The organism is Gloeomargarita sp. SKYB120 (assembly GCA_025062155.1).
Classification (GTDB): domain Bacteria; phylum Cyanobacteriota; class Cyanobacteriia; order Gloeomargaritales; family Gloeomargaritaceae; genus Gloeomargarita.
This window is the reverse complement of the sequence record JANXAM010000001.1, coordinates 54312-110891: the sequence shown is the minus strand read 5'-3', so window position 1 is coordinate 110891 and position 56580 is coordinate 54312. Positions and strand designations below refer to the sequence as shown.

The following is a 56580-nucleotide window of genomic DNA, read 5'->3' as shown; positions in this document are numbered from 1 at the left end:
CGTCCCAGATGAAAAAGCCGATGCCCACCACCCCCGACATCACGATTTCCGCCGCAATAATGGCCAACCACGCCAGCCCAATGGCAATCCGCAACCCCGTAAAGATATAGGGCAACGCCGCTGGGAGCAGGATTTTGAAGAAATACTTGCGGGGGGAAATCTGGAGCACCATCGCCACGTTTTTGTAATCCTGGGGAATTTGTTGTACCCCCACCGCCGTGTTAATCAAGATGGGCCACACCGCTGTAATGAAAATCACAAAAATTGCCGCCGTCTGCACATTGGGCAAGGCAATCAAGGTAATCGGCACCCAGGCCAAGGGAGCAATCATCCGCAGGAATTGAAACAGGGGGTCCAACGCCCGGTTGACGATGGGATTGACGCCTACCAAGATGCCCAAACTGATGCCTACCACGGCAGCCCCCAGATACCCTTTGGCCACCCGCGTCAGACTCGCCATCGTTTGCCAGAACAGGCCCTTGTCCAAGCCCCCCCGGTCAAAAAAGGGATTGAGCAGCAAGTTGCGGGTGTTTTCGTCGGTTAATAGCGTGCTGGGCGCGGGCAAGCGGGTGACGCCCGTGACCGAAAGCACCTGCCACACCAACAGAAACCCCACAATGCCCACTACTGGCGGTATCACCTGCGGCGCGTACCTTTGTCGCCACTCTTGCCAGGGGATGGGACGAAAGCGGGGACTGGGAGCCGTAACCATCGTTGCACCTCCTTTACGCGCGTTTGATTTGCAGTTGGGCCAGATACTGCTGGGGATTGTCCGGGTCAAAGGTCACCCCATCGAAGAAGGTTTCTTTGCCGCGGGAGGGACCCGTCGGCACTTGCGCTATCCCGCTCAACTTGGCCGCCTCGAGCCACAGGTCGGCGCGGTTGACCCGGTCCACCAGTTTTTTCGCCTGGTCCATGTCTTTGATGAAGCGGTTGTGCAATCCCCAGCGCATGGTTTCCGTTAAAAACCACAACTCATGGCTCTTGTAGGGATAGGACACGTTGCCCTGGCGGTCTTGCCAGTACAGGGGTCCCATTTGGAAATCGTTGACCTCCGGTTGCCCGTCCCCTAGCGTGTACTTGCCCTGGAAGGGGGGCTCTAGAACCGCCACCGGCACGTTGAAGTAATTCCGTCCCGCCAGGATAGTCGCTAATTCCTTCCGATTCGCCGGGTCATCGCACCATTGCTGAGCCGCCATCACTGCCTGCAACAGCGCCAGGGTCGCTTTGGGATGTTTGTCCACCCAATCGGCGCGAATCGCCAGGTACTCTTCAGGGTGGGCCGGCCACATCTGCGCCGTCAATGCCCCTAAAAACCCAATCCCCTCATTCACGATGCGGAAGGGCCACGGGTCGCCAGTGCTGAAAGCATCCATCGTGCCCGTGCGCATCCCCTGCACCGTCTCAGCAGGTGGCACCGTCAACAACTCGATGTCTTTATCCGGGTCAATGCCGTTGGCCGCCAGCCAGTAGCGAATCCATAGCTCCTGATTGCCGCCGGGGAACGTAAAGGCCGCTCGGAACTTGCGCCCATTGGTGCGGCTAAACCCCTTGATGTAATCCGGGTTTTGGATGCGCAGGTGCAACCCCTTCCCCTGGTGCGCGCCGGCAATGGCAATGCCATTCCCCTGGGTAATCAACTGAGCCAGCACGTACATGGGAACCTTTTGGCCGTTGGTGATCACCCCTTCCGTAATCAGATGCGGCATGGGGAGTTGCCACATCCCCCCGTCAATCCCGCCGGCGGCAGAGCCAATCACCACATTGTCCCGCGCCGATGCCCAACTGGCCTGCTTGACCACTTCCACCCCTGGCATCCCGTATTTCGCAAAAAAGCCTTTTTCCTTGGCGATGATCAGGGGCGCAGATTCCACGATGGGGAGAAAGCCCAAACGAATCGTGGTGACCTCCGGCGCAACGCCAGGTTCAGCAGCCGGTGTTGGCTGAGCGGTTTCTTGGACTTGGGGACCACAGCCTTTCAGCAAAAACGCCCCCGTCACTCCTGCGGCAGTGAATAAAAAATGTCGCCGTCGGTAATGGAATTGAGACACAAATACCCTCCTCAACAATTTCTGAAGAAATTGCCAACAACTGGATGCAAATTGGCAAAAAAGAGCCAAAAGGACGGATATCTCTTTTGACAACCCCCATCCTAAAGGATGTCTTAAGGTTTGGGAAGGGTACGGGAATTGATATTTTGTAAAGGCAATCATAAGTTATGGTTATCTAGGAAAAAAAATCCCAGTCGTCTGCGCTGGGACCGGATGAATGTTGGGAGGGAATGCCTGCGTGGTGTCAAACCCGCTTGATTTTGAGTTGTTTCAGGTAGGCTTGGGGGTTGGCCGGGTCAAATTTCACGCCATCAAACAAGGTTTCTACACCCCGCGACTGGCTCGCCGGTGGTTTGATGCCTGACGCCTGTGCCGCACGCCGCCAGAAGTCTTCCCGGTTGACCCGATTGACGAGCGCCCGCGCCTGGTCCACGCTTTTGATGAATCCGCGGTGCAATCCCCAGCGCATCGTTTCCACCAAAAACCACAGCTCTAAACTGCGATAGGGATAGGAAACGCTCCCCCGGGCGCATTGCCAGTACAGCGGACCCATGGTGAAATCGCTCACGTTGCGCTGGCCGTCTCCCATCACGTATTGCCCCAGGAAGGGGTCAATCAGGATGTCCTCCCGCACGTTGTAGAAATTCCGTCCCGAGAGCAACTTGGCCATTTCCCGGCGGTTGGCCTTCTGGTCGCACCACTGCTGGGCCTCGAACAACCCCCGCAGTAGCGCAATCGTGGCATTGGGATGTCTATCCACCCAGTCGGCGCGGATCGCCAGGTATTCCTCCGGGTGAAACCGCCACATCTGGGCTGTCAAAACCGCCAGAAAGCCTGCGTCTTCCTCCACAATCCGATAGGGCCACGGGTCGCCAGTGCTGAAGGCATCCACCGTTCCCGTTTTCAGTCCCTGCACGGTTTCCGCCGGTGGAATGGTGACCATGTCCACATCCTTATCCGGGTCAATCCCGTTGGCTGCCAGCCAGTAGCGAATCCATAGCTCCTGATTGCCCCCTGGGAACGTGTAGGCCACCTTGAATTGCCGGCCCCGCGTGCGGCTGAACTCTTTGATCACATTGGGGTTTTTCATGCGCAGGTGCAGCCCTTGACCCCGCAGGGTGTTGGACACGGCAATGCCATTCCCCTGGGTGATCAACATCGCCAGCACGTACATTGGCACCTTGCGCCCGTTGGTGATCACCCCCTCCGTGATCAAGTGCGGCATGGGGAGCTGCCACATGCCTCCGTCAATCCCACCGGCGGCTGAGCCGATCACCACGTTGTCCCGCGCCGATGCCCAGTTGGCCTGCTTGATCACCTCAACATCTGTCATCCCGTACTTGGCGAAAAAGCCTTTCTCCTGGGCGATGATCAAGGGTGCTGATTCCACAATGGGCAGGTAACCTAACCGAATTTTTGTGGTCTCTGGTTTGCCTGCTGACTGAGCATGGCTGGCCGTCTTATTCAGAAAAATCAATCCCGCAGCCGTCCCAGCACCTAGCAAAAATTGCCGACGATTGAAGCGTTGATTAGACACAAACACCTCCTCAACAATCTCAGACGAAATTGCCGAAAAAACGGGTAAAAGTTTACAAGAGTAAACAGAAAGTAGGCAGAATTAATTTTGTCAATTTCCATACTAAAGGTCGTTTCCATCGTTGGGAAGAGTTGATAAGTTTACAGTTTTTGGGGTGAGCAATAAAGTGGCTTTATTAGATAATCAAAATGACTCAAACCCATAAGGTAATGCGATGGAAAGCGGCGAGGGTAACCGCTAGGGGGTAGAATAGGTAAAAACCTTGGCCAATCAGGACGAGACGAAACCTATGGTTGCCACAGCTTGGAATACCACGGAATCCCAGCGCATCTTTGCCCGCGCCCAAGAGTTAATGCCGGGGGGCGTCAGTTCGCCCGTGCGGGCGTTTAAGTCGGTAGGAGGCCAGCCCATCGTGTTTGACCGGGTGCAGGGGGCCTACATCTGGGACGTGGATGGCAACCGGTACATTGACTACGTGGGCACCTGGGGGCCAGCCATTTGTGGGCACGCCCATCCCGAAGTGATCCAAGCTATTTGCGACGCTGCCTGGAAAGGTACCAGTTTTGGCGCACCCAGTCGTCAGGAAAACATCCTGGCGGAGATGGTGATTGCAGCGGTGCCCAGCATCGAAATGGTGCGCTTTGTGAACTCGGGGACGGAAGCGTGCATGGGGGCACTACGGCTGGCGCGGGCGTTTACCGGGCGGGAGAAAATCATCAAGTTTGAAGGTTGCTACCACGGCCATGCGGATATGTTTTTGGTCAAGGCTGGGTCGGGGGTGGCTACGTTGGGGTTGCCGGATTCGCCGGGCGTGCCCAAGTCGGTAACGGCTGCGACGCTAACCGCACCCTATAACGACTTAGACGCTGTGAAGGCTTTATTTGCCCAGTATCCGGGGGAAATTGCCGCCGTGGTGCTGGAACCGGTGGTGGGGAATGCCGGTTTTATCCTGCCGGAGCGGGAGTTCCTGGTGGGCCTGCGGGAGCTAACGGAACGGGAAGGCGCCCTGTTGGTGTTTGACGAGGTGATGACGGGGTTTCGGATTCGCTACGGGGGCGCGCAGGAATACTTCGGCATCAAACCGGATTTGACGACGCTAGGCAAGATCATTGGCGGTGGGTTGCCCGTGGGGGCCTATGGCGGTCGCAAAGACATCATGCAGATGGTAGCGCCGGCGGGTCCCATGTACCAAGCGGGAACGCTTTCGGGGAATCCCCTGGCGATGACGGCGGGGATTAAGACGCTCGAACTCCTGCAACGGCCGGGGGTCTATGAGCAGTTGGAGCGCATCACGACCCGCTTGGTGCAGGGGTTGCAGGCGATTGCCGATGAGCTGGGTCACCCGATGTGCAGTGGCAGCTTGGGGGGCATGTTTGGCTTCTTCTTCACCCGCGGCCCGGTCAAAAACTACGCGCAGGCGAAAACGTCGGATTTGCAAAAGTTCAGCCGGTTCCACCGGGGAATGCTGGAGCGGGGGGTGTATCTAGCCCCATCCCAATTTGAGGCGGGATTCACCAGCCTGGCCCACACGGAGGCCGACATTGATGCCACCTTGGCGGCAGCCCGCGAAGTCCTGAGTGAATTGCCTCGCTAATGCCGGTGATTTTGGGGTTTGACCCTGGACGCGATAAATGTGGCGTGGCGGTGCGCTCAGCCCAAGGGGAATGGCTGTTCCATCAAGTGGTGCCGGCGGCGGACACCCTGGCCTTGCTCCGGCGCTTGTACCATCAGTACCAGCCTGAAGTGGTGGTAATGGGCAATCAAACGACGGCGCAACCCTGGCGACAACGGCTCCAGGAATGGCTCCCCGGCGTGATGGTTGCCTTGGTGGATGAGCGGTTTAGTACCCTGGAAGCCCAGCAACGGTACTGGGAGGTCTATCCGGCGCGGGGATGGCGACAACTGTTGCCCCGGCGGCTGCGGCCCTTGCCCGGCCCGGTGGATGACGTGGCGGCCATGATTCTGGTCGAACGCTATTGCCAGCAGCATGGCTGAAGTTGGACGGCGATTGTTGCTAGGGGCGCCACCGGGACCGATTGGGGAAGCGGCATTCCATCTACTGCAAACAACCGGCGCGACGGGACTGCTGTTGTTTCGGTCGCAGTTGGCCCAGCCAGAGCAGTTACCCCAGCAGTTGCAGGAATTGCGAAAGAAACTGGGACGACCGCTGGTGGTGGCGGTGGACCACGAAGGCGGCCAGGTGGTGCGCCATCTGCAACCCGGCACGATTTGGCCGGGGAATTATGCGCTGGGGCGGGTGGCGGAACAAGACTTGGCCCAAGCGGAACAGTGGGCGGAACACATGGGTGAGCAAATCGGGCGGGAATTGCGGGCGCTGGGGATTGGCTGGAACTTAGCGCCGGTGGTAGATGTCATGGGGAGCAAACCGAATCCGGGGCTGGGGTGGCGGTCGTTTGGTTCCGACCCCGAACGGGTGGCACGGTTGGGCGTCGCCCTGTGGCGGGGATTACAGCGCGTGGGCATTTGGGGATGTGCCAAGCATTTTCCTGGTCTCGGTGCGGCGACGGTGGACCCCCACGATGGGTTGCCCCGCGTGGATATACCGCTCCAGGAATGGCAACGGCACTGGCAACCGTTTCAGGCGCTGATTCAAGCTGGGATACCGGCGGTGATGACTACCCATCTGAAAGCGCCGGCGCTCGATGCAGAAACCATCACCACCTTTTCAGCACCCACCATTCAGACTTATCTCCGTCATACGCTGGGGTTTCGCGGCCTTTGCGTCAGCGATGACTTAGGCATGGGAGCGCTGCGGCTACAGGGGACGTTGCCGGAAATGGTGTTGCAAACCCTGCAGGCGGGACATGACATTGCCATCATTGGCCAAGCCAGCCCAGCGCTGATGGTAGAGGTGATAGAGGTCTTAACGGCGGCGGCACAACAGGGGGACTTGCCTGACCATGACGTCGCCTTGTCGCGCATTGAGTCGTTGGTTGCCCAAGCGGACGTGGCTCAGGTGTTAACAGGCCGAATCCCGGAGCCTGCGACAGCCTTAGCGGCAGCCATTTCCCAAGCGGCAGTGCGCGTGGTGCGTGACCCCAGAGGGTGGTTGCCCATTTCAGGGCCGGTGCGGTTGTACGTACCCGATGTGAAACCGCTAGCGGATTGGGTGCTGTTTGAACCCTGCTGGTTTGATGCCTGCCAGATGGCCGCACTGCTACAGGTGCCCGACGCCCAGGTGATCACCACCGCCTTGACCGAACCCACACCGCTACCCGCGTCATCCCCAGAAACGACCCATGTTTTACTGCTGTACCATGCTCAGCGGTATCTGGGACAGCGGCAAGTGCTTGGGGATTTGGTCGCATTGGCGCAACCTTTGGTGGTGGTGCTCATAGGTTCGCCCTGGGATAGCCAACTGGTGCCGCCAGAGGTGACGCTCATTGACGCCGGCGGATTTCGCAGGCTCCAGTTGCAGGCGGTGGGTCGCCTCTTGCGCGGTAAGCCATGATGCTGCGACGGCTGCGGGATTGGCTCCTATCCACCCTAGTAACCTTGGCGCTGGTGCTAGTGTTGGGGGTGCTAGGTGCCATTTTGGGTTATGTGAGTTATCGCGGCATGGCGCAATGGCTCCGAGACGGCTGGACAGTGTTGACGGCGTTACCACCGGCGCCTTTAGATGCTACAGGAGGACTCGGACCAGCCTTGGTGGGTAGTGCGGTGTTGTTAACCCTGGCGACGCTGATGGCGCTGCCGGTGTCGGTGTTGGCGGCGGTGTATTTGAGCGAGTTTTGTCCCTGGCCGTGGTTGGCAAGCGGGCTGAACCTGGGACTGGAGGTGCTAGCGGGATTGCCGTCCATTCTGGTGGGGGTGTTTGTGTTTGGCGTGATGATTGTCCATACCCGGCGGTTCTCGGCGCTGGCAGGCGCGTTAGCCCTTGCCCTGATCATGCTGCCGATTCTCACGACCACAACGCGGTTGGCTCTCGCGGCGGTGCCCCAAGAGATGCGCCAGGCGGCCTGGGCGTTGGGAGCGACCCGCTGGCAAATGGTGACTCGCATTCTCTTGCCCCAGGCGTGGCCGGGATTGCGCACCGGTTTAACGCTGGCCCTGGCGCGGGCGGCGGGCGAAACGGCTCCCCTGCTGTTCACAGCTTTGTTTTCCCGGCATTATTTGCCCCTGCGAGAATTAGGCCCCGAAGCCCTGCTGACGCAACCGGTAGCGTCCTTGCCGGTACTGATTTACACCTTTGCGCTATCGCCCTTTGCCAACCAGCAGGAATTGGCCTGGGCCGCCGCCTTGGTGTTGATTGCCGTTGTACTGGGGTTGAACTGGCTGGCGCAGGCGGGGACCGTCAAGGGATGACCAGCACCGGACAGGGCGCGAGATTGATCACCCGGATGCTCACGCTTTCTGCCATGCCTTCCTCCGTCAAACCTGTGCCCCGGCAGCCCATGATGATCAAATCCGCGTTCAGCTCGTCAGCCACATCGCAAATGACAAATGCCGGTTGCCCAACCCGCACCAAGCTATGAACCTTAATGCCCCTGTTTTGCACACTCGCTTCAACCTCCCGCAACCAGTCCTCCGTGTCAGTTACCTCGGCATCGGTTGCGGCGACTGCCAATAAGGTCAATTCAGCGTCGCAAAACGTCACTAGTTTCAGACCTGGCTCCAGGGGTTCCCGGTTGCGGTCCAACGCCAACAGAACTTTGTGAAACATGGGCGAAAGGCGTTCTATTCACCAGTACAATTATTCCAGATTTGGGTGGAGGGATGCTGTGGCGAAAAAAACAGTGGCTAGTTTGACCGAGGCTGACCTGGCGGGCAAGCGGGTTTTGGTGCGGGTGGACTTTAACGTGCCCCTGGATAAAGAACAGCGGATTACCGACGATACACGGATTCGGGCAGCGCTGCCTACCATCCAATACCTACGGGAACGGGGGGCTAAGGTCATCCTGTGCAGTCACCTGGGACGGCCGTTTCAAAAGGACAAAAACACGGGCGAGGTGAAACTGGTCAAGGAGGGCAACAGTCTAGCCCCTGTCGCCGCCCGTTTAGCTGAGTTGCTGGGTACAGACGTCCAATTTGCCCCCGATTGTATCGGTGAAGCGGCCCAGCGGGTGGTGCAAAACCTACAAAATGGGCAAGTGGCGCTCCTGGAAAATGTGCGTTTCTACGCCGAAGAGGAGGCCAACGACCCTGCTTTTGCCCAGAAATTAGCCGCCTTGGCCGACCTGTACGTGAATGACGCCTTTGGGACGGCCCACCGCGCCCACGCCTCCACCGAAAGGGTTGCCCACTATTTGAAGCCCGCCGTAGCAGGATTTCTGATTGAGAAGGAGTTGCAGTACCTACAGGGGGCGATTGAAAATCCCCGGCGGCCCTTAGCGGCCATCATCGGTGGGTCGAAGGTGTCGAGCAAGATTGGGGTGATCGAGGCGCTACTGGAAAAGGTGGACCGCCTGATTCTCGGCGGCGGCATGATTTTTACCTTCTACCTGGCCCAGGGGTTGCGCGTCGGCAAATCCCTGGTGGAAACAGACAAGGTGGAGCTGGCAAAAAACCTGATGGCCAAGGCCCAGGCGCGGGGGATCCAATTGCTGTTGCCGACAGATGTGGTGGTCGCCGACAAGTTTGCCCCGGATGCCCAGGCCCAAACCGTACCGGTGACGGCGATCCCCGACGAGTGGATGGGGTTAGACATTGGGCCAGCGTCAGTGGAACAAATCCGTCAGGCGTTGCAGGGGTGTCAGACGGTGGTGTGGAATGGGCCGATGGGCGTGTTTGAGTTTGAGCGGTTTGCCGCTGGCACGCGAGCGGTGGCCCAAATTCTCGCGGATTTGACCGCCCAGGGCTGCACGACGATTATTGGTGGGGGGGATTCGGTGGCCGCTGTGGAACAGGCGGGACTGGCTGACCGCATGAGCCATATTTCTACCGGCGGGGGTGCTAGCCTGGAATTGCTCGAGGGCAAGGTTTTACCGGGGATTGCGGCCCTGGAGGAGGCGTAGGCTAAGATGGGTAGGCAAGCTGCCATCACCCCCCACCGGATGGATGGACAACCTAGAATGTTCCAACCCTAGTTGCTACAGCCTGAATCCTGAGACCCAACTCTTTTGTCAGGTCTGTGGGGCACCTCTGGAGACGGTTTTTCTGTGGGTTCCGGGTGAGCCGTTGCAGGAGACAGACCTAGAGCGTCCCTACCGAGAGCGCTACCGCCTGCGGGGAGAACATATCCTATTGGATGTGCAACCGGGGCGACCGCCGCTGAGTGTCGATACCGTTCCCATCGAGGCCCAGCCCTACCTGCGGTTATTTCCCTGGCGGCTGCACTTACCCCAGATTTACGCAGTGATGCCGGTGGGGGGCCAGTTGCGACTGTTGCTGTCCCAGGTGCCGCTGTTGACTAAGGAGTACAGCGAACCACCCCCTCATCCCAAGCCCGTGCAACCGTTCGGCGTGGCCTGGACCAACGCAACGGCGTTTCGGCAACTGAACTGGCTGTGGCAAATAGCCCGTCTCTGGCCGGTATTGAACTATCAGCAAGTGGCCAGCAGCCTGTTGAAACCGCAACTGCTGCGGGTCGAAGGGCCGGTGCTGCGCTTGCGGGAGTTGGCGCCCGACCCGGAGCCGGTCTCCTTGGCTCAGTTGGGAGAGCTGCTGCAGCGCCTGGTGCCGACCGCCCGCTCGGAGGTGCGCGAACCCTTGGCCCAGTGGTGCGAAGCCATGATCCAGCAGCAGATCACCAGCGCCGAAGAGTGGCTCCAGCAGATTGAACAGCGGCTTGCCCTGTGGCGGGAGACCTGGAACAGCCAAGTGACGGTCATAGCCCAGACAGACCCCGGACCCACGCGCCGCCGTAACGAGGATGCCTGTTACCCCAAAGCCCATAGCCCTCAGGCGTTACCCCTGGCGATTGTCTGCGACGGCATTGGCGGCCACGAAGGGGGAGACCAGGCGGCCAATCTGGCCGTTGAGTCCGTCAGTCAGCATCTCAATCCCCACCTGCTGGCCAAACTGGACACCAAGCTTATCGCTGAAGAACTGGCCACCGTGGTCTGCCAGGCCAACGAGCGCATTGCCCAGGTCAACAACCAGCAACAACGCCAAGAACGGCAACGCATGGGCACCACCCTGACTCTGGCGTTCATCCGGGATTACGACGTGTTTGTTGCCAACGTGGGTGATAGCCGCGCCTACTGGATCACTCGCTCGGGTTGCTACCAAATGACCACCGACGACGATGTGGCGTCGCGGGAGGTGCGGCTGGGGTACAGTCTTTACCCGCAAGCGTTACGGCAACCGGCGGCGGGCGCCTTGGTGCAGGCCCTGGGTATCAGCGCCTCCAGCGTCCTCCACCCGGCGGTTCAGCGGTTTCTGCTGGACGAAGACAGCGTTTTTCTCCTGTGCTCCGACGGCCTGAGCGACAACAACTTGGTGGACCAGCACTGGCAATGGGAAATTCTGCCAATTCTAACCGGTGAACGGGATTTGGTCACCGCCGCCCAGCGGCTGATCCAACTGGCCAACCGGCGCAACGGCCATGACAACGTGACAGTGGTGTTGCTGCATTACCAGGTCTTGCCCGCGAAGACAGCAGCCAGTGGCCCGGCTGCAGAACCAGCGACTCAAGGGCAACGCCGACCGCCTCTACCGCCGCCGCCCCCACCGGCGGAACCCGTGACCCGTGGACGTCCCGTGCGACCGCTTCCCCGCTCCCTGCCACCGGCGCCTCGTCGGCCTTCGCCCCTTTGGTTGATGGGACTGCTGGCGGGCCTGTTGACATTGTCGGCTGGTGTGGGGTTGTGGTGGCATGAGCAGCGGGCGACCCGCGACGACCCGCTCCAGGTAACCGCGTCCACCCTGGCCCGTTTCTCCAGCGAACCAACGGTTATCACCGCACCGGGGCGGGTCAGCGCCCTAGCAATTGACCCTCAAGGCAAACAAATTGCGGTTGGGAGTGATGATGGCGGCATTTATCTCTGGCAACTGCCGGCGGGCCAACGGCAACGTCTGCTCCGCTCTGCGGGACTGCCGGTGATGGGGCTGGCCTTTGTGCGCCAAGGGGAACAGTTGGTCAGCTCTGACCGCGCGGGGCTAGAGCTGTGGAGGGTCCCCAGTGGCCGCCCTTTAGAACCCCTGGCAGCTCCCAAGGGCGTGATTACCGCTATGGCCAGTGATGGCACTGGGCGGTTTCTAGCGGTGGGGGATGCCAACGGCACGATTTACCTGTGGGATTTGCAGCTTCCCACCACCGGTCCCACCTTCCGCCAAGACCTACCGGAACTGGGGAAGATTGATGCGCTAGCGGTGAGCCCGGCGGGCCGGCTCGTGGCAGCGGGTAGTCAGAGCCAGTCTGTGGTAGAGGTGTGGGAGGTGCTCCCGCGCCAACGCCGTTACAGGTTGACCCACCCCGAACTGCGCCAGGGCATCTGGTCGCTGGCGTTTCGTGGGGATGGGCGTGTGCTCGCCGCCGGCAGTGGCGTAGACGGGCGGGTATTGCTGTGGGATATGGCCCAGGGCAACCGGTTGCGCACCCTGAGGGCCTCCGGCATCGTGTACGACCTGCTATTTAGCCCCGATAAAGCGCTGCTGTTCACGGCGACCGGAACGGTGGGTGCCCCGGCGATCACGGTGTGGAACCCCGCCACCGGCAGGGAAGTGCAGACCCTGACGGGCCATCTAGAGGCGGTCAAACTCCTAGCCATCACACCCGATGGTCGGTTGCTCATCTCCGCTGGGGATGACAACCAAGTGCGGCTCTGGTCAGCCCAGGACTAACCCCGGCGGTTTGCACCCTATATAGTAGAGGTAAGGAAGAGATTGGGGCTAGGGCCATCATGAGTGCGACTGTTGCCACCCGTTACGAAACCATCATCGGGCTGGAAATTCACTGCCAGCTCCAGACAGCCACGAAGATTTTTTGCGGCTGTTCGACGGCCTTTGGCGCGCCCCCCAATACCCAGGTTTGCCCCGTCTGTTTAGGCCATCCCGGCGTCCTACCGGTGTTGAACGAGCAGGTGCTGGTGTACGCGGTGAAAACGGCCCTGGCCCTCAACTGCACCATTGCCCCCTACAGCAAATTCGACCGCAAGCAGTACTTCTATCCCGACCTGCCCAAGAACTACCAAATCTCCCAGTACGATTTGCCGATTGCCACCAACGGCTGGCTGGAAATCGAGTTGCCGGATGCCCAGGGGAACTTCTACCGCAAGCGGGTGACTATCCAGCGGCTGCACATGGAAGAGGATGCCGGCAAGCTCGTCCACGCGGGAGCGGAACGGCTGTCGGGGTCCGACTATTCGCTGGTGGATTTCAACCGAGCGGGTGTGCCCCTGTGCGAGATTGTCAGCGGGCCAGATTTGCGCTCTGGGGCCGAAGCGGCGGAATACGCCCAGGAATTGCGCCGGATTGTCCGGTATCTGGGGGTGTGCGACGGCAACATGCAGGAGGGGTCCCTGCGCTGCGACGTAAATATCTCCGTGCGTCCCGTAGGGGAAACCCGCTTCGGCACGAAGGTGGAGATCAAAAACCTGAACTCATTCAACGCGCTCCAACGGGCGATTGACTACGAGGCCAAACGGCAGATTGCCGCCCTGGAAAAGGGGGAACCCATTATCCAGGAAACGCGGCTGTGGGATGAGGCGGGACAGCGCACCGTGAGCATGCGCAGCAAAGAAGGCGCGAGCGATTACCGCTACTTCCCAGAACCGGATTTGCCCCCTATTCAACTCACGCCCGAACAAATCGAGCGCTGGCGGCAAGAACTTCCCGAACTCCCGGCGGCCAAACGCCATCGCTATCAGGAGGAACTGCATTTATCGGCCTACGACGCCCGCCTGTTGACCGATGAACGCTCCTTCGCTGAGTACTTCGAGGCGGTGGTGGCGGCGGGGGCCGACCCCAAACAGGCGGCCAACTGGTTGACCGGCGATGTGACGGCCTGGCTCAAGGCCCAGAAACGGGACATCCGCGACCTGGCCTGCCAGCCCCAGGAGCTGGCGGAGTTGATTGGGTTAATCCAGGCGGGTACGATTAGCGGCAAGATTGCCAAGGACCTGCTGCCGGAGTTGCTGACCCAGGGGGGGTCTCCGAAGGCCCTGGTAGAAGCGCGGGGGCTAACCCAGGTGTCGGATCCCGCCCTTCTGAACGCCTGGATTGACGAGGTGTTGGCCGCCCATCCCCAAGAACTCCAGCAGTACCGCGCCGGCAAAACCAAACTGTTTGGCTTTTTCGTGGGCAAGGTCATGCAGCACTCCAAGGGGCGGGCCGACCCTAAGCGCACCAACGAATTGTTGAAACAAAAACTAGCCGACTGATCGAACCCTTGGCCCGTAGCGTATGATGGGAGAAGGGATAGCCCCCAGCCGTTAGCCTTTTCACAGGTGATGTATGAGCGAGGCGCCCCGCGAGCGGCATTTACTAATCGTTCACGACGATGATGGGTCTCGGGCGATTGCCCTGGAAGCAGCGACCTACTCCATAGGGCGCGACCCAAGCAATGCCATTGTGCTCAAATCCAAGACCGTCTCGCGGCGTCATGCCATCCTATTACGCCTTCCCAACCCAGCAACCAAGGGCTATCGCTACCGCTTGATAGATGGAGACGCCCAGGGCAACCGCAGCGCCAACGGCACCCGCGTTAACGGCCAGCTTTGGACCTCGGGGGAACTCAAAGATGGAGATGCCATCAGCTTTGGGGATGTGGAAGCCCGCTATTCCATCGTTTACATGACTGATGAGGAATTCAAAAAACACACTGAAACCGTTGACTTTCGCAGCATCAAGTCGGCGACGGTCAACACTGAAGAAACCCAGATGTTTTAGGGCATGGTGAACCAACGGCCCTACACGGCGGCGCTGGTGATTCCGACCGGGATTGGGGCGGCGGTAGGGGGTTACGCCGGTGACGCGCTGCCGGTGGTGCGGGCCCTGGCTGAAGTCGTAGATTGCCTGATTACCCACCCCAACGTGCTAAACGGCGCGATGTTGTACTGGCCTAGCGAGCGGGTGTGGTACGTGGAGGGCTATGCCCTTGACCAATTCGCCGCTGGGGTGTGGGGGTTGCAGCCGGTGCATGACCAGCGCATCGGCGTGGTGCTAGACAGCGGCATCGAACCCGACCTCCAGCTACGGCACCAGCAGGTGATGCAGGCCGCTCAGGCCACCTTGGGACTCCCAATTGCCGGTTGGGTGCAGACGGACACACCGCTTGGGGTGACCTTGCAGAAGGCTACTTCCGGGGCGACTTGGGGGACGATTGCTCAGCCGGACAGTTTACTGCGTGCCGTCGGCACCCTGAAGGAACGCTATCGGGTGACTGCTGTGGCGGTGGTGGCCCGATTTCCTGAGGTGGAGGCGGCCCAACTCCAGGACTACCGCCAAGGACGAGGCGTGGACCCCTTGGCGGGAGCGGAGGCCATCATCAGCCATCTGGTGGTGCGCACGTTTCAACTGCCCTGCGCCCATGCGCCGGCGGTGCGCCCCTTGCCTTTGGACCCCACGGTGGACCCCCGCGCAGCGGCGGAGGAGCTGGGGTACACCTTTTTGCCGTCGGTGCTGGTGGGCCTGAGTCGCGCGCCGAGCTATGTGACCCAACGCACCGCTGGGAGTCTGTGGACCGATGCCGTGGACGCGGTGGTGGTACCGGCGACCGCCTGCGGTGGCGCTGCAGTTTTGCATTGGGCGGCGCAGGGGAAGCGGGTGATTGCGGTGTCGGAAAACGTCTCCCGCATGGCCGTTTCTCCCGAGGCATTAGACATTCCCGCCATCCAAGTCGCTTCCTACCTAGAGGCCATCGGGGTGGTAGCAGCTCACAAAGCGGGTGTGGACTGGCGCTGGTGTGGCCGGAGATACGCCCCATGACCACGACGCCCCGGTTGTCCCGCTGGGAAATTTTAGTGGCGATGGGCCTTACCGCCGTGGTCCTGTTGTTGGTGGCGCGCCTGTGGCAATTTTTTGACCCCCTGGCCCAATCCCCCTGGGCTTGGCGGCTCCCGGACCTGGGCTGGGGCGTGGCCCTTGGGCTGGGCATTACCGGGTTGAGCCGGTTGGTGTACCGCCTGTGGCCGAGCTACCGCGCCTGTAGCGAGGACTACATGGCCTTAGTGTTGAAGCCCCTGGTCTGGCCGGACTTGCTGTGGCTAGCCCTGCTCCCGGCCCTGAGCGAAGAATTCCTGTTCCGTGGGGTGATTTTGCCAGCGGTCCAGCCTCCGTGGCTGGGGCTAGTAGTCAGCAGTGCCGGTTTTGGCCTGTTGCACATGGGCGGGTGGCGCCAATGGCCCTACGGTCTCTGGGCCAGTCTCATCGGTTTTGCACTGGGGAGCGCCGTGCTCTGGCGGGAGAATCTGCTGGTGGCGGTCGTAGCCCACGGGGTCACCAATGGGGTGTCGGCGGCCCTGTGGAAATGGCAACACCGAACGGACAACTAACGGCGGGGTTTGGTCACCCGCAAGAACCGCGAATCGGCGATCAGCGGTCCTCCCCCTGACCAGACCACCGTGTAGCTGCGCTCCTCCTCCTGGGTGTCGCCGTTGGGATAGACGTAGGTGTTCCGCCCGATAAACTCCAACCGGTCCGGCGTCTGCTCGACCAACCGCAAGTCGTCCACGGTCACCCGTTCAAACTGGGCAAAGAAGCTGGGGTCAAACTGGGCCTGCATCGCGGGAGTGTAGGCGGTGGCTGCCGCAGCCCAATCTTTCGCCGAGAGAGCCTGGTACAGGTTCTGGATCAACGCTCTCGCCTGCTGTTCCTGGTTCACCAGACCGCCCCGAACCCCCCGACCTTGGCCGCCCGGGGTAGGGACTGGCGTTGCTACGGGACTAGCAACCCGCTGTTCGGACACGGGGGGACGCTCCCGTCCGAGAAGAAAACCAGCGATGCCTGCAACCACCCCCACCCCGACCAAAGCGACCATCCAGGCTCTAGCCATCGCGCACCAATGGAGGCACCCGCCGATGCCACGGGGTGCTCTGTTCATAGGCGTGGGCAATCTGTAACAGGCGGGTCTCCTGCAACACCGGCCCAATGATCTGTAAACCGATAGGGAGTCCCTCCGCCGTGAATCCACAGGGCACACTCACCGCCGGCAATCCCGCCAGATTTACCGGAATCGTCATCAAATCCGTCAGGTACATGCTCAGGGGGTCATGGCGCTTGCTACCAATGGGAAACGCCGGCACCGGCGCGGTCGGAGACAACAACGCCTGCACCTGGGTAAACGCCTGCTCAAAATCCCGCCGGATCAAGGTCCGCACCTTCTGCGCCTGCAGGTAATAGGCATCGTAATACCCCCGCGACAGGGTATAAGTCCCCAGCATAATCCGCCGCTTCACTTCTGGGCCAAACCCTTGCCCCCGCGTTTGTTCATACATCGTCACTACATCTGGTGCCGGCACTCGCAACCCATACTTCACCCCGTCGTAGCGGGCCAGGTTGGCGCTGGCTTCGGCGGGGGCAATGATGTAGTAAGCGGCCAAGCCCGTAGCAAACGTGGGGCAGGACAGGGGAACCACCTGCGCCCCCAGGGATTGGAACTGGGCCACCGCTGCGTCAAACGCCTGGCGCACCTGGGGGTCTAGACCTTCTCCCACGGTTTCCTGGATCACGCCGAGGGTCACTCCCTTGAGGGGCTGTTTTGTCGGCAAGGCGGTGAGTGCCTGGGCGTAGTCCGGGACGGGAACCGCCAGACTAGTGCTGTCTTTGGGGTCGTGCCCCGCAATTACCTGGAGCACCAGCGCTGCATCCATCACGGTCGGAGCGAGGGGGCCGATTTGGTCCAGCGACGAGGCATAGGCCACCAACCCGTAGCGCGATACCCGCCCGTAGGTGGGCTTGAGACCGACCACCCCGCAAAATGCCGCCGGTAACCGGATCGAGCCGCCCGTGTCAGACCCCAAGGCCGCCACACAGGTCTGAGCCGCCACCGCTGCACCCGACCCGCCGGAGGACCCGCCCGGCACACGCGTGATATCCCAGGGGTTGGCCGTTACCTGGTAGGCAGAATGCTCCGTCGAACTTCCCATGGCAAACTCATCCAGGTTGGTCTTGCCCAGGACCACGGCACCCGCCTGCCATAACCGCTCCACCACTGTGGCGTTGTAGGGGGGAACGTACCCCTCCAGGATGCGGGAGGCGCAGGTCGTAGGAATCCCCTGCAGGCACAGGTTGTCCTTGAGGGCGATGGGAATTCCCATGAGCCATCCCAGGTCCTCCCCCTGGGCGCGACGGGCGTCCATTTCCGCTGCCCGGGCCAGGGCCAGATCAGCAGTGACGGTGAGATAGGCCTTGAGGTGGGGTTCTCGTCGGCGAATCCGCTCCAGGTACTGCTCCACCAGGGCCACGCTTGTGGTCTCGCCTTGGCGCAGTTGGGTTTGCAGGCGTTGGATGAGGGACATGGGCGTTGCGCGCGACCAATCAATACTCTATCACTCCGATTTGCCAAACCAGCCGCCCATCGCGTATGGTGATGGAGAACCGCTGTGGAGAGAGACAAGGCATGCGTGTAGGGAGCCCCGCCCATCGGGAATTGTTCTGTCGCAGCTTGCTGGAGACGCACCGGGCTTACGACCCAGCCCAATTCCCCTGGCCTGACCTGGATGCGGAAACCTTGGCCTTCCTGCGGGGGATTCCCTTCTGGCAGGAGGCGCTGGCAACGGAAAAGCGCGCTGGGGTCATGGCGCGGGCCTTTGCCGAGGAGATTGACGACCCTTTACTCCGAGCGGCAGTGGCGCTCCAGGCGGACGAGGAGGCGCGGCATGGACGCTTGTTGGCCAGCTTGGTCCAGCGCTATGGCATTCCTGTGGTGCTAGACCCCCCCTACACCCCACCCAAAAACCTCAAGCAGGCCTTCATTGACTTCGGCTACAGCGAGTGTCTAGACTCGTTTTTCGCCTTCGGCTTTTTCCGCATTGCCCAGCAGTCGGGCTTTTTCCCCGAGGCGCTGCTGACTCTGTTCGACCCTATCCTTGACGAGGAGGCCCGCCACATCGTGTTTTTCGTCAACTGGATGGCCTACCAGCAAGCCTGTGGGGGCCGAGGATTTTTCCTCTACCGGGGCCTGAACACGCTGTGGAACTACAGCAAGGCGCTGCGTCACCTGCTGAGGTCCGTGCGGCGTGCGGATGCCAGTGGAGCGGGATTCACGGCCACCGGCGCGTTGGTCTTTGCCCCAGACTTGACCCTACGTCGTTTTTTGGCGACCTGTGTGCAGGAAAACGAGCGGCGTATGCAGGCGTTTGACCCCGAACTGCTCCAGCCGCGTCTGTTGCCTCACCTGTCCCGCCTACTGTTGACCCTGTGGCAACGGTGGCCCCAGAAACGGACGCAGATGTCGCCGGCCTAGTCCTCCTGGCGGTTCAGGGAGCAGAGTACTGGGCGGTTCGACGCGGCGCACCGTCAGCTTGGCCTGTTATCCCAGTACCCCTGGGCGCCCAGGAATTGGCCGACTGGTGGACTCACTATCAAAACCACCTGGTGGGCCGTCCAGCGGTGTTGCTGGGTCTCGCGGGGGCGTTGCAACCGGCCTGGCGCGTAGGCGCCGCCGTAGTCTACCAGGGTTGTACGGCTTACCCCTCGGGCGCTTGGCGCGCCTGCGACCCGCAACTGACCCAGTGGTTAGCGCAACGGCTGGCTCTGCCCCTAGTGCAGGGGTTGACGACCCCCCGCGTGGTGACCCAACCGGCGGACAAGCAGCGACTGGGCGAGCAATTTGCCTGTGGGGTGGTGGACATGGAGGGTTATGTCCTGCTGGAACGTCTCCCCCGGCTGGGCATGGTGCGGGTGGTCAGCGATGGGATGCACCAGCCCTTGCCCGACTTGAATCGCGCTATCCAGGCTGGGCGGGTCCAACCCCTGCTGCTGGCGAAGGTGCTGCTCCAACGACCCGGAGCGGCCTGGGCTTTGGTGCGCCATAGCCAGCAAGCGTTGGCGGTCTTGACCCACCTGACGCAACGGCTAACGGGCAATGCTGAAAAAAAACTAGAATGAAATTGGTGCTACGCCGGTATCTGCGATACAAAGGTAGGTAGTCTATTCCGTTAGGTAGGGTTCTATGAGCGACATTCACGCGCAAATTCAGGCGGAACTGGAGGCGGCTCGGGCGATCTGCGAGCAGAAGGGAATTGACTCGCCGGAGTGCGCTGTGGCCTGGGATACGGTAGAGGAATTGCAGGCGGAGGCCGCCCATCAACGGCAAGCCCAGACTCCCAAGACCTCCTTCGAGCAGTACTGTGATGCCAATCCCGATGCGGCGGAATGCCGAGTGTACGACGACTAACCAGGACCGGTGAACCGACCGCTGCGGGTGGTGCAACTGACCGACACCCACCTGTTTGCTGACCCTCGGCAGACACTACTGGGATGTCCTACCTGGGAGACGCTACAGCAGGTAGTAGCGCAGGTAGTGGTTTATGACCCTGACCTTGTGTTGTTGACGGGGGACCTGTCCCAGGACGAGAGCGACGCGTCCTACGAACGCTTGGTGGCAGCGTTGCAGCTCCTGTCCTGTCCCATCTACTGGTTGGCGGGAAATCACGACGCGGCAAACCCCCTAGAGCGCATTCTGACGACGGGTGGGCTCTGCCCAGACAAACGATTTCAGGCGGGGGGTTGGTATTTTGCCCTGCTGGATTCTACGCTGCCAGGGGAGGTGGGCGGGTTTTTGTCCCCCACCGTGTTGGCGGAACTGGCGACGGATTTGGCGCAACACCCGGAACCGACCCTGATTGCTCTGCACCATCCCCTGTTTCCGGTGGGGTCGCCCTGGTTGGACGACAGCCGCGTGCGCAACCCCGAGGCGCTCTGGTCGGTCCTCGATGCCCATCCCCAGGTGCGAGTGGTGCTGTGTGGGCATGTGCATCAGGAACATACCTGGCGGCGCTGTGGTGTGACGTACTACAGCACGCCCTCCACTTGTATCCAATTTGCCCCCCAAGCGGCGACCTTTGCTTTAGATACGGCATTTCCTGGATTTCGCTGGTTGGAATTGCTGCCGGACGGTCAACACACTAGCGGTGTGGTACGGGTCCCCTGTTCCATCACAGTTGATAGCGGAGCCAGCGGCTACTAGTGGGGATCAAGCCTTTTCCAGGTTCCCCCTGGGTATGGTAACCTAAATTAAGGTACTTGTTTGGGCAACAGCAACGTACCAGTCACCCGCGAAAGTTTGTCACAATTTGGTCTCTCTGTTTGGCCCTGAGTCCCGTCCTTGCCGTAGCGTTTTTGTTATTTAGGAGGTGTTCCATGACCGTGCGGATATATGTGGGGAATTTACCCGAGGATGTAAAGAAGGAAGAACTTTTGGAGACCCTGTTTCGGGATGTCACGGCGATCCAATCCCTCAAGCTGATCACCAACCGCAAAACCCAAAAGTGCCGTGGATTTGGGTTTCTGACGGTCAAAACCGAAGCGGAGGCGGACGAGCTGGTGAGCCGGTTCAACGGGAAAACCTTCCGGGAGCAGGTGCTCAAGGTGGAAAAGGCGCTCCCCCGCACCAAGGACAAGGAGGGCAAGGAGTCCAAGGAAGCGGTGGTGGCGGCGGCCCCAGAGACGGTGGAAAAACCGGTGAAGGCTAATTCTCGGCCCCAGGCCAACCGGAACGGCCAACGGCCAGCCAACCGGCGCAAAGCAACACCGACTGCCCACAACGATGTGGACATCCCCGAACCGGATCCCCGCTGGGCCGATGCGCTGCGGCGGTTACGGGAACGGCTGGCGCAACAGGAAATGCCGCTAAAATAGAAAGACAGTCTTTGGTGGAGCAGTGGACCCACCCCTGTCTATGAAAGCGACAACCCAGGTTTGTTTTCGTTCAGCCCTGATTGACAGCCAAGTGATTACCCGCGACCGCGGACGACGGCTAGGGGTGGTCAGCCAAGTCTGGTGCGATGTGGATGCCTGGCGGGTGGTGGCCTTAGACATCAAGGAGTCCCTGGTGAACAATTACCTGCCGGGAGAGCCAAGTTCTTCCCTACAGTGGGAGCATGTGCGGCAGGTGGGGGATGTGGTGTTAGTGGAAAACGACCAGGTGTTAGAGGAATTGGATACGTCGCCCTACACTCGGTTGGTGGGGACCGAGGTGATTACCGAGACCGGTGAGTTTTTGGGCAAGGTGCGGGATTTTGAATTCGACTTAGCGGACGGTCGCATTTCCCACCTGGTGATTGATGCGTTGGGGGTGCCCCGGATTCCCGCGCGGTTGGTGAGCACCTACGAGTTATCGGTCGAGGAAGTAGTCAGCGTCAGCGCCGACAAGTTGATTGTGTTTGAGGGAGCGGAGGAGCGCCTGCGCCAGTTGACGCGGGGTTGGTTGGAGGCCATTGGCATTGGCAAACCGCCCTGGGAGCGGGAAGAGGAGACAAACTATCTCCCCACGCCCGTTAGCGTAGAAAACCGGTTGGGCAGTGGCAGCGAATCCCGGCGTGCGTCTGTGGAAGAGAATTGGGAAGAGACGGAGGTGGCGAAACCTCGTCCGGTCCGGAAACCCAAGCGGCGGGTGGAGACGGCCTATGCCGAACCCCTAGAACCCGAGCCAGTGACCATGGACCAGGATGTGACGGCCGACGTCTGGGCGGAACCACAGCCCTACCAACCGCCCATCAACATCCCGCAACCGGAGTACGAGGAGGAAGCGAACTAGTTGGCGGTTCCCTTTTGGAAGTACCAGGCCCTAGGCAACGACTATCTGGTACTCGACCCGGCGCAGGGGGGGGATATACTGCAACCGTGGCTGGTTGAGCGCCTGTGTCACCGGCATTTTGGGGTAGGGGCGGATGGTGTATTGCTAGGGCCTCTGCCGGCGCCGAACGCAGACTTTGGGGTGCGGATTTTCAACCCCGACGGTTCCGAAGCTGAAAAAAGCGGCAATGGGTTACGCATTTTCGCCCGCTATCTCTGGGACCGGGGTCTAGTGGGAGAAGCGCCGTTCCAGGTGCAAACCCTCGGGGGACGCGTCAGTGTGCAGGTGCAACAACAGGGCCGTCAAGTGCAGGTGGACATGGGGCGGGTGTCGTTTCGGAGTCGGCTGATTCCTGTAACCGGCCCCGACCGCGAAGTGCTCCAGGAGCCGATTGCGGTGGGCGACCAAACCTTTACCTTCGCAGCGGCCACGATTGGCAATCCCCACTGCGTGATCCTGGTGCCGGAGACCAGTCCGACCTTGGCCCAGACCTACGGACCCGCCATCGAGAACCATCCTTTGTTCCCCCAGCGCACTAATGTGCAGTTTATGCAGGTGGTTTCCCGGCAACGGTTGCGCTTGGAGATTTGGGAACGAGGCGCGGGGTACACCCTGGCCTCCGGGAGCAGCAGCAGTGCCGCCGCTGCCGTCGCCTACCGGTTAGGTTTGTGCGATCCGGAGGTGACCGTCGAGATGCCAGGGGGCGAATTGCAGATTCGCATTGCGCCGGATTTGGCTGTAACCTTGACTGGCCCTGTGCGAGGCGTCGCCCAAGGCACGTTAGCCCCTGACCTGTTTGCGGATTAGCCGGGCTTTGGAAAGGAACGCTTCATCGCCCTGGCTACACCGAACAAGGTCGCGCTTGAGAAATGGATACCATGATGCCCGATGACACCCACATTTCCGTGATTGTGGACCGCACTGGTTCGATGGCATCGATCCAGTTTCAACGCCTTTTTGCGAGAGCAGCAACAGCAACCGGACGGGTCATGCCACCTTGACCTTGGTGAAATTTGACAACCGGGATCCCTATGAAATCATTCACTATTTCCGCCCGATTGCCGGAGACCTGTGGGCCTCGGGCCAGCACCCCGCTCTACGATGCGATGGATGGGACAGGAGCAGAGTCTCGCCCAGATGGCCTGCGAGAGACAGCCCAGCAAAGTCGTGTTGGCGGTCATCCCAAGTACGGCTGGCAGTTGGTGTTTTTGAGCGCCGACCGGGAGGCAATGGTGGACGCCCCTTCCTTAGGAATCGACCCCCAATCGTCCCTGGCTTACGTCAAGTCCAAAGCCGGCAGCGACAAACCTCCGGCTATCGTTCTGGCCAAAGGCAGAAAGTGAGCTTTGATGCGGAGGACCGGCAGCCGCCTGAGGATTTATTAGGGAGAGAACCAACAACGGGGCTGCGCCCTGCAACCCGAGAGATAGCAAACATAGATGACTTGGCTATACTGACACCGCACAAAACAGGGCTGACCACTAGCCACCTGTGACTATTGAATTGCCGCAGCCGGATTGAAAACAGCTTGCGCATTGAGTCTCCTGAAATGGGGTTATTGTGGTTATTAACTCTAGCAGAGACGGTTGATGCAGTCTGGCGAATTCTCCTAGACGTTTCAAGAGCAAGTGCTTGCGGAACTTTGCAGCGGCGCGGTTGGATGCCCAGCAACATCGTCTGGATAAAGGGAACTCGGTATTCGGCTAGAAACCTGACAAAAAGCTATAGCAGGAAACATTTAGGTTGTCGCGCTTGAGAAGCAACCAACAGGGAGACATGTAGGGTTCCGGTTGCCGCCTATGTCAAGAATTCTGTGCTTAGCTATAGTGAGTCACTGCGGCTTCTGCACTGATTATCCTTTCACCACTTGGGCGAGTGTTGTCCGCTCCAGTTTGTCAGAGCGATGGATCGTCCTGCGACCCCCAAACGCGACCAGATAAGCGGTATCCAGCGCTAAATCCCCAACCGCCGCAGCAGCGCCCGCCCCTGTTGCTCAAACTGGGTGACCTGCTCCTGGAGAAACTGACGGTTTTCCTCAGGGGTTTCCAGCACCTTGCCGTCCTTGGTGAGTTTCAGGTTGCGGCGCTCCAGAATCTGCCAGACAAAATCGTAGGGAGCCTGTTGTCGCCGCTCCGCCAGGAGAAATAGCAGTTCCAGGTGGGAGACTTTCACCCCATTGCCGATGACGGGGCTGGCTAAAAACTGTACTTCGCCGTCGATCTCAGACCGCTCAATCACCGCCCGGTTAAACCCTTCGGTGTGGGTTCCACTACCGACCACTGGATGGGCATACCCCAAGCCCGTGAGAACAATGAGCGCCTGGCCAATTTGTTGCAAGGTGATTCCCTGAGGCGAGAGACGGTTCACTAGTTCCGCCACCGTGATGGGTCCCTGGGCCAGTTGTTCCACCAGCGGTTGATAGAGACTCGGTTGCAGTTGCACCTGGCCCGCTGTTGTCTGATGCTCCAGCTTCACCGCTTCGGGCAACACCGTCAGCACAAAGGGCATTGGCTCTAGGTAGCGCACCTGCATTTCCCCGCTGATGGCCACCGGTCCTCGCACATAGACATCCCGGCGAAATTGGCCGTTGAGATAAAAGTCCCGCACCAGTTCCCGCATCGCCACATCGTTAATCTGGGCCAGGTGGTTGATCGCGGCGGTGGGCAGGTTAAAGGCATCCATGTGGTCTACCACGTGGGCCGAGCCGACATAACTCAGCTTCACCGTGCTCATTTCGGCAATCACTTCATCCACGTACAGGGGATGCCAGTGCTGGTTGAAAAATTCATGCACCAGGTAGTGGACATTTTGGTTTTTGAACTGTTCTAAACGGGGAGCTAACCAGGGGTGTTGCAGGTAAATCGCCTGGTTGTTTTTCAACAATTCGATCAATTCCAGCGAGGTTTTTAACCGTTCAATCAGCGTGCCGCTAGCGCGTTCCCGGTGGGCTTGCATCAGCTTTTGAATCGGGGCCATGACCCCCCACCCCGGCAGCGTGTTGTAGGAGACATAGACCACACCTCCTACCTTCAACTTGCGGCGGATAAATTCCCGGATAATGCGGCGATTTTCCTCGCTAATCCAGCTATAGATGCCGTGGAAACAGATGAAGTCGAACTGGGGCAAATCCTCGTCGAGATACTCCTGAAAACTGGCGTCGCTAAAGGTGACATTGGTCAAGCCAGCATCGGCGGCCAACTGGCGCGCGTAGGCGATGTGGGTGGCGTTGAAGTCGTTGGCGTAAAAACTGCCCTGGGGATAGGCCGCCGCCAGCAGGTTAGTGGTTAACCCGTAGCCGCAGGCTAGCTCACAGTAGGTAAAAGGCCGGTCCAGGGGGCGTGGTTGCACCTGTTTGGTGAGCAGGCACAAGTTGAGATTGGCCGGACTCAAGTGGTGGTAAAAGCCGTGGGTATAGGGAATTTCGGTTACATAGCCGTCCTGCCAAGTCGCCGTCATTGTTGCCCCCCTTGGTTGAGTTGTCCTTACTGGCTTTGGTGCATTATATCACCCGGTTGCGCCGCCACCATTTCCTGTCTCACCCACAGGCAGTCGCACCCGAAATTCCGTCTTTTTATGAGCGCTAAACAGGTGAATTTCCCCATGCAGGCGCTCAACCAGTTTTTTCACCAGCGCTAAACCCAACCCAGTGCCCCCGTACTGCCAAGGGTCGTGGCTGGGAATGCGGTAGAAGGTATCAAACACCCGTTGCTGTTCCTCCGGCGGAATTTCCACGCCGGTATTGATCACCCGAAAGTCGCATTGGTCCCCCAAGCGCTGAATGGCTAGCGTGATGGTCTCCTGCGGTGGGGTGTACTTGCAAGCGTTGTGGAGCAACTCCTGCAGGATGCGAGCGAGCGAAGCGGCGTGGGTCTCCAAATAGCGAAATGTTTCCGGTATTTCCAGGATAAAGGTCTGCTGCTGGGCGGCCATGCGCTCCCGTAACGGCGGCAACAGTTCATCCAGCAGTTTGGGTACATCCACCAGTTCAGTGGGTAAATCCGAAGGGTCGGCGTTGAGTCGGGCGAGATCCAGCAGGTCGTTAATTAAATCCGTTTCCCGTTGCGTGGACGTTTTGAGCACGTCTAGATAGCGGCCTATCCCTAGATTTTCATCATGGAGTATCCCGGCTCGCGCGAGCCGCAACTCCAACATTTTCAGGGCCAAACCGATATTGTGCATCGGGGAGCGCAATTCGTGGGAAACGGTGCTAAGAAATTCGTCCTTGAGTTGGTTGAGCTTTTGCAATTCCACCACTTGCGCTTGTGCCGCTTTGTAGAGTTCTGACTGGCGGAGCGCAATCGCCAAATGCAACCCCACGTGCTGGAGCATTTCAATTTCATGTGTTTGCCAGGCACGCGGGCCACTGTTTTGATAAGCAGCGAGCAGTCCCCACAGTTTTTGGTTGAGAAAGATGGGCACCACCACCTGGGCGCGAGCTTGAAATTGCTCCAGCAATCGAATATGGCACTCGCTAAAACCGGAATTGTAGATGTCGTTACTCACCAGGATGTAGTGATGTCGAAAACGACCACCTTCGGTCTCCTGGAGACAGTGATCCGCTAGGGGCGTTTGCGGTCCAGTTATAACTGGATCCCAACCGGCGGCCACCGATTCCGCCAGGAAATAACCGCTCCAGTCGTCATTGAACTTGTACACTAAAATCCGGTCGCAGGCCAGGGTGCGTCGGGTTTCCTCCAGGACAACATTTAGGGTTTTTTCAATGTCTAAAGACTGATGGATGGTCTCGATAATGATGCGCAGGAGTCCTTCCGTTTGGGCCTGTTGTTGCAGTTGTATTGTGCGTTCTCTGACCCGCTGTTCTAACTGCTGATTGAAGTCTCGTAGCTGAAATTCCGCTTCTTTTTGCGCAGTGATGTCAACAAAAACAGCGTCCCAAATGGTGCTGCCGTCAGGTTGGCGTTCCGGTTGCCCGCATCCCCGTATCCACTTGCATTCGCCGTACGGGGTTATGATCCGAAATTCGCACCGGCATGTCATCAAATGTTCAAGGGAGTGCTCCAATGATGCGTGAGCAACGGGTATATCCTGGGGAACGATGAGTTGCCAGAGAGTTTGGGGATTTTGGAGCATTTGTTCAGCAGTAATTCCAAAAAGTTCCTGGCAACCTGGGCTAACATAGAGAAAGGTCTCCCGACCATCCGGCCACCGTTGATACCGCCACACAGTTACTGGCAAATTATCCAGAATCTGTTGCAAAAGCCGCTGGTTTTCTGCAAGCGCTTGCTGGACGTTTTTGAGTTCGGTGATGTCCACGGCTACACCCAAGATATGTTGCGGTTGTCCCTGTTCATTGCACTTGAAGATCCTGTCGTGACTCAAAAGCCAGCGGTATTCACCACTTTTGGTTCGCATCCGGTATTCCCCCATGACTTCGCCAGTTGTCTGGGGATGGAGCAGGCGTGATATATTGGCCTCAATGACAGGCATATCTTCTGGATGCACCAGGCGGTTGAATAATTCACTCCCCATCGCTTGGATTTCGGCGGGTGAATATCCCAACACCTGCTCGATTTCGGGATTAACAAATATATTGCGCTGGTTTTCCAAGTCATAGACATAGATGATGGCTTTTGTCGCGTCAATAACTCGCTCTAAAAAAGCTCTATTTCGTTCAAGTTCTAGTTCTGCTAGTTTTGATTGGGTGACATCCAAAATCAGGCCATCCCAAAACCATTCATCACCCTGCTGTCGCACTTGGGAGCGTCCTTGCAGCCATTTCAACTTGCCCGAAGGTGTGATCATACGCCACTCGCAATGCCAGGGGGCTTTCTGCTCAACCGCAGACTGCACAGAAGTTGTCAATCTTTCTAAATCATCGGGGTGAGTATATTGCTCCCAAACTGCACAGGGGTCGGCCATGATTTGACTAGCCGGTAACTCAAAGATTTCTTCGGCGTAGCCGTTTATATAACTTAAGTAAGCAGGACGTTCAGGAGTGGCTGGATGAAAACGATAGACGATTCCCGGAATATTCTGAATCAGGGTCGCTAAAAAGTCCCGGCTATCCCGTAGCTCCTGTTCAGCTCGCCGCAGTTCGGTGATATCTCGCCCCAAGGATTGAATCGCCAGCAATTGCCCATGCTCATCAAAAATTCCTAAGTTTAAGAACTCGACCAGCAGGGTTTGCCCTTGCTTGCCGCGAATATAGTTCGCATAGTGAAAGATGGATTCTTCCTGAGACAGACGCTGCACGTTGCCTTTGAGGACTTGCAAATCCTGTTTTTGTAGCACCAGGTCATCCCACTTCATGCCAACCATTTCATCGAACGTATAGCCCAGAGCGTCACACAGGGCTGGATTGGCAAATGTAATCGTGGTATCTGCTAGCGAATAGAGCAGAAAATCCGTTTGATATTCCACCAGGTTGCGATACCTTTTCTCGCTCTGGGTGAGCATTTGTTCTAGAACCTTGGCCTGGGTGATGTCGGTGACCGCACCAAGAAAACCCACCACTTGACCGCTATCATTCCGCAAGACAGCCAAATACGAATGCACCCAGATAACGTCACCACTGGGGCGTCGAACACGGTATTCAAGTTCAAAGTCGCTAGGGGATTGCAATATCTCCCGCCAGGTCTCTAGCACCCGCTGCCGGTCGTCGGGATGAATGAAAGCAGACCAACCTTGGCCCAGCAAATCTTGCTTTGGCGCTTGAAACATTCGCAAAATCGCATTGTTGACGTAGATACATTCCCCTTGTGCATTGGCTAGCCCTACGCCAATGGGCAGTGAATCGAGCAAGAAATAGTAGGGTTGGTCCTGGAGTTCCGGTTGGAGATGTTCCCAATTCGTGGCTTGAATGATTAACCCGATGTGGGCGGCCAAGACTTCTCCCTGCTGGTACAGGGTTTCGCTGGGACATATCTCCCAATTCACTACTAACCAGGCTGCTCCCTGTTGCCGCACTCGCACCGGCAAAAACCAGGTTTCACCTGTGTCTCTAGTTACTTTTTGAGCTTGCCAAGTGCAGGGCAATGGGTGGAATAACGTTAGCTCCCCGACCCGCAAAACCGGTTGTTGTTCCCGATACAAGCCAATCCCTTTTGCGCCTGATCCCCGTTGCCATGTTGTCAATAACGATTGCAGTATACCTAAAACCGGCACACTTTCCTGGACCTGTAACGTTGCTTGCTGAAGGAGCAATGAAAATTCCATCTGCTCCATACAATTTTCACACGCAAATTTTAATGTTTCCTTAGTTAGTATAGAGACTTTTGGATAGAACAGCCCATAGTTTTCACATAACAACACTTAATCGTTAAGGACCTGTAAATTCCGTAGTTTACCCGATGCCTTTGCGATGACCCACCTACTCTGTATCTAACTCTCAAGGGCGTACCCCGTAGTTTGCCGGGTAGCTTTGAGATAACGCACCCACGAGATAATCCGTAACACCAGCCTTCTGCAACTGCCAGCCGTTGGGGGTTTCCGTAATTTCCACGAGCGCCCCAAAGTCGCAGTGAATCTCTGGCTTTTGCGGCAACAGGCCCCAGGTAGCGCCCCAAACGGAAGCGCCGTGTCCCACCAGCAGGAGATTGCCAGGGAAGCGTTGGACGAGTGCAAGCGCCACCTGACCGGCGCGGGCCATCGCCGCTAGCCCCTCTTCAGGGTACTGGGGCACGTAGAGCGGTTGATAATCGGGGTCAATTTCGGGGAAGCGCTGCCGGAGCGTGGCCGGGTCGTGTAGTTGCGGAGCGACAGGAAAAAATTCGCGGGTCAGGGACTCACTCAAACCAGGTTCGACGTGGATGGGGAGCTTTTTCAGGCGAGCGACGGGTTGCGCAGTGCTCAAAGCCCGCAAAAACGGGGAGCAAAAGATGTAATCCAGGGGTCGCTCGGCAAAAAATTGGGCTAACTGTTGGGCTTGGGCATGACCCAACGGCGATAGGTCCGGGTCGTCGGGATAGGGAGCCTGCCCTGGCCAGTTCGGGTTGTCCGCATCCTCGCGGTGCATATGCCGCACGATCCAGATGGTGCGCACGTCACCCTGAGATGAAAGCATCCGCGCCAAATCCTAACATGTTTCTACACTAGGAATAGCAGGGATGGGTGGGTCGTTCCATGACTGAAATTGGCAAACTCTTGATGATAACAGGCGCGGTGCTCTTTTTGATAGGTTTTATGCTGGCTTTTAGCGCTCGATTTCCCTGGTTTGGACGCCTGCCGGGCGATATTGTGATTAACAACGGTAATTTCACATTCATTGCACCGCTGGGAACGATGCTCTTACTCAGCCTGGTGTTAACCGTTCTGCTCAACGTCGTCGTGCGGCTATGGCGATAGATTCGATACAACTGAGCAGACATGACAGGGTTTCCGAGCCGGCCAGTAATTGTAAGCGATTGATCTAGTACTTCCTTGGGCCAATAGGTTAAACTCTCACCCAGTAATGTATTCCCGGTGCGTTCATGCCAATGCTTGCCACTGCAGCGGTGTCTGCCGACCCTACAGGAGTTTTGCTGATGGTGCTGCTCAGCCTGATGGTGATTTACTTGGCCGGACGGCTGGGAGGAGAAATCTGCGCGCGCTTTGACCTGCCGCCGGTGCTGGGGGAATTGCTTGCAGGCGCTGTGGTTGGCATTTCGGTACTGCACCTCGTGGTGTTTCCCGAACACGGTCTCATGGCTCAGGATTCCTTGCTGATGCAGGGCGTGCAGTCGCTGCTGGACCTGTCGCCGGAGGTGCAGGAGGCCACCTTTGCCGCCCAAGGGGAAGTCGTTACCCTGCTGTCGGAGTTGGGCGTGATTATTCTCCTGTTTGAAATCGGCCTGGAATCGAACCTCCAGGAGCTGTTGCGGGTCGGGATCCAAGCGACGCTGGTGGCAGTCGTTGGCGTGACTGTGCCGTTTGTGGCAGGGACGGTGGGCTTGATCACGCTGTTTCATGTGCCGACGATTCCCGCCATCTTTGCTGGGGCGGCTTTGACGGCAACTAGTATCGGGATTACGGCAAAGGTGCTGGCGGAGTTACAACAACTGAGTTCCCCAGAAGGTCAGGTGATCTTGGGCGCGGCGGTGTTGGATGACGTGCTGGGAATCATCATCCTGGCGGTGGTAGCTAGCCTGGCGAAAAACGGCGAAGTGGAAGTAGGTAGGGTCGTCTATCTGATTGTCGGGGCGGCGGTGTTTCTTGTCGGTTCGGTGCTGCTGGGCCGCTGGCTGAGTCCCCTATTCATCGGGCTGGTTAATAACATGAAAACGCGGGGAAGCCTGCTGGTGATGTCCCTAGTGCTGATGCTGGTGCTGGCGGTCATCGGCGCGGCGATCCAGTTGGAGGCAATTCTGGGGTCGTTCACGGCGGGGCTCATCCTTTCGGAAACGGAGCGGCAACGGGACATCGAGGAACAAGTAATGCCCCTGGCGGACTTTTTTGTGCCCTTGTTTTTTGTGTGCGTAGGGGCGCGGACGGATTTCAGCGTGTTTAATCCGGCGATTCCCGCCAACCGCGAGGGTCTAGTCCTGGCGGCGTTTCTGGTAACGGTTGCGATTCTCGGGAAGGTGGCCAGCGGCATTGGCGCGGGTTGGGGCAAGACCAAACTGAACCGTCTCGCGGTCGGCGTCGGCATGATTCCGCGCGGGGAGGTGGGACTGGTGTTTGCCGCCGCAGGCGCCAGTAGCGGGGTCTTGAGCGACGCCCTCGATGCCGGGATTGTCGTGATGGTAATCCTGACGACGTTTCTAGCGCCACCGCTGTTGCGTCTGGTGTTCCCCCAGCAACCGGCGACGCCCGTACCCACCCCCGAACCCCATGTCTGACTACGAGCAGCTCAAGCGTTGGTTGCTCCAGACAACTCTCCTGCTAGCCGGGAGCGCCTTTGTTCTCTGCTGGTGGGTCTATGGCCTGGAGGTGGCGGCGAGTTACCTGCTGGGGGCCATGGTGGGAATGGTGTACCTGCGCTTGCTGGCCCGCAGCGTTGCCCAGTTGGGCACTACCCAAACCCGTTTTTCGCCTTTACCCTCGCCGCGCCTGTTGCTGGTGGTGGGCTTGTTTATCCTGGTGGTGCGCTGGCCACGCTTGCAACTCCTACCGGCCATCTTGGGGTTCTTGACCTACAAACTAGCGGTGTTGCTTTATACGGTGCAAACGGTGTTAGCGGGGAGCCAGGGCCAACGCCGCCCGACTGCCGTTGAGCGCCCATTGCCGCAGCCAGCGACTCAGGAACCGCTCCCCGACCCGCCGCGCCACGTGCTGGGCGAACTGGCTCGTCTCCGGGCGGAGCACCAACCGGGAGACCAAGGGTAACACGCGCCGGAGTTCAAATCCAGGGGCGTCTTGCAGGATTTGCCATAGGGAGCGCAGGTGGTCCCAGGTGGAGGGCGTTGGACTACTCGCTGGCAAGGTCAGCGGCTGACTGTTGGGGAGCAGTTGTCGCCAGAGCTGTTGCCCCCATTGGTCGAGTCCCACCGCCAGTTCCTCCGCCAACTTCTCCCGAATGAAACGCCCTCGCTCGGACCACAGGAAATCCCCCACTTGCATCAGCACCTTTTCCAGGTCGAAATCGTCGCTGTTGGCCGCGTTGCGGAGCAGGTTTTCCAGGCGATTCCAGCGGAAGGTGCCGTCTTTGAATAACAAATCCCGCAGGGATTGGCGCAGTTCGGGAGCGGGGTCTGTGAGCAACCGCTTGGCCACGTAGGGATAGGCCACGCTCAAGACCTTGAATTGCGGGTCAATGGTGATGGCAATCCCCTCCAGCGTCACCAGCGACCGGATGATCAGGGCGTAGTAAGCCGGCACCTGGAACGGATACTCGTACATGAGCTGCGACAGGCGGTCGGTGATGCTCTTGATATTGAGCTGGGAAACGCTGGCCCCCAGCGCCCCCGCCGGCCCCAGGATGTCGGTGAAGGCTTGGGTAATGGCGGGTTTGATAGGCGTCAGGTCAATCTCCGGCGACAAAAACCCCAGATGCACGTAATCCATCGCCAGGGCTTCGTAATCCCGGTTGACCATGTGGACGATGGCGGTGATCAACCCATAGCGCTGCTGGGGACTCACATAGCTCATCATGCCGAAATCCAAATAGGCCAGTTTCCCGTCCCGTGTCGCCAAGAGATTGCCCGGGTGGGGGTCGGCGTGGAAAAAGCCATGCTCCAACAGTTGCCGCAGGGAGCATTGCACCCCAATCGCCACCATCTTTTTGGTATCCAGACCGGCAGCCCGCATCTGTTCAACATCCGTGAGCTTGATGCCGTCAATCCACTCCATCGTCAACACCCGCCGCCGCGTCAAATGCCAGTAGATTTTCGGCACATAAATATCGGGAAGATGGCCGTACAGGCGGGCGAATGTTTCCGCATTCAGTCCCTCTTGGGTATAGTCCATTTCCTCGTACAGGCGGGTGGCAAACTCGTCCAGGATCGCCACTAAGTCACTGCGAATCCGTTTCACCCGCTTTTTCACCCAGGCCAGGAGATGGCGCAGGATGTAAATGTCCAGACTGATTTGTTCCACCAGGCCGGGGCGCTGGACCTTGACCGCCACCCACTCGCCGCTGGGCAACCGACCTTTATAAACCTGGCCCAAGGACGCCGCCGCCACCGGTTGGGGCGATAGTTCCGCAAACAGCATCTCCGGCTTTTGCCCCAGCTCCTGTTCGATGAAGTGGTAGGCCACCTCGTTGGGGAAGGGGGGCAACTGGTCCTGCAGCAGGGTCAGTTCCTCCAGATACACCGGCGGCACCAGGTCGGGACGAGTGGACAGGGCTTGCCCAATCTTGATGGCCGCTGGCCCCAGGTCTGTCAACAGCTCGCGAAACTGCTGCGCCCGCTGCGCCTCCTTGGCCTTGGATTGTCCCGTCAGCCAGTCCCACGCCAGTCGCAGGGCAAACCCTAGCAATGGGACGACAATCGCCAGCGCCCGCCGCCAGACCCGCCACCGCTGGGCGTCGTACACCTGGGCAATCCGTTGAGGGTCATAGCGTTCCGCCGCCGTTCCTGGCAACAAGGCCATCTCCATCCCCATTTCCCCTATTTGTTACGATTTGTAACAATCATACCGCGTCTGGGGGGTGTATCGGTGAGAGGGTCGCCTAAGGGTACAATAAAACCCGTTACCCCGAAATAGGCGCTATGATTTCCAGCAACGATTTTCGACCCGGTGTCACAATTGAGCTGGACGGTTCCGTGTGGCGGGTTGTGGAGTTTTTGCACGTCAAGCCCGGGAAAGGTTCCGCCTTTGTGCGCACCACCCTGAAAAACGTGCAAACCGGCAAGGTGTTAGAGCGCACCTTTCGGGCCGGGGAAATGGTGCCCCAAGCGATCTTGGAAAAACGCACCATGCAACATACCTATCGCGATGGGGACCAGTACATTTTCATGGACATGGAGACCTATGAGGAGCGCCGCTGTTCCCCGCAGGAATTGGGCGACCGGGTCAAATACCTCAAAGAGGACATGGAGGTGACAGTCGTCACCTGGAAGGACCAGGTTCTGGAAATTGAATTGCCTAATACGGTGGTGTTGACGGTGGTGGAGACGGACCCTGGCGTGCGGGGGGATACGGCCACAGGCGGCACCAAACCGGCTACCCTCGAGACAGGTGCCCAAATCCAGGTACCCCTATTTATCAACGTGGGTGACCGCATTCGGGTGGACACCCGCACTGACACCTACTTGGGACGGGAGTGACTGTGGAATTGACCTTCCAGCAACTCCAGGAATTGCTGTTGACCCTGCACCAGACCAACATCACCACCTTCAGTCTCAAAAGCAACGGGTTTGAATTGACGATTGAGCAGGGCCAAGGGGGGCTGCCTTCTACTGGTGTGGCGCCAGCGCCGTCACTTCCCCTAGTCGAAAAACCCGCCGCTGAACCCAAGGACACGAAAAAGGGGTTGTTCGACGTGACCTCGATGATGGTGGGGACGTTCTACGCTGCGCCGGCGCCAGGAGAAGCCCCCTTTGTGCGGGTGGGCGACCGCATCCGCGCTGGACAAACCCTAGGGATCATCGAGGCCATGAAGACCATGAACGAAGTGGAGGCACCAGTCAACGGGGAAGTGCTGGAAATCCTAGTGGAAAACGGTCAACCTGTTGAGTTTGGGCAAGTGCTCATGCGCTTGCGCCCGGAGTAAGGCCCCAGCAGAGCGCGCCAACGTAGGGGTCTCCCAACTCCAGCGGTTGCCATTGGGTCCACCAGCCCCCTGGCAGGCCCAGGCGATCACCGGCGGTGGTGTCCAAGTCGCGAAACGAGCGCAGGAGTCCGGCAAGACCTGTGCCCCAGGCCTTGGCATAGGCCTCCTTGGCGACCCACCGTTGCAGGAAAAAGCGCACCTGGGCGTCGGCGGATAACCTCTGCCACATCCTTCGTTCCGCAAGTGTGCAGTAGCGTTGCACCAACCGGTCTAAGCAGCGCAATGGACGGATCTGCTCGACATCCACCCCCACCGTATATAGCCGGCTGAGAGCAAACACGATGCGCGTCCCGCTGTGACTCAGATTGAAATGGAAAGACCGCCCAGGTAACTGTAACTTCCCCCAGCGATTCCGCTCGAAACCGAGATTGGCGGGAGCAACCCCCAAATAACTTCCCAACAAAATCCGGAGCAATCCGCGACTAAGACAGAAGTAGTGGCGTTTTCTGGCACAGGTCAATCCCGCCATTTCTGCTCGGTCTGCCGGCGGAAGGATGCCCATCAATGCTTCTATCCGTTCCGTCGGCCAATCCCCTGTATCCACCCAATAGACATCAATTTCTTTGACCAGTAACTCCACCCTGGTAAACGTCGAGGGAAGGCTCACTGGTTCATCTTCTCCAACACCGCCACTGCCGACGGCGACGACCGGTTCAGGTAGTTGAAAATCCAGAACTTGATCATCGCATCGAGCACCACCGGCACCGTGGCAATAAAGGCGTAGATAAATCGGCGATTGGGCGTCAAGCCAAAGTGCTCGGATACCGTTTCCAGCAAGACCTCCCATCCCTCCACCGAGTGGAACCCCACAAACAGGTCCGTCACCAGGATAAAAATAAACACCTTGGTCGGGTCATTCAGATTGCGGAAAAAGCGGTCCATAAACCCCCACAGCACCGGAAACTGCTCCCGCCCAAGTCGCGCCACCACCAGAAAAACGGCGATCGCACTCAAATCCGCCAGCAAATTGGCCAGCCCATCCACCGCCCGGTAGGCATTTTTGCGAAAAATTTCCAGCGCCTTTTCCTGGAGCGCTTCCTCCCGGCGCGTCGAAAAATCGGGATTCAACCCCAGCAAGTGGGTAAACTCCATCATCTCCTTGTAGCGGACGAATTCTTCCACCGTTTCCTGGCGAATTTCTTCTCGGAAAAAGGGCCGGACACTCGTCGGATGCACCGTAATGAAGTGGTCCAACAGCGGCGCGTAAATCAAATTTTTTGTGAGGATCTGGGTAAATAGCGGTAAGAGCAACAACAGGCACAGGAACCGGATAGCCATTTGCCCCTGCCGCCGAAACGCGCGGATTTCCTCCACGACCTGTTTTTCATAGCCCGGTTGCAGTTCTTGGGTGAATTCCTGCAGGGTTGTCAAAAACGAACCACTCTCCTTTTTCACCCGACGATGCAGCGGCGATTCCTCCTGGGCAGCCGAGGCCTTTGCCGCCGGTGCAGAGGACCGTTGGCGATAGGGGGCCACGGTGCGTTCGATGAAGTTGAGTTTTAGGAGAAATCCCTGCTCGACCTCCAACGGCAAGTCATCATGGTTCACCAGAAAGTTAAAGACTTGGAACTGGGCCAAATTGAACCGGATCGTGAGCAATTGCCGGTCCAGGACCCCCTGTAGATAGCGGGACTCCGCTGGGTCCGACGACGCCGCCGGCGTTAGGGCGCGTCCATAACGTTCCTCCAAGGTTTTGATGCGTTGCGCCGCCCGGTAGGCTCGTTCCAAGGTGCGATAGGCTTGCTTGAGTAGCCAATTATTCCAGCCGCGCGCTGTCAGCAGCCCATCCGTCTTCATGGCCCCAGTAAAGCCGCCAGGTGGCTATTGTAGATCAGCCCTTGGCCCATTTGCCGTGAAATCCAAATGGGACAATGTAGGGCAACTGCAAGCGACAACAGGGGCCGTTGGTCAAGGACAGAGCTGGAAAAATCCACAACTCACTTTGCTGGTTATTGCTGTTAAAAATCAAGCTGAGCAAGTAATCGCCGGCTTCCGTAGAAGCATGCACCGGTTCCATGCAGTAATAGCCAACTCCGCAGTCGAATTGCTGCCACGTCTGGGTGTGCTGGTCATAGCACCCGATAACGCTGTCAATTTCTGTCACCACGTCAGCTCCTGGACGTTTCATCGAGCAATACGTATAGCGCCAGGGCTGGCCTACTACCGCCTCCGCCACCACTGGAAATTCACAGTTTTGGTCCGTCAAGGGCGTTGCTCGCTCCAGTCGTCCTGTGGGCAATGCCAGTTCCATTTCCCAGAGATGACTGGGCGCTGGGGTCACCGGATGGCCCGTAGTCAATTCCCGCAGGTATTCATTCGTGGCAAAGTCTGCGTAGCGCACCAATTGCACCCGCACCCAACGTTCATCGACGACGCAACCATTTGCCAAGTGCCACTGAAACCAGGGGGGCGCTTGGGCGCGCGTCACCACCTGGAAATTTTCCCGGTCAATAATGAGAATTTGCGTGCCGAGATGCGGTTGCCATTCCAGCGCTTCGCTGTAGCTTTTTTGGTTCAGGATTAAGGGCGTCAAATTGAGGCGCACCGGCGGGATAAAAAAGACCAGATAAGGCCCAGCCAGCGCAAAATCATGAATCAAGGGAAAGCCTTCTAGGGGCACTTGCGCTCGCTTTTGAATCCGCCCGTAGCGGTCGCTGCGGTACAGGTGCAACGTGGCGTGCCACCCGAGACTCACCCCGAAATTGTAAATCTCGCCGCTGGTCGGGTCCCGCTTGGGATGCGCCGAGTAGGGCGATGTGGGCGTCAGGCTGCCCAGCAAATCCAAGCCTAAAGTCTGCAGCGATTGCCGGTCGAGTTGATGGGGTGGTCCCCCTTCCCACAGAGCCAGCAGCCGGTCCGGCAAGGGCAAAACAGAAGTGTTGGCGCAATTTTTCACATTCTTGCCAAACAGGCGGTCCCACAGAGACCCCGGCGCGGTCATCCCGTAATTGGCCAGCAAATAGCGCCCTGCGCGCTCCTCCGCCTGGTAACCCGCTGTCTGCACATAACGCAGCAAGCCTGTCGCCGTTCCGTTGGCAAAATGCACCGCTAGGATGGCCCCATCCCCGTCAAACCAGTGACCCACCCGCTGGTTCCCGCGCGTCAATCGGCCTGGCCCGTTGCGGTAAAACGTTCCCCGTAGTTCCAGCGGTACTCGCCCTTCCAAAACGGTCAAAGGTTCGGGGCCAAATTCCACCGCTGGCGTCAGAATGCCTGCCTGCCAGGGATAAGAAGGTGCGGTCGCCATCTGGTGTATGATTAAGGCAACTTTTTCAGCTTATCACCGGCAGACGGTGACCCTGGCGACATCGAGTCACGATTGCCTGTGCTTTCTGGGGGGGAGTCGCTACAGCTACCCCTTGAGCGAAACCCATCGCAAAAAATTCAATTTACTGAAGAATTTGGGTTCTGTTCATGTCATCGGGTTTTCCGCGGATGGGCGGCCTCGGATGTTTCGGGAAGCAGCCCATTTTTATCTGCTTCCGCAGTGGCCCCTACCTGTCTTGCGCTACATCGAGTTTTTTGCCCTGGCGCCCCTGATTCTGTTGGCGTTGATTTGGCGGTATCGGGTCAATGTGGTCATAGCGCAAAGTCCCTACGAAGCCCTGGCGGCTGTGGGGGTCAAAAACCTAGTCAGATGCTGGCGCTATCGCCTCTGCCTGGTTGTGGAAAGTCACAATGATTTTGAAACCTATCTATTTCTGCAGCGGCGCGTGGTTTGGCCTGGTTTTTACAAGCGTCTGATGCGGTGGGTCGCCCGCTGGACCCTGGCGCAAGCGGATGTCCTGCGCGCCGTTTCCAGTTCAACCCAGGCCCAACTCCAGCGCTACAGCCACGGCCAACCCCTGGTCCAATTTGCTGCCTGGACCGACCTGGAGAGTTTTCTCGCGGCGGGGCAAGCGCTTCCTGAAAAACAACCGACTATCCTCTATGCCGGTGTTTTGATCCCTCGTAAGGGTGTGCATCATCTCATCACGGCGTTTGGGCGGGTGGTCCAGCGCGTTCCCCAGAGTTGCTTGAAAATCATTGGCCGACCAGAAAACCCGACCTACGCCCGAGCACTGCGCCAGCAAGTGGAGCAGTCCCATTTACAGGACAAGGTTGCCTTTCTAGCGGAGATGCCCCAGCAAAAGCTCTGCTATGAGATGGCGCAAAGTACGGTTCTGGTGCTCCCTTCCCTGTCGGAGGCCTTGGGACGGGTGCTGCTGGAGGCGATGGCGACCGGGACCGCCGTGATTGCCACCCAGGTCGGGGGCATCCCTGATATCGTGCAGGAGGGAGTGAATGGATTTCTGGTCCCCCCTGGCGATGAACAGGCCCTGGCGGAAAAAATGATAGATTTGCTGCAACATCCTGACTTGGCCAAGGCCATGGGACAACGCGGACGCGCCTGGGTCGAAACCTACTTCAGTCCCCACATCTACCTCCAGGGCTACGCGCAAATTTGCCAACAATGCCGGCAATGGTGCGATGCATCTCCTGGTGTTTAATCTGGCGACCGATGCTCAACATCCCCTGCTGGGATTTACCACCCTTTGGCTGAATAAACTGGCGGAAAAGGTGGCCTCTATCCAGGTCATCACCATGCAGGCGGGAGTACTGCAGTTGCACGACAACATCCAGGTGTACTCCTTAGGGAAAGAACTCGGCTACAGTGAACCGCATCGCGCTGTTCGGTTTTACAGGTTTCTATTTGAAATCCTCCGTCGCCAGCCGATTGACCTGTGTTTTTCCCACATGACACCCTTGTTTACCAACCTGGCCGCCCCGATTTTGAAGATGCACCGGATTCCAATCGTGACCTGGTACGCTCACCCCAGTTTGACAAATCGCCTGAAACTGGCCCATTTTTGGTCAGACCGAATGCTAACCAGCTTTCCCACCACCTATCCCTATCGCCACGACCAGAAATTAGTTGTGGTTGGCCAGGGGATTGATACCGATTTGTTTCGCCCTGCGACGGTGACAGAAAACAGCCCTGAAAAGGCGTTAATTTTGGCAGTTGGCCGGCTCTCACCTGTTAAGGATTACGGGACGCTCATTGCAGCAGTCGCTCAACTTGTGGGGCAATTCCCTAGTTCCCTTTCTGTATTGATCGTCGGCAACCCAACCAATGACCAAGACCAGCAATATGTGACGTCTTTGCGCGCGCAGGTTCGTCAACTCCATTTAGAGCATGTCGTTCGCTTTCAACCTGCTGTTTCCCTGCAGGAACTACCGGCAATTTACCAGCAATGCACAGTCCATGTCAATCTCACCCCTACGGGATTTGGGGATAAGGTTGCCCTCGAGGCCATGGCCTGTGGCAAGGTGTGTTTGGTGGCCAATCCAGGGTTTCGGGAGACGCTGGGGATGTACGCCGACCAGCTGCTCTTTGCCCATGCCAATCCTCAGGATCTAGCGCAAAAATTGCAGGCCGTCTTAGCCTTACCCGCAACGGAACGGCAGGCCATCGGCGGGTATTTGCGGCAACAGGTCGTGCGCCTGCACAGTCTCGACCGTTTGACGGATCACCTGGTCCATCTGTTTGCGGAATTGTGCGCCGCCAAACGATGAAAGTCGCCCTGGTTTGTCCCTTCGACCTCGACCGGCTCTCGGGAACACCGGTGCGGGCGCAGTTAACGGCCAAAGCGCTGCACGCCTGTTGTGCGTTACAGGTCTATGCCACCGGCGGGTCGGCTCCCTACGTTCACCCCATTCCCAACAGTTGGACCAACCGCTTCCGGCTCGACCGCTTTACCTGGGGCGTGCTCCAGGCGTTCCAGCAGTTCCAACCGGATGTCATTCACCTGGTCAATCCCGCCGGCATCCTAGCGGCGTTGGCCTACAAGGCGCGCCATCCCCACGTCAAAATCGTCACGGAAATTCACGGGTTGACGCGCTACGAGATGACCCAGGCCCGGCCCTGGTCGCGCTGGACGTTTCAACAACTGGAGCGGCTCAGTCTCACCCGCGCCGACCACATCATCGCCGTGAGCTATAGCCAGAGAGATTTAATCGTCAAGCAACTGGGCGCCGATTTGGCCGACAGAGTCACGGTGATCTGGGGACCTGTCGAGGTGCAGGCCATTCCCTACACAGCGCCTCCTCCAGGGGAACCCCTGCGGGTCGGCTATCTAGGCAATGGCAGTTCTTGGCAGGGGATTGACCTGATCCTGCACGCCGTCGAGCGATTGCGACCCTATCCCCAGATCCATTTCGTGCTAGCGGGGATTCAACCAGACCGGTACCGCCTGCGTTTGCCAAACCCTTTGCCTAGCAACTTGACAGTGGTGCCGACGCTGCCCAGGGGCGAAGAAGGGACCTTCCTCAGCCAGTGTCACGGCTTGATTTCCAGTCGCATCGGCGGCCCCGTTTCCGACAGCCAATATCCCTACAAGTTGTCCTATTATCTGGCGGCGGGGCGACCCGTGATTGCCTCCGCCGTGAGCGACCAACCCCTCATTCTTCAACAGGCGGGATGCGGGTGGCTGTTTGACCCGGCGCAACCAGAAACCCTGGTGCAGTGCCTGCTCCATCTGTGGCGCCTGGAAGCCCCGCAGCGACAGGCTCTAGGGGAACGCGGGCGGCGTTTTGCCGAAACCCATTTAGATAGCAAACAGCTCGGCCCCAAGTTACTGGCCATCTACAAGCGCTAGGCGCTGACGGTACCCGTGCGGGCCAGCCCCAGAATGACCACCAAAAATAAGCAACCCACAAAGGTCAATCCCAACAAAAACAGGGCAAATAGTTCGCCCGCCGACAGGGGCCGGTCGGTGGGGTCGAGATAGGCCGAATCGTTGTAGACGGGCCGACGCAAGGGACGAGACGCTGCTAGGGTCAGAGCGGATTGCCGCAGGAGTTGGTCATAGGCCGCTCGCTGCTGCGGACAAATCAGCACGCTGTAGGCCCGGTTAATTTCATGGAACTTTTCTTGGGCAATGGCCACAGGAAGCGTGGTGGTGTCGGGGTGATAGCGCTTGCTGAGTTCTCGATAGGCCCGGCGAATCGTCTCCCCACTGGCCAGCGGGGACACCCCCAGAATCTCGTAGTAGGTTGGTCGCGAAACCCCCAGCATCCCACTTGGTCACGCCTTCATTCATTTACTACTAATCTATTGCATCGCAAGGGGGTCTGTGGGCAATATAGAGAGGACCTCAGCCGCCCGGAGCAGACCATGACCACCCCCGAATACGAAGAATTGCTGGCCCGGGGAAGCCACGTGCAGGGTGCCATTGCCCTGCTCAAGACCTACCGCGCCTACCTGGAATTGCTTCCCAGCATGCGCCGCCAGGAACTGAGTTTGATTCCCATCGTTCTCCCACTGGTGCGTCAACAGGGGCGGCTGGTGCAATTGCCCTGCGAGCTGGCGTTACTCCCCTGCGACCCCGTGTGGCGCGTCAAAACCGAGCAGGAAGTGCTGGTGTTTATCCATCGCCAGGGGGAGGATTTTTCCCACCTGATGCAGCGCTGGCGACAGACCCAAATCCAACTGGCTCAACCCTACGAGTGGGTCATGCCGCCCCGCTACAGCGAGGTCTATAACGAAGGCGCGGAAAAACTCTATCCCCTGTTCGTTCTCTGGCCGAGCAGTCCTCAGCGCATCCGCCAGGGTCTCCAGGGGGCGGGCTTGCCCGTGACAGTCTACAACGAACCCCTAAAGACGTCCTCCCAACCCGACACCCAACCGCATCCTGTGCCCGACAACGACCTGGTTTGATTTTTTTCTGCTAAACTGAAGAATTGTTTGTTTAGCTGCTGAACCCATCTGGTCGCTACGGGTGTTCGGTGCGAACCCGACCAGGTGATTTGAACCCGTAGGAGTTGTCATGGCTGTCACACTGGCGCAACTGTTGGAGGCGGGGGTTCACTTTGGTCACCAGGCCCGGCGGTGGAACCCTAAGATGGCCCCTTACATCTATGCCGAGCGCAACGGCGTCCACATCATTGACCTGGTACAGACGGCGGAGTTACTAGAGGAAGCCTGTGAGTACGTGCGCCGTGCGGCGGAAAACAACAAGAAGTTTTTGTTTGTGGGCACAAAACGCCAGGCCGCCGGCATTGTGGCCCAGGAGGCCCAACGCTGCGACGCCTACTATGTCAACCAGCGCTGGTTAGGAGGAATGCTCACCAACTGGACGACCATCAAATCACGGGTGGAGCGGCTCAAGGAGCTGGAGCGGCAAGCCGAGAGCGGGGCGCTGGACCTCCTACCCAAAAAAGAAGCGGCGACCTTGCGGCGGGAGCTCGAACGGCTGCGCAAGTACCTGGGGGGCATCAAGATGATGCGGCGCCTGCCGGATGTGGTGGTCATCGTAGACCAAAAACGGGAGTACAACGCCGTACAGGAGTGCTTGAAGTTGAACATCCCCATCGTTTCGCTGCTGGATACCAACTGCGACCCGGATTTGGTAGACGTGCCCATTCCCGCCAACGACGACGCCATTCGCTCCATCAAGCTCATCTTGGGGGAACTGGTGGACGCTATCTGCGAAGGCCGCAGCGGCCAGGAAAAAGACGACATGGCCGAAGCGATGGAAGAGATGGAGGAAGAAGAACCGGTGGATGCGGGTGACGCATCCTTCCTGGAAGAAGTGGAGGAAGAGGAAGCCGAAGACCTCCCGGACGAAGTGGACCTCTGAAGCGGTTAGATTAAAATAAAGCCAGTCAACAGGAGTCGTTATGGCCGAAGTTTCCGCCCAGTTGGTCAAGGCCCTGCGGGAGAAAACGGGCGCGGGGGTGCTGGATTGCAAAAAAGCCCTGGAACACAGCAACGGGGACATCGAAAAAGCGGTGGAATACCTGCGGCAAAAAGGTCTCGCTTCGGCGGAAAAAAAGGCCGGTCGCAGCACCACCGAAGGATTGATTTACAGCTACATCCACACCGGCGGCAAGCTAGGGGTGTTGTTGGAACTGAACTGTGAAACGGATTTTGTGGCGCGGGGGGAGGTCTTCCAAAATCTGGCCCATAATTTGGCCCTGCAAATCGCCGCGACGGAAAACGTGGAATACGTGGACATGAGCGAGGTGCCGCCGGAAGTCATTGAGCGGGAACGGGCGATTGAAATGGGTCGGGAGGACCTGGCCAACAAGCCGGAAGCCGTGCGGGAAAAGATCGTCCAAGGACGCTTAGATAAATTGTTCAAGGAGCGCTGCCTGCTCGACCAGCCCTACATCAAGGACCCCAGCATCACTGTTCGGGATTTGATCAAACAGACGATTGCGCTTGTGGGGGAAAACATCCGCGTGCGGCGGTTTACCCGCTACCGGCTCGGGGAGGAGTTGGCTAAACCAGTGGCCGCACCCGCAACCCAACCAACGCCAGAACCGGTAGCGACGGCAGCCCCGGAGCCTGCGGCTGAACCAGCGCCTCCAGCCACGGAAAAGAAAAAATCCAGTTCCCGCAAGACGAAATAGTGTGCTCACGCCCGAGCAGTACCGGCGGAAGATGCAGCAGCGGCAACGGGCACAAGCCGAGTACCTGGAGCGCTGCACCCAAAAGGGCCTGGTGATCGTGCACACGGGGGATGGCAAGGGCAAAACGACGGCGGCGCTTGGGATGGTGTTGCGCTCCTTGGGGCATGGCTATCGGGTGGCGGTGGTGCAGTTCATCAAGGGGGCCTGGTATCCGGCGGAGCGGCGGGTGCTGGAGCAGTGGACAGACCGAATTCGCTGGCATACCCTCGGCGAAGGGTTCACCTGGGAGACCCAGGACTGGGAACGGGATCGGCAGTGCGCCCAGGCGGCCTGGCAGGTGGCCTGCGAGTACTTGCGCAACCCCGATTACTACCTCACTGTCCTGGACGAGGTGAACGTGGCCTTGCGGTTGGGCTACCTGGACCTGGCGCAGGTGTTACAAGGGTTACAGCAAAAGCCGCCCCATACCCACGTGGTGCTGACGGGTCGCGGCGCTCCTGCGGCGCTTATAGACTTTGCCGACCTGGTGACGGAGATGACCTTGCGCAAGCATCCCTTTCGCTCCCAAGGCATCAAGGCACAGCCAGGGATCGAGTACTAGCGTCATGACTTTCCCGCGCGCCCGCCCATCTGCTAGAGTCAAAACCGACCTGGGTGTGGTGACGCATGGGTAAATACGCGCCTTCGCGTTTGCGGCAGTGGCTCAAGTGGCTCAGGCCAGGGGTATTCGTCAAGCGCTGGCTGCTTTTGACCTTTATCGGCACGGTGCTGGTGGTGCTGGGATTCTCCATCCTGCTGCGGCTCACGCCGGTCAACAGCTTGCTGCAACTAACCGAGAGTCTGCTGCGGGGTTTGGCGGCGGTGATCCCCAGCCATATTTCCGGGCCGCTGGCTATCCTGATGGGGTTGGGGCTGATCGTCTGGAGTCAAACCCGCTCGGTGGGCGCCCTGACCGAAGCGCTGCGGCCTGAGGGGGAACAGGACGTGGTGGATGTGCTCCTTGCCCAACGCCAGCGCAACCGGGGTCCCAAGATTGTAGCGCTCGGAGGCGGCACCGGCCTGTCGCGGCTCCTGCGGGGTCTCAAGCACTACAGCAGCAACATCACAGCGATTGTGACGGTGGCGGACGATGGCGGGTCGTCGGGACGCCTGCGACGGGAGGTGGGGGTGTTGCCGCCAGGGGACATCCGTAACTGTTTGGCGGCGCTGGCTAGCGAAGAACAACTGTTGACCGCTCTGTTCCAGTACCGGTTTGAGGCGGGGGAGGGCCTGTGCGGCCACAGCTTTGGCAATTTGTACTTGACCGCCCTGACCCACATCACCGGCAGTCTGGAGCAGGCGATTGCCGCCAGTTCCCGCGTACTGGCGGTGCGAGGGCAAGTCTTGCCGGCGACGATGGCGGATGTGCATCTGTGGGCGGAATTGGCCGATGGTCGGCGCATCGAGGGGGAGTCCCAAATCCCCAAGGCCAGGGGGCGCATTGTCCGCATTGGCTGCACGCCCGCCAATCCTCCCGCCTTGCCTAGAGCGATTGAAGCCATTGAGGAGGCGGATTTGATCCTGGTGGGGCCGGGCAGTCTCTACACCAGCGTGATCCCCAACCTGTTAGTGCCAGAGATTACCGACGCGATTGCCCGCGCGACGGTCCCCCGTATTTACATTTGCAACGCCATGACCGAACCAGGGGAAACCCAGGGCTACCGGGTGTCGGACCACCTGCGGGCAATTGAGCAGGTCACCGGCGGACGCATTTTTGATGTGGTGCTGGTGCAAAAGAAACCGCCGTCGCCGGGGGCCCTAGCGCGCTATGCCCAGGTCGGCGCGGAATTTGTGGAATTGGACCGGGAACAGGTGCTGCGCATGGGCTATCGGTTGCTGCTAGCGGATGTGACCCAGGAAGACCCCCAAACAGGCCAGGTTCAACACCACCCCCAGCGACTGGCCCGTGTCCTGATGCGGTGGTATCAGCGGGTACAGGCATGGTGGTAATGCTGCCGGATGCGCCAACGACGGTGCGGTTAGGGATGGTGCTTGCGGAACTGTTGCCTGCCGGGGCTGTGCTTTTGTTGCAAGGAGACCTCGGCAGCGGCAAAACCACCTTGGTGCAGGGCCTGGCCCGGGGGCTAGGCATCGCGGAACCCGTGACGAGTCCCACCTTTGCCCTGGTGCAGGAGTACCCCGAGGGGCGGATTCCCCTGTATCACCTGGACCTGTACCGGCTCAGTCCCGCCGAGGTGCAGCAGTTGCAACCGGAGTACTACTGGCTGGAGGCGCCGCCGGGGATTGTCGCCGTCGAATGGCCGGAGCGTTTACCGGCGTGGCCCCCCTGCTATCTCCACCTGCACTGGCAAAACGGTGACCTCACCGGACGCCGGGTGGTCTTCACCGCCCAGGGAAGCGCCCCTCACCAGTGGCTTGCCCAGTTACAGGCGCGGCAGGCGGCTGGGCAATTGCTTTAGCATGGGGATCGCAGGCAAGGGCAAACGCAATCCATGACGAGTTTGGCCAGGTGGTGGCAAACGCCGTGGCGAGCGCTGCGTGACTGGTGGCGTGCTCTGGTGCAGGTTATGGCCGATTTGCGCCTGGCGATTGGATTGCTGTTGGGGATTGCCATCGCCAGCGTGGCCGGGACGGTCATCGAGCAGGGGGAGTCCCTGGCCTTTTACCAGACCCACTACCCTGAACATCCGGCGCTGTTGGGGTTTTTGAGTTGGCGCGTGATTCTCGCCTTGGGTCTGGACCACGTCTACCAAACTTGGTGGTACTTGAGCCTGTTGTTGCTCTTTGGAGCCAGCTTACTGACCTGCACCGCCCTGCGCCAGTGGCCAGCGCTGCGGGCAGCTCGCACCTGGTACTACTGTCAACGACCGGAGCAAATTGCCCGCCTGAGTTTGAGCCAAACCTGTCCCGCCGTGCCGGTCGAAACATGCGCCCATCTGCTGCGGCGCAGGGGCTACTGGGTGGTCAGCGACGGGGAAAAACTCTACGCTCGCAAGGGGTTGGTCGGCAAGTTCGGCCCTATCCTGGTTCACGCTAGTCTGGTGGTGGTGCTCCTGGGGGGCTTGGTGAGTTCCCTGACCGGCTTTTTGGTCCAGGAAATGGTGCCCAGCGGCCAGGATTTTCAGCTGCGCCATGTGGTCAACGCGGGAGCCTTGGTGCGCCATTTACCGAATGTCCAGGGGCGGGTACATCGCTTTTGGATAACCTACACCGCCAGCGGCGACATTGACCAGTTCTACACTGATTTGGGGCTGTTGAACGACCAGGGACAAGAGGTGGTCCGTCAGACGATTTCGGTCAACCATCCCCTGCGCTGGCGCGGCTTGAGCGTTTACCAGACCAGTTGGGGGATTGACAGTGTCCGCCTGCGGTTGAACCAGAGCCCCGTGCTGCAAATTCCCGTCAGCCCCTTTACCGCCGCCAACGGTCGCCAACTCTGGGGCACCTGGTTGCCCTTAAAACCGGATTTGAGCGTGGGTGTATCTCTGGTCATTCCCGATTTGCAGGGGTTGTTTTTGCTCTACGATTCCCAGGGGCAACTGCTCACCACCGGTCGCGTGGGAACGCCGGTGCAGGTAGGAGACCTGACCTTGCAACTGACGGAAATTGTAGGCAGTACGGGGTTGCAGATCAAATCCGACCCCGGCCTTCCCCTGTTGTACCTGGGCTTTGCCGGTTTGATGGCCGGCGTGCTGATGAGCTATGTGTCCTACAGCCAGATCTGGGGATTGTGGGTAGGGCAACAGTTGTACATCGGGGGCAAGACCAATCGCGCCCAGGTGACCTTTGCCCAGGAATTTCATGCCCTCGTGCAGGCCTTAGAATCAGAAGTATGAAGCTCTACCTGATTCGTCACGGGATTGCCCAGGAACCGGAGCCGGACCAGCCCGACAGCCAGCGGGTCTTGACCAAGGAAGGCTACAAGAGAACGCGCGCGGTAGCCCAACGGCTCGTGGCGTTAGGGGTACAAGTGGAGGCGATTCTCACCAGTCCCTACCTGCGGGCGAGTCAAACGGCGATGATTTGCCATGAGGCGGGTCTGGGGCCAATGCCGGTGGTCCACGAGGCGTTGCAGCCGGGGGGAGATTGGCAGCAATGGCTCGTTTGGTGGCAGGAATGGCGCGCCCAAGGAGGTGGTCCAGTCGCTTTGGTGGGGCATCAACCGGATTTGGGCCATTGGGCGGAACGCCTGGTGTGGGGTGAAGTGCGCGACAGGCTGGTGGTGAAAAAAGCGGGGGTGGTTCTGCTAGAGGTGCCGGAGCAAGGGTCGCCGGTGGGTGCGGCGCAATTGCTGTGGTTACTCCCGCCCAAGGTGCTTGTGGATTAGATGGGACTAATACTGGCGGGTGAGCGAAGTGGTGTTGGCAAAACCACCGTTGCCCTGGCCATTTTGGCGGCATTGACGGCTTGGGGTGAACCCGTGCAGTCGTTCAAGGTGGGGCCGGATTACCTGGACCCGCTGTGGCATCGCTGGCTCACCCGACGCCCGTGCCCCAACTTGGATACGGTGTTGACGTCGCCGGACTACCTCCAGCGTTGTTATGCCTACTACACTGCAGACGTTGCTTACGCCCTGGTGGAGGGGGTCATGGGCCTGTTTGACGGCCCTAGCAGTACAGCGGAAATTGCTAAGCTGCTGGATTTGCCAGTGGTGCTGGTGGTGGATTGCCAGCGCCTAGCCGGTTCGGTGGCGGCCTTGGTGCAGGGGTACGCAACGTGGGACCCCAAGCTCCCTATTGCGGGCGTTGTCCTTAACCGCGTCGCCAGTGACCGCCACAGTGAACTTCTGCGTCAAGCCCTGGCGCCTGTGGGGATTCCAGTGGTGGGAGAATGCCGGCGCACGGATGCCTTGCACCGTCCTGAACGCCACCTGGGACTGGTCACGCCCTTAGAGATCGCCGACTTCGCAACCTGGCGCGACGCCTTAGCTCACGTTGGTCAGCACTGTTTTGACTGGCAGGTACTGCGACCGTTATTACGGGTTTCCGGTGAGAGTCCGGCGCTTCCCCCTTGGCCGACTCTTCATTGCGCCAAATCGGTGACCCTGGCCGTTGCCTACGATGAAGCCTTCTGTTTTTACTACGACGACCTGTTTGCCCTGTTAGAGGTAGCGGGGGTGGCCTTGCATTTCTGGAGTCCGCTGCGGGATGGGCCGTTGCCGCATACCATTCACGGCCTGCTGCTAGGTGGGGGCTACCCGGAACTCCACGCCGAACCTCTGAGCCAGCGGTCAGACCTCTGGCGTGACCTGCGCCAGCGCATCGCGCACGGTCTCCCTGTCTATGCCGAGTGTGGCGGATTGATGGTGCTGGGGGAAGCGTTGATAGACCAGGCGGGTCAGGCGTGGCCCATGGCGAGAGTGCTGCCCTTGACAACCGCTATGACGGGGCGTTTAACCCTAGGCTACCGGTGCGTGCAGGCCACCCAAGATACGTGTTTTGTCCGCCAGGGGCAAACCCTCACCGGCCATGAATTTCATTACTCCCAGGTTGTCGGCGGCGAACCCCAGCCGTACTACGGCCATGCCACGCTCCATGCGTCCTATCTGCATTGCCACTGGGGAGGATGTGCGCAGCAGGTCCAGCAGTTCCTAGACTGCGTTCAGCAGTACACGCCGCAGGTGGTCGAGGGCTTGACAGGCGCTTAAATGGCGAATCCAATCCCGCCCCCGCTCGGGACTGAAGCGATGCTCCCAGTGGTGGACTGACCCGGCGGGTCCCGCCAGCCCGATATACACCAGTCCCACGGGTTTGGTTGCAGTGGCACCTCCTGGCCCGGCAATCCCGGTGATGCTCACGCCCCAGGTCGTTCCCAAGTGTTCCCGTACCCCGGTGGCCATCGCGACGGCGGTCTCGGCGCTCACCGCCCCCTGGGTCGCCAGTACCGTCGCCGGCACATGGAGCACTTGTTCCTTCACTGCGTTGGCGTAGGCAACGATACCCCCTTGAAAATAGGCTGAACTCCCCGGCACATCGGTAATCAGGGCGCCCAACAGCCCACCGGTGCAGGATTCCGCAACCGCCAGCGTTTCCCGCCGTTGCTGCAAGAGCCGTCCCACCACCTGCGCCAGGGTGTCCTCATCCGCGCCGTAGCAATCAGCTCCCACCCGCTCCCGCAGTTGGGCTTCCACGGGCGCAATCAGGGCCAGCGCGGTTTCCCGGTCCTTGGCTCTAGCTGTAATTCGCAGGCGGGTTTCCCCTCGACCGGCATAGGGGGCGACCGTGGGATTGGTCAAATCAAAAAAATCTCGCACCTTTTCCGCGAGTGCCGCTTCGGGAATCCCCCAGAACCGCAGATTGCGACTCAAAAACACCTCCGTCACCCAGCCGTGAGCCTGCAGGTAGGGGACCGCCGTCTCCCGCCACATGGCCTGCAACTCGCTGGGCACCCCCGGAAAGGTCATGATCGTCACGTCGGGGCGAGGTGACCAGATCATGCCCGGCGCCGTCCCCCGTGGATTGGGTAAAACCTGCGCGCCTTGAGGTAAAAACGCCTGTTTGCGGTTATTCTCCGGCGTTGGCAGGCCCCGGCGGGCGTATTTGGCTTGAATCTCCGCAAAAATTTCGGGATGTTCCACTAGGGGCACGTCAAAAAAATGGGCAATCGCCTCCGTCGTCAGGTCGTCGGGGGTTGGTCCCAGGCCGCCCGTGCAGAGAATCAACTGGGAACGGCGAGTAGCGACATCCAACACCTGGTGAATCCGCTCGAGGTTATCCCCGACCACCGTTTGGAAGTAGTGGGGAATCCCCAGCGCCGCCAACTCCTGGGCCAGAAATTGGGCGTTGGTGTTGGTGATTTCCCCTAGGAGTAATTCCGTCCCGATGGCAATAACTTCCGCGCTTTTGGTGCCCATCGCAGGCTCCACCACCCCTGGTCAGATTATCCCACAGCTGACTGTCCTGCTTTCATAGCTGGAAACATTTGGCGGGCTGGCGTCACGTCTGATGCCCTGAGGCTCTCAGCCATTACCCATAAGAGTTCTGGAAGAAATCCAACCTAGCGACCTAGTTGGCCAACGCCGGCCAGGTTTAGCGACTGCTGAACCATTTATGCACTTTTGTAGCCAGAGATGAATATCTGTCAACGAAGTCAAGGGATTGGCCAAACCACAGGGGGTTTGGTTATGGTTGAGCTGCTTCAGTTTGTCAGGTCGATGGCAGGAGAACCTAAAGCAGAGCCATGCCCTACGGCCCCAAGACATGACAAGCAGAAATGGCTTAGCTATAGAAGCGTCCTGCGCCTGGGTAGAAAGTCCGCTTGTTCTTTGGCGCGCTGTCCACGGCACCTTTTCCCTACCTGCAAGGAATCGGGAGAAGCATGGGTGGGCGTTTTGACAGGCTTTCGCTCAGGTGCTAGCGGCGGTCGTACCGCAGTCACTGGGTCGTGTGAGTCTCCGGCCACCTGACCATCTGCGAGCCTGGTTTGCGTGCAACAGTGGCTTGCCGGTGGGATGCCGTTGGCGGCGGGAGAAGTTGTTGGGAGTGCCGTTTGCCCAGCAGCCTGTGGACAAATGTCCATAGCTTTAGGAACGGTTGCTCGTCAACCTGGGCAGCCCTGTTAGGGTTGTCCCCTAAAAGCGTGGACCGGTGCGAAGCAAAGTAGCGAGAGCAGAAAGCTGAAGCGCCGGTTCTTATGCCGGATGAACCTATCACTATTGATGGCGGAGCGTGACTCTGCTGTTGACGAATGCCCATCGCCCGCTTGCTGGCTTGGCCATGCCGGGACAAAAAAATTCCCCCGCTCCGGGGGCAACCGAAACCAGCAGGGAGAGATGTTGGGCTACTAGCTTTGGGCTTCGGTCAGTTGAGGTTTGAACACTTGAGTCCGGACTTCCGGCGCCTTGGGCAACGTCAGCGTCAGGATGCCATCGCGGTATTCAGCTTTGGTTTGGTCGTGGGCTACCGGCACGGGCAAGGGAATCACCCGTTGGAACCGCCCATACCGCAATTCAGTGCGAACTGCGCCCTGGCTTTCTTCGCGTTTTTCAAAGCGGTGTTCACCGGCAATTTGCACTGCTTCCCGCGTGACACTCACATCCAGGTCTTCCTTTTTAACCCCTGGGATTTCCGCCTTCAGGATCAAGGCATCAGGCGTGTCCTGCAATTCCACTGCTGGAATCCAGTCCACTCCCCGGCTGGCTTGAGTATCCCGGTCAAAGCGCAGCATTTCATCAAACAGCCGGTCCATCTGCCGTCGCATGACTTCCAATTCCCGGAACGGGTCCACCCACCGTACTAAGGCCATAACCCTCACCTCCTGTTGACGTTGGTTTTGCAGGGTCTTCGGCTTTCACCTTCGACCTGCTAATCTTATTCTGGAGCAGCCCAGTTGTAGGACGCAGCCGCAGAAACCGTAATTAGTGCGGGCAATAACCGAACGTTGATGGAATCTGTCATACACGTTTACACGCCGTTTGTGGTCTGGACAGGGCTGGGGTTGTTAACGCAACGGTGGCTGCCGGAGTTGTTTCCCCACTTATTGGGGCGAGCGTTGTACTGGGTGGGGGTGCCTTTGCAGATTTTCGCGCTGGTGCGGCATACGGATTTCGACGGATTGGTGTGGGTGGTGCCGCTGCTGGCGCTGGCGGTGCTGGGACTGAATTTGACCTTGATGTGGCTGGGATTGGGCTGGTGGCCCGAAAAACTGACGGTCGCCCAGCAGGGGAGTCTGGTCCTGGCGGGAACGCTGGTGAATACGGGGTTTGTCGGGCTAGGGATTGCGCCGGGGCTAGTGGATGCGCAGGCCTGGGACTGGGTCGTGAGTTACAGCCTGACCAATAACCTGCTGGGGACCTACGGCATCGGGATTTTGGTGGCTAGCTATTTTGGCGCCCAGCAGACCGCAACCGGCTACGACTGGAAAAAGGTGCTGCTCACGCCGACCCTATGGGCCTTTGCCTTGAGTTATTTCTGTCGCCCTTTGCCCTTTCCGACCTGGCTGGAAACGGCCTTGGACCAATCCGTGCCCCTGGTGATTGACGCGGCGTTTGTCTTAACAGGCTGGCGGTTGTGTCAGGTAGGGTGGAACGGCTGTTGGCGGCTGGCCGCTTGGCCGACTTTGATGCGCATTGCGGTCATGCCGTTGCTGGTGGGACTTGGGTTAACAGTTTTGCAGGTCCAAGACGGTGAGCGCTTGGCGGTGGTGCTGATGGCTGGGATGCCGACCGCCATGGCCACCCTGATCTTTGCCGAAGAATACGAATTAGACCGGGATATTCTAGCGGCGACCATTGCCCTGACCACTGTGGGCATTTTGCTGCTAGTGCCCCTGTGGTTGTGGTGGTTTGGCTAGGGACGTGTGGGGGGTCATTTTACTCAGGCCGTGAACCGTTTTTTCCCAATAAAAGGGTTTGGTGAACAACTGCCACAGAGCCATGTAGGCCGCCGTCGAATGCAACAACCAATACACCGGATTGAGCAGGGCATAGGGGGTTAAACCGTAGTACCGCCGGCGAAAGACCGCAATCATATTGAGATAAATCCCGATGCTGTTGCCCAGGATCAAATTAAACAGGGAAATGTACAAGACCCAGCCCGGGAACAACTGCTCCAGCCAGGGAGTACGCCAAATCATCGCATAAATAAACAGAAGCCAAAGGATGGGATTGCTCAGGAAACAAACCACCGTGCCGCCCACAAAAAATTGGTAGGCTAGCCAGTTCGCCAAACCCAACGTGCGCAGGGAGCGCCAGGGGTCGCGGTTATGCACCAGCCAAGTCTGCATATACCCCTTGATCCAGCGAGAGCGCTGGCGAATCCAGTTTTTTAGGCGACAGTTGGCTTCCTCATAGGTCGTCGAATCAATCACGCCGACGCGGTAGCCCCGTTGGCTGGCGCGAATGCCTAAGTCGGCATCCTCCGTCACGTTAAACGGGTCCCAGCCTCCCAGCTCCAACAACCGGTCCGTGCGGAAGTGGTTGCTAGTTCCTCCCAGCGGAATCGGCAAACCCAGGCGGTCCAACCCCGGCAGTAGATAGTCAAACCAGTAGGAGTACTCTAGCGTGAACATGCGGGTCAGGAAGTTTTCGTCCCGGTTGAAGTAATTGAGCGCCGCCTGCACGCACACCAAGTTAGGCGGCCCCTTGCGAAAGGCGATGATGGCTTTTTTAAGTTGGTCGGGGTCGGGCAAATCTTCGGCGTCGTAAATGGTTAAATACTGTCCCTGAGCAAAGGCCAAGCCGTAATTGCACGCCTTGGGCTTGGTTTTGGGTTTGCTGTCGGGAATGTAAATGAAGCGAATGTAGTGGGGGGGATTGGCGGCTTTGGCCGCTTCAATGGTCACCCGGTCGTTTTCTTCCAGAAGTAGCAGCACATCCAGTTTTTCTTTGGGGTAATCCAACTGCCCTAGCCCTTTGATCAACATGGACACAATGGCTGGCTCGTTATAAACGGGCACCAGGATGGTATAAACCGGCAATTCCTCATCTTTTAACTGGGCAATTTCTTCTTTAGAGATATACTGCTTGCGGTCTACCGCTCCCACCAAACTCAACAGCAGTTTGAAGCCAATAGCGGCAATGTAAAACACGTTGATCCCAGATAGCGCAATCGCCAGGGTGAGGGACGTGTCGTTGAGCAGGCCCCAGAGAAAGACCGCTCCGAGCGCATACAGGCTGAAAATTTGGGCTGCTGTAAAAACTTGGGCGGCGGATTCCCGCGGCGAGCGAGCCAACAGCCGGTACACCGCTTGCCAGCTCCACAACTGGCGAAACACCGAATCCAGCAGGTAGGTCACATCGCTTTCGGTGCCCAGGACTTTGGTGATTTGCACCGCCGGAAATTGCTGGTGAATTTCGGCATCCACGTGAATATCTAGCGGGTCTTGCACCATCACCAGCAGGGTTTGGTCATCAATCCAGCCTAGGGGAATAAACAACCGCCGTACCATCACTTGAGGGTCAAACCGCCGCACCAGTTGTTCATCCATTGACCAAGCGGGCGTGCCGATGAGCTTGGAATAGCTGGGACAGCCCGTGAGTTCCGCCAGCACCTGCAGCAGGGCTTGAGGTCGTACGTAATCCAGGCGAGTCAGGATTTGGCCAACGGGAGAGCCAGTGCGCCGGTAAATTTCCAGAACATCTTGCCACTGTTGACGGTTGAGCATTCCCAATTCAATCAATTTTTTCCCCAGGTGCAAACTCACGACCAAGCGGGCAATTTCCGTCGCCGTCGCCAACAGGGGTTCCACCCGTGCGTGAGGCCAAATGTGCTCGATAATGGTCTGGGCGTGAAAGTGGCTCTGGTCGGTCACCGCCACAAGGAGCGTGCGTTCATCTCGCCAGGCACAGGGAAATAGCTCTGTTTGACTCCAGTAATAGGGTGGACGTGCGTGACTCAGCCCCAAATCCAAGCGGTGGTTCTTCAGCCAATCCCGGAGTAATGGTTCCCCTGTCAGCCTGGCCCGCACAGTGATGTAGGCGCTCTCGGTTATCCCCAATTCTTTCAAAGCGTCCCGCAATGGGCAATCCCTAAGGCGCGGCTGGAGCTGTTGCCATTGCTCCGGTGTCAGCAAACCCGCAGTGACCAGCGCGGCGGGGTCAAACGGCTGCATGACTTAGGAAGGAGGCGTCGGGGGTTTTGGAGGCTGACCTAGGCGCCGGTACAAGCGCCAAGCCGCCAGACCGCCAAAGACCAAAAACAGCGCCAGCAACACCCAGCGGTAGCGGCGCAGGACCAACCACCAATTTAGCTCAGCGGGATAGCGCACCTCCAGGGTCTCGCCTGTCAGGTCCCACATCTCCACAGTGCCTTGGGGCGTCACCGTCGCCACATTCCCCTGCAGTTGATGGCCCCAACCCGCAATT

At 58.9% G+C, this 56580-nt stretch carries 54 protein-coding genes and 1 pseudogene (2 of these 55 running past the window's edge); 37 read left to right on the top strand and 18 right to left on the bottom strand.

What is annotated here, in order from left to right:
* The 3 genes from ntrB to NZ705_00575 form a co-directional block, all read right to left on the bottom strand.
* On the bottom strand, positions 1 to 712 hold the 5' portion of the coding sequence (gene ntrB, locus NZ705_00585) for a nitrate ABC transporter permease (GenBank protein ID MCS7291458.1). It extends 119 nt beyond the left edge of the window; the window shows 712 of its 831 coding nt (coding positions 1-712); the start codon lies at positions 710 to 712; the stop codon falls past the left edge of the window.
* A gap of 13 nt (positions 713 to 725) precedes the next feature.
* Entirely contained in the window at positions 726 to 2051 is a 1326-nt protein-coding gene (locus tag NZ705_00580) for an ABC transporter substrate-binding protein (protein MCS7291457.1), read from the bottom strand.
* A gap of 244 nt (positions 2052 to 2295) precedes the next feature.
* Positions 2296 to 3588, bottom strand: a complete 1293-nt coding sequence (locus NZ705_00575; GenBank protein ID MCS7291456.1) for an ABC transporter substrate-binding protein — start codon at positions 3586 to 3588, stop codon at positions 2296 to 2298.
* 289 nt (positions 3589 to 3877) lie between these two features.
* On the opposite strand from NZ705_00575, the gene hemL reads away from it, so the two are divergent.
* From hemL to pstA, 4 genes are read left to right on the top strand one after another with little or no spacing between them, the layout of a single operon-like run.
* Positions 3878 to 5182, top strand: coding sequence for a glutamate-1-semialdehyde 2,1-aminomutase (gene hemL / locus NZ705_00570; protein ID MCS7291455.1), 1305 nt, complete (start codon positions 3878 to 3880; stop codon positions 5180 to 5182).
* Positions 5182 to 5583 (top strand): pre-16S rRNA-processing nuclease YqgF, encoded by a 402-nt coding sequence (locus tag NZ705_00565; protein ID MCS7291454.1) that lies wholly within the window; start codon positions 5182 to 5184, stop codon positions 5581 to 5583. The genes hemL and NZ705_00565 overlap by 1 nt, the downstream gene beginning before the upstream one ends.
* Positions 5576 to 7060 carry a hypothetical protein gene (locus tag NZ705_00560; GenBank protein MCS7291453.1) on the top strand — a complete coding sequence of 495 codons (1485 nt, stop codon included), beginning with the start codon at positions 5576 to 5578 and terminating at the stop codon, positions 7058 to 7060. Before NZ705_00565 ends, NZ705_00560 begins: the two co-directional genes overlap by 8 nt.
* Complete coding sequence (gene pstA, locus NZ705_00555) at positions 7057 to 7914, top strand: phosphate ABC transporter permease PstA (GenBank protein MCS7291452.1); 858 nt, start codon at positions 7057 to 7059, stop codon at positions 7912 to 7914. The genes NZ705_00560 and pstA overlap by 4 nt, the downstream gene beginning before the upstream one ends.
* On the opposite strand, the gene NZ705_00550 is transcribed toward pstA, so the two are convergent.
* Positions 7904 to 8272, bottom strand: coding sequence for a universal stress protein (locus NZ705_00550; GenBank protein MCS7291451.1), 369 nt, complete (start codon positions 8270 to 8272; stop codon positions 7904 to 7906). The genes pstA and NZ705_00550 overlap by 11 nt on opposite strands.
* Before the next feature lie 58 nt (positions 8273 to 8330).
* Between NZ705_00550 and NZ705_00545 the strand changes: the two genes are divergently transcribed.
* From NZ705_00545 to NZ705_00520, 6 genes are all read left to right on the top strand, one after another.
* On the top strand, positions 8331 to 9563 hold the full coding sequence (locus NZ705_00545; GenBank protein MCS7291450.1) for a phosphoglycerate kinase: 1233 nt from the start codon (positions 8331 to 8333) through the stop codon (positions 9561 to 9563).
* A 43-nt stretch (positions 9564 to 9606) separates the two neighbouring features.
* Entirely contained in the window at positions 9607 to 12333 is a 2727-nt protein-coding gene (locus tag NZ705_00540) for a protein phosphatase 2C domain-containing protein (GenBank protein ID MCS7291449.1), read from the top strand.
* Positions 12334 to 12392: 59 nt separating this feature from the next.
* Complete coding sequence (gene gatB / locus NZ705_00535; GenBank protein ID MCS7291448.1) at positions 12393 to 13871, top strand: Asp-tRNA(Asn)/Glu-tRNA(Gln) amidotransferase subunit GatB; 1479 nt, start codon at positions 12393 to 12395, stop codon at positions 13869 to 13871.
* Positions 13872 to 13944: 73 nt separating this feature from the next.
* Complete coding sequence (locus tag NZ705_00530; protein ID MCS7291447.1) at positions 13945 to 14379, top strand: FHA domain-containing protein; 435 nt, start codon at positions 13945 to 13947, stop codon at positions 14377 to 14379.
* A 3-nt stretch (positions 14380 to 14382) separates the two neighbouring features.
* Complete coding sequence (locus NZ705_00525; protein ID MCS7291446.1) at positions 14383 to 15417, top strand: DUF3326 domain-containing protein; 1035 nt, start codon at positions 14383 to 14385, stop codon at positions 15415 to 15417.
* Positions 15414 to 15983, top strand: coding sequence for a CPBP family intramembrane metalloprotease (locus NZ705_00520; protein MCS7291445.1), 570 nt, complete (start codon positions 15414 to 15416; stop codon positions 15981 to 15983). The genes NZ705_00525 and NZ705_00520 overlap by 4 nt, the downstream gene beginning before the upstream one ends.
* On the opposite strand, the gene NZ705_00515 is transcribed toward NZ705_00520, so the two are convergent.
* Positions 15980 to 16483, bottom strand: a complete 504-nt coding sequence (locus NZ705_00515; protein ID MCS7291444.1) for a hypothetical protein — start codon at positions 16481 to 16483, stop codon at positions 15980 to 15982. The genes NZ705_00520 and NZ705_00515 overlap by 4 nt on opposite strands.
* Positions 16476 to 17948, bottom strand: coding sequence for an Asp-tRNA(Asn)/Glu-tRNA(Gln) amidotransferase subunit GatA (gatA, locus tag NZ705_00510; protein ID MCS7291443.1), 1473 nt, complete (start codon positions 17946 to 17948; stop codon positions 16476 to 16478). Before gatA ends, NZ705_00515 begins: the two co-directional genes overlap by 8 nt.
* Before the next feature lie 101 nt (positions 17949 to 18049).
* On the opposite strand from gatA, the gene NZ705_00505 reads away from it, so the two are divergent.
* The 8 genes from NZ705_00505 to NZ705_00470 all read left to right on the top strand — a co-directional run bounded on the left by NZ705_00505 (position 18050) and on the right by NZ705_00470 (position 23571).
* On the top strand, positions 18050 to 18895 hold the full coding sequence (locus NZ705_00505; protein ID MCS7291442.1) for a ferritin-like domain-containing protein: 846 nt from the start codon (positions 18050 to 18052) through the stop codon (positions 18893 to 18895).
* Positions 18850 to 19539 carry a hypothetical protein gene (locus tag NZ705_00500; GenBank protein MCS7291441.1) on the top strand — a complete coding sequence of 230 codons (690 nt, stop codon included), beginning with the start codon at positions 18850 to 18852 and terminating at the stop codon, positions 19537 to 19539. The genes NZ705_00505 and NZ705_00500 overlap by 46 nt, the downstream gene beginning before the upstream one ends.
* Before the next feature lie 64 nt (positions 19540 to 19603).
* Positions 19604 to 19828 carry a Calvin cycle protein CP12 gene (locus tag NZ705_00495; protein MCS7291440.1) on the top strand — a complete coding sequence of 75 codons (225 nt, stop codon included), beginning with the start codon at positions 19604 to 19606 and terminating at the stop codon, positions 19826 to 19828.
* Positions 19829 to 19837: 9 nt separating this feature from the next.
* A complete protein-coding gene (cpdA, locus tag NZ705_00490) occupies positions 19838 to 20620 on the top strand; it encodes a 3',5'-cyclic-AMP phosphodiesterase (GenBank protein MCS7291439.1) in 783 nt (260 codons plus the stop codon).
* A gap of 173 nt (positions 20621 to 20793) precedes the next feature.
* The gene (locus NZ705_00485; GenBank protein ID MCS7291438.1) at positions 20794 to 21291 is read left to right on the top strand and encodes an RNA-binding protein; all 498 of its coding nucleotides are present in this window, start codon (positions 20794 to 20796) and stop codon (positions 21289 to 21291) included.
* A gap of 40 nt (positions 21292 to 21331) precedes the next feature.
* Entirely contained in the window at positions 21332 to 22189 is an 858-nt protein-coding gene (locus NZ705_00480) for a PRC-barrel domain-containing protein (GenBank protein ID MCS7291437.1), read from the top strand.
* Positions 22190 to 23035, top strand: coding sequence for a diaminopimelate epimerase (gene dapF, locus NZ705_00475; GenBank protein MCS7291436.1), 846 nt, complete (start codon positions 22190 to 22192; stop codon positions 23033 to 23035).
* Positions 23036 to 23259: 224 nt separating this feature from the next.
* The gene (locus NZ705_00470) at positions 23260 to 23571 is read left to right on the top strand and encodes a hypothetical protein (GenBank protein ID MCS7291435.1); all 312 of its coding nucleotides are present in this window, start codon (positions 23260 to 23262) and stop codon (positions 23569 to 23571) included.
* A gap of 610 nt (positions 23572 to 24181) precedes the next feature.
* On the opposite strand, the gene NZ705_00465 is transcribed toward NZ705_00470, so the two are convergent.
* The 3 genes from NZ705_00465 to NZ705_00455 all read right to left on the bottom strand — a co-directional run bounded on the left by NZ705_00465 (position 24182) and on the right by NZ705_00455 (position 30230).
* On the bottom strand, positions 24182 to 25684 hold the full coding sequence (locus NZ705_00465) for a class I SAM-dependent methyltransferase (GenBank protein ID MCS7291434.1): 1503 nt from the start codon (positions 25682 to 25684) through the stop codon (positions 24182 to 24184).
* Between the two features lie 48 nt (positions 25685 to 25732).
* A complete protein-coding gene (locus tag NZ705_00460) occupies positions 25733 to 29404 on the bottom strand; it encodes a PAS domain-containing protein (GenBank protein MCS7291433.1) in 3672 nt (1223 codons plus the stop codon).
* 172 nt (positions 29405 to 29576) lie between these two features.
* Positions 29577 to 30230, bottom strand: coding sequence for a histidine phosphatase family protein (locus NZ705_00455; protein ID MCS7291432.1), 654 nt, complete (start codon positions 30228 to 30230; stop codon positions 29577 to 29579).
* 80 nt (positions 30231 to 30310) lie between these two features.
* On the opposite strand from NZ705_00455, the gene NZ705_00450 reads away from it, so the two are divergent.
* The 3 genes and pseudogenes from NZ705_00450 (at position 30311) to NZ705_00440 (ending at position 32284) form a co-directional block, all read left to right on the top strand.
* Complete coding sequence (locus NZ705_00450; protein ID MCS7291431.1) at positions 30311 to 30532, top strand: DUF2905 domain-containing protein; 222 nt, start codon at positions 30311 to 30313, stop codon at positions 30530 to 30532.
* Positions 30533 to 30657: 125 nt separating this feature from the next.
* Positions 30658 to 32004, top strand: coding sequence for a cation:proton antiporter (locus NZ705_00445; protein MCS7291430.1), 1347 nt, complete (start codon positions 30658 to 30660; stop codon positions 32002 to 32004).
* Positions 31997 to 32284, top strand: a pseudogene (locus tag NZ705_00440) (hypothetical protein). Before NZ705_00445 ends, NZ705_00440 begins: the two are co-directional and overlap by 8 nt.
* A 54-nt stretch (positions 32285 to 32338) precedes the next feature.
* On the opposite strand, the gene NZ705_00435 reads toward NZ705_00440, so the two are convergent.
* Positions 32339 to 34204 carry an AarF/ABC1/UbiB kinase family protein gene (locus NZ705_00435; GenBank protein ID MCS7291429.1) on the bottom strand — a complete coding sequence of 622 codons (1866 nt, stop codon included), beginning with the start codon at positions 34202 to 34204 and terminating at the stop codon, positions 32339 to 32341.
* Between the two features lie 113 nt (positions 34205 to 34317).
* Here NZ705_00435 and efp point away from each other — a divergent pair, with 113 nt between their 5' ends.
* Both efp and accB read left to right on the top strand, forming a co-directional pair.
* Positions 34318 to 34875 (top strand): elongation factor P, encoded by a 558-nt coding sequence (efp, locus tag NZ705_00430; protein MCS7291428.1) that lies wholly within the window; start codon positions 34318 to 34320, stop codon positions 34873 to 34875.
* A 2-nt stretch (positions 34876 to 34877) separates the two neighbouring features.
* Complete coding sequence (accB, locus tag NZ705_00425) at positions 34878 to 35321, top strand: acetyl-CoA carboxylase biotin carboxyl carrier protein (GenBank protein MCS7291427.1); 444 nt, start codon at positions 34878 to 34880, stop codon at positions 35319 to 35321.
* Here the strand turns inward: accB and NZ705_00420 are convergent.
* Genes NZ705_00420 through NZ705_00410 form a run of 3 tightly spaced genes read right to left on the bottom strand, consistent with a single transcriptional unit; the run spans position 35299 to position 38628 of the window.
* Positions 35299 to 35988 carry a 4'-phosphopantetheinyl transferase superfamily protein gene (locus NZ705_00420; GenBank protein ID MCS7291426.1) on the bottom strand — a complete coding sequence of 230 codons (690 nt, stop codon included), beginning with the start codon at positions 35986 to 35988 and terminating at the stop codon, positions 35299 to 35301. The genes accB and NZ705_00420 overlap by 23 nt on opposite strands.
* Complete coding sequence (locus tag NZ705_00415) at positions 35985 to 37178, bottom strand: hypothetical protein (protein MCS7291425.1); 1194 nt, start codon at positions 37176 to 37178, stop codon at positions 35985 to 35987. Before NZ705_00415 ends, NZ705_00420 begins: the two co-directional genes overlap by 4 nt.
* A 34-nt stretch (positions 37179 to 37212) precedes the next feature.
* Entirely contained in the window at positions 37213 to 38628 is a 1416-nt protein-coding gene (locus NZ705_00410; protein MCS7291424.1) for a carotenoid oxygenase family protein, read from the bottom strand.
* Positions 38629 to 38635: 7 nt separating this feature from the next.
* Here NZ705_00410 and NZ705_00405 point away from each other — a divergent pair, with 7 nt between their 5' ends.
* Genes NZ705_00405 through NZ705_00395 form a run of 3 tightly spaced genes read left to right on the top strand, consistent with a single transcriptional unit; the run spans position 38636 to position 42019 of the window.
* A complete protein-coding gene (locus tag NZ705_00405; protein MCS7291423.1) occupies positions 38636 to 39871 on the top strand; it encodes a glycosyltransferase in 1236 nt (411 codons plus the stop codon).
* Positions 39852 to 40937 (top strand): glycosyltransferase family 4 protein, encoded by a 1086-nt coding sequence (locus tag NZ705_00400; GenBank protein ID MCS7291422.1) that lies wholly within the window; start codon positions 39852 to 39854, stop codon positions 40935 to 40937. Before NZ705_00405 ends, NZ705_00400 begins: the two co-directional genes overlap by 20 nt.
* Positions 40934 to 42019, top strand: coding sequence for a glycosyltransferase family 4 protein (locus tag NZ705_00395; GenBank protein ID MCS7291421.1), 1086 nt, complete (start codon positions 40934 to 40936; stop codon positions 42017 to 42019). The genes NZ705_00400 and NZ705_00395 overlap by 4 nt, the downstream gene beginning before the upstream one ends.
* Here the strand turns inward: NZ705_00395 and NZ705_00390 are convergent.
* Positions 42016 to 42438, bottom strand: a complete 423-nt coding sequence (locus NZ705_00390) for a J domain-containing protein (protein ID MCS7291420.1) — start codon at positions 42436 to 42438, stop codon at positions 42016 to 42018. The genes NZ705_00395 and NZ705_00390 overlap by 4 nt on opposite strands.
* A 99-nt stretch (positions 42439 to 42537) precedes the next feature.
* Here NZ705_00390 and NZ705_00385 point away from each other — a divergent pair, with 99 nt between their 5' ends.
* From NZ705_00385 to NZ705_00345, 9 genes are all read left to right on the top strand, one after another.
* Positions 42538 to 43080, top strand: a complete 543-nt coding sequence (locus tag NZ705_00385) for a hypothetical protein (protein MCS7291419.1) — start codon at positions 42538 to 42540, stop codon at positions 43078 to 43080.
* Positions 43081 to 43189: 109 nt separating this feature from the next.
* Positions 43190 to 44002, top strand: a complete 813-nt coding sequence (gene rpsB, locus NZ705_00380; protein ID MCS7291418.1) for a 30S ribosomal protein S2 — start codon at positions 43190 to 43192, stop codon at positions 44000 to 44002.
* 40 nt (positions 44003 to 44042) lie between these two features.
* Positions 44043 to 44777: a translation elongation factor Ts gene (gene tsf / locus NZ705_00375; GenBank protein ID MCS7291417.1), complete on the top strand. Its 735-nt coding sequence runs from the start codon at positions 44043 to 44045 to the stop codon at positions 44775 to 44777.
* Between the two features lies 1 nt (position 44778).
* Positions 44779 to 45378 (top strand): cob(I)yrinic acid a,c-diamide adenosyltransferase, encoded by a 600-nt coding sequence (cobO, locus tag NZ705_00370; protein MCS7291416.1) that lies wholly within the window; start codon positions 44779 to 44781, stop codon positions 45376 to 45378.
* Positions 45379 to 45443: 65 nt separating this feature from the next.
* The gene (locus tag NZ705_00365) at positions 45444 to 46766 is read left to right on the top strand and encodes a YvcK family protein (protein MCS7291415.1); all 1323 of its coding nucleotides are present in this window, start codon (positions 45444 to 45446) and stop codon (positions 46764 to 46766) included.
* Complete coding sequence (gene tsaE, locus NZ705_00360) at positions 46757 to 47236, top strand: tRNA (adenosine(37)-N6)-threonylcarbamoyltransferase complex ATPase subunit type 1 TsaE (GenBank protein ID MCS7291414.1); 480 nt, start codon at positions 46757 to 46759, stop codon at positions 47234 to 47236. Before NZ705_00365 ends, tsaE begins: the two co-directional genes overlap by 10 nt.
* Before the next feature lie 33 nt (positions 47237 to 47269).
* Positions 47270 to 48613: a cytochrome c biogenesis protein gene (locus NZ705_00355; protein MCS7291413.1), complete on the top strand. Its 1344-nt coding sequence runs from the start codon at positions 47270 to 47272 to the stop codon at positions 48611 to 48613.
* On the top strand, positions 48610 to 49104 hold the full coding sequence (gene sixA, locus NZ705_00350) for a phosphohistidine phosphatase SixA (protein MCS7291412.1): 495 nt from the start codon (positions 48610 to 48612) through the stop codon (positions 49102 to 49104). The genes NZ705_00355 and sixA overlap by 4 nt, the downstream gene beginning before the upstream one ends.
* Entirely contained in the window at positions 49105 to 50424 is a 1320-nt protein-coding gene (locus NZ705_00345) for a cobyrinate a,c-diamide synthase (GenBank protein ID MCS7291411.1), read from the top strand.
* Here the strand turns inward: NZ705_00345 and NZ705_00340 are convergent.
* Positions 50368 to 51630, bottom strand: coding sequence for a competence/damage-inducible protein A (locus NZ705_00340; protein MCS7291410.1), 1263 nt, complete (start codon positions 51628 to 51630; stop codon positions 50368 to 50370). The genes NZ705_00345 and NZ705_00340 overlap by 57 nt on opposite strands.
* 496 nt (positions 51631 to 52126) lie before the next feature.
* Here NZ705_00340 and NZ705_00335 point away from each other — a divergent pair, with 496 nt between their 5' ends.
* Positions 52127 to 52297: a hypothetical protein gene (locus tag NZ705_00335; protein ID MCS7291409.1), complete on the top strand. Its 171-nt coding sequence runs from the start codon at positions 52127 to 52129 to the stop codon at positions 52295 to 52297.
* 262 nt (positions 52298 to 52559) lie between these two features.
* On the opposite strand, the gene NZ705_00330 is transcribed toward NZ705_00335, so the two are convergent.
* Complete coding sequence (locus NZ705_00330) at positions 52560 to 53021, bottom strand: Hsp20/alpha crystallin family protein (GenBank protein ID MCS7291408.1); 462 nt, start codon at positions 53019 to 53021, stop codon at positions 52560 to 52562.
* A gap of 138 nt (positions 53022 to 53159) precedes the next feature.
* Between NZ705_00330 and NZ705_00325 the strand changes: the two genes are divergently transcribed.
* Positions 53160 to 54068: an AEC family transporter gene (locus NZ705_00325; protein MCS7291407.1), complete on the top strand. Its 909-nt coding sequence runs from the start codon at positions 53160 to 53162 to the stop codon at positions 54066 to 54068.
* Here NZ705_00325 and NZ705_00320 read toward each other — a convergent pair.
* Together NZ705_00320 and NZ705_00315 are read right to left on the bottom strand one after the other, a co-directional pair.
* Entirely contained in the window at positions 54036 to 56327 is a 2292-nt protein-coding gene (locus NZ705_00320; protein MCS7291406.1) for a glycosyltransferase, read from the bottom strand. The two genes, NZ705_00325 and NZ705_00320, sit on opposite strands and share 33 nt — an antisense overlap.
* Positions 56328 to 56330: 3 nt before the next feature.
* Positions 56331 to 56580: the 3' end of a cellulose biosynthesis cyclic di-GMP-binding regulatory protein BcsB gene (locus NZ705_00315; GenBank protein MCS7291405.1), read on the bottom strand. Its footprint extends 1685 nt past the window's final position; only the last 250 of its 1935 coding nucleotides appear in the window; the start codon falls outside the window, past its right edge — the gene reads right to left on this strand; the stop codon is at positions 56331 to 56333.

What these genes read in the sequence shown, in the direction of transcription:
- NZ705_00525 (MCS7291446.1), top strand. Translation starts at nt 14,383, where the DNA reads ATGGTGAACCAACGGCCCTACACGGCGGCGCTGGTGATTCCGACCGGG.
- NZ705_00445 (MCS7291430.1), top strand. Translation starts at nt 30,658, where the DNA reads ATGCCAATGCTTGCCACTGCAGCGGTGTCTGCCGACCCTACAGGAGTT.
- NZ705_00400 (MCS7291422.1), top strand. Translation starts at nt 39,852, where the DNA reads ATGCATCTCCTGGTGTTTAATCTGGCGACCGATGCTCAACATCCCCTG.
- NZ705_00410 (MCS7291424.1), bottom strand. Translation starts at nt 38,628, where the DNA reads ATGGCGACCGCACCTTCTTATCCCTGGCAGGCAGGCATTCTGACGCCA.
- NZ705_00560 (MCS7291453.1), top strand. Translation starts at nt 5,576, where the DNA reads ATGGCTGAAGTTGGACGGCGATTGTTGCTAGGGGCGCCACCGGGACCG.
- NZ705_00390 (MCS7291420.1), bottom strand. Translation starts at nt 42,438, where the DNA reads ATGCTGGGGGTTTCGCGACCAACCTACTACGAGATTCTGGGGGTGTCC.
- NZ705_00460 (MCS7291433.1), bottom strand. Translation starts at nt 29,404, where the DNA reads ATGGAATTTTCATTGCTCCTTCAGCAAGCAACGTTACAGGTCCAGGAA.
- NZ705_00485 (MCS7291438.1), top strand. Translation starts at nt 20,794, where the DNA reads ATGACCGTGCGGATATATGTGGGGAATTTACCCGAGGATGTAAAGAAG.
- NZ705_00465 (MCS7291434.1), bottom strand. Translation starts at nt 25,684, where the DNA reads ATGACGGCGACTTGGCAGGACGGCTATGTAACCGAAATTCCCTATACC.
- NZ705_00495 (MCS7291440.1), top strand. Translation starts at nt 19,604, where the DNA reads ATGAGCGACATTCACGCGCAAATTCAGGCGGAACTGGAGGCGGCTCGG.
- gatB (MCS7291448.1), top strand. Translation starts at nt 12,393, where the DNA reads ATGAGTGCGACTGTTGCCACCCGTTACGAAACCATCATCGGGCTGGAA.
- NZ705_00320 (MCS7291406.1), bottom strand. Translation starts at nt 56,327, where the DNA reads ATGCAGCCGTTTGACCCCGCCGCGCTGGTCACTGCGGGTTTGCTGACA.
- NZ705_00520 (MCS7291445.1), top strand. Translation starts at nt 15,414, where the DNA reads ATGACCACGACGCCCCGGTTGTCCCGCTGGGAAATTTTAGTGGCGATG.
- NZ705_00450 (MCS7291431.1), top strand. Translation starts at nt 30,311, where the DNA reads ATGACTGAAATTGGCAAACTCTTGATGATAACAGGCGCGGTGCTCTTT.
- NZ705_00325 (MCS7291407.1), top strand. Translation starts at nt 53,160, where the DNA reads ATGGAATCTGTCATACACGTTTACACGCCGTTTGTGGTCTGGACAGGG.
- NZ705_00345 (MCS7291411.1), top strand. Translation starts at nt 49,105, where the DNA reads ATGGGACTAATACTGGCGGGTGAGCGAAGTGGTGTTGGCAAAACCACC.
- NZ705_00480 (MCS7291437.1), top strand. Translation starts at nt 21,332, where the DNA reads ATGAAAGCGACAACCCAGGTTTGTTTTCGTTCAGCCCTGATTGACAGC.
- NZ705_00550 (MCS7291451.1), bottom strand. Translation starts at nt 8,272, where the DNA reads ATGTTTCACAAAGTTCTGTTGGCGTTGGACCGCAACCGGGAACCCCTG.
- gatA (MCS7291443.1), bottom strand. Translation starts at nt 17,948, where the DNA reads ATGTCCCTCATCCAACGCCTGCAAACCCAACTGCGCCAAGGCGAGACC.
- NZ705_00395 (MCS7291421.1), top strand. Translation starts at nt 40,934, where the DNA reads ATGAAAGTCGCCCTGGTTTGTCCCTTCGACCTCGACCGGCTCTCGGGA.
- NZ705_00565 (MCS7291454.1), top strand. Translation starts at nt 5,182, where the DNA reads ATGCCGGTGATTTTGGGGTTTGACCCTGGACGCGATAAATGTGGCGTG.
- NZ705_00515 (MCS7291444.1), bottom strand. Translation starts at nt 16,483, where the DNA reads ATGGCTAGAGCCTGGATGGTCGCTTTGGTCGGGGTGGGGGTGGTTGCA.
- NZ705_00385 (MCS7291419.1), top strand. Translation starts at nt 42,538, where the DNA reads ATGACCACCCCCGAATACGAAGAATTGCTGGCCCGGGGAAGCCACGTG.
- NZ705_00530 (MCS7291447.1), top strand. Translation starts at nt 13,945, where the DNA reads ATGAGCGAGGCGCCCCGCGAGCGGCATTTACTAATCGTTCACGACGAT.
- sixA (MCS7291412.1), top strand. Translation starts at nt 48,610, where the DNA reads ATGAAGCTCTACCTGATTCGTCACGGGATTGCCCAGGAACCGGAGCCG.
- rpsB (MCS7291418.1), top strand. Translation starts at nt 43,190, where the DNA reads ATGGCTGTCACACTGGCGCAACTGTTGGAGGCGGGGGTTCACTTTGGT.
- NZ705_00355 (MCS7291413.1), top strand. Translation starts at nt 47,270, where the DNA reads ATGACGAGTTTGGCCAGGTGGTGGCAAACGCCGTGGCGAGCGCTGCGT.
- NZ705_00415 (MCS7291425.1), bottom strand. Translation starts at nt 37,178, where the DNA reads ATGAAGACGGATGGGCTGCTGACAGCGCGCGGCTGGAATAATTGGCTA.
- NZ705_00365 (MCS7291415.1), top strand. Translation starts at nt 45,444, where the DNA reads ATGGGTAAATACGCGCCTTCGCGTTTGCGGCAGTGGCTCAAGTGGCTC.
- NZ705_00405 (MCS7291423.1), top strand. Translation starts at nt 38,636, where the DNA reads ATGATTAAGGCAACTTTTTCAGCTTATCACCGGCAGACGGTGACCCTG.
- NZ705_00470 (MCS7291435.1), top strand. Translation starts at nt 23,260, where the DNA reads ATGAAATCATTCACTATTTCCGCCCGATTGCCGGAGACCTGTGGGCCT.
- pstA (MCS7291452.1), top strand. Translation starts at nt 7,057, where the DNA reads ATGATGCTGCGACGGCTGCGGGATTGGCTCCTATCCACCCTAGTAACC.
- NZ705_00340 (MCS7291410.1), bottom strand. Translation starts at nt 51,630, where the DNA reads ATGGGCACCAAAAGCGCGGAAGTTATTGCCATCGGGACGGAATTACTC.
- tsf (MCS7291417.1), top strand. Translation starts at nt 44,043, where the DNA reads ATGGCCGAAGTTTCCGCCCAGTTGGTCAAGGCCCTGCGGGAGAAAACG.
- NZ705_00435 (MCS7291429.1), bottom strand. Translation starts at nt 34,204, where the DNA reads ATGGAGATGGCCTTGTTGCCAGGAACGGCGGCGGAACGCTATGACCCT.
- efp (MCS7291428.1), top strand. Translation starts at nt 34,318, where the DNA reads ATGATTTCCAGCAACGATTTTCGACCCGGTGTCACAATTGAGCTGGAC.
- NZ705_00330 (MCS7291408.1), bottom strand. Translation starts at nt 53,021, where the DNA reads ATGGCCTTAGTACGGTGGGTGGACCCGTTCCGGGAATTGGAAGTCATG.
- NZ705_00540 (MCS7291449.1), top strand. Translation starts at nt 9,607, where the DNA reads ATGGACAACCTAGAATGTTCCAACCCTAGTTGCTACAGCCTGAATCCT.
- hemL (MCS7291455.1), top strand. Translation starts at nt 3,878, where the DNA reads ATGGTTGCCACAGCTTGGAATACCACGGAATCCCAGCGCATCTTTGCC.
- tsaE (MCS7291414.1), top strand. Translation starts at nt 46,757, where the DNA reads ATGGTGGTAATGCTGCCGGATGCGCCAACGACGGTGCGGTTAGGGATG.
- NZ705_00505 (MCS7291442.1), top strand. Translation starts at nt 18,050, where the DNA reads ATGCGTGTAGGGAGCCCCGCCCATCGGGAATTGTTCTGTCGCAGCTTG.